At 64.1% G+C, this 55,361-nt stretch carries 55 protein-coding genes and 1 tRNA gene (2 of these 56 only partly in view); 25 read left to right on the forward strand and 31 right to left on the reverse strand.

Annotated features, from left to right (window positions below; translation table 11 throughout):
• On the forward strand, window positions 1-947 hold the 3' portion of the coding sequence (locus FJ426_RS20880; protein ID WP_181168324.1) for a M23 family metallopeptidase. 1,024 nt of this gene lie to the left of the window's left edge; 947 of the gene's 1,971 nt are visible here — the last part of the coding sequence; its start codon lies beyond the left edge, outside the window; it ends in the stop codon at window positions 945-947.
• 17 nt (window positions 948-964) lie between these two features.
• Here the strand turns inward: FJ426_RS20880 and FJ426_RS20885 are convergent, their stop codons facing one another.
• Window positions 965-2,518, reverse strand: coding sequence for an MFS transporter (locus tag FJ426_RS20885; RefSeq protein ID WP_140513831.1), 1,554 nt, complete (start codon window positions 2,516-2,518; stop codon window positions 965-967).
• A 183-nt stretch (window positions 2,519-2,701) separates the two neighbouring features.
• On the opposite strand from FJ426_RS20885, the gene FJ426_RS20890 reads away from it, so the two are divergent.
• Window positions 2,702-3,334 carry a TMEM175 family protein gene (locus FJ426_RS20890; RefSeq protein ID WP_140513832.1) on the forward strand — a complete coding sequence of 211 codons (633 nt, stop codon included), beginning with the start codon at window positions 2,702-2,704 and terminating at the stop codon, window positions 3,332-3,334.
• Between the two features lie 113 nt (window positions 3,335-3,447).
• Here the strand turns inward: FJ426_RS20890 and FJ426_RS20895 are convergent, their stop codons facing one another.
• The 9 genes from FJ426_RS20895 to FJ426_RS20935 all read right to left on the reverse strand — a co-directional run bounded on the left by FJ426_RS20895 (window position 3,448) and on the right by FJ426_RS20935 (window position 16,031).
• Complete coding sequence (locus FJ426_RS20895; protein WP_140560203.1) at window positions 3,448-4,938, reverse strand: L,D-transpeptidase family protein; 1,491 nt, start codon at window positions 4,936-4,938, stop codon at window positions 3,448-3,450.
• A gap of 256 nt (window positions 4,939-5,194) precedes the next feature.
• On the reverse strand, window positions 5,195-5,554 hold the full coding sequence (locus FJ426_RS20900) for an MmcQ/YjbR family DNA-binding protein (RefSeq protein ID WP_140560202.1): 360 nt from the start codon (window positions 5,552-5,554) through the stop codon (window positions 5,195-5,197).
• A 61-nt stretch (window positions 5,555-5,615) separates the two neighbouring features.
• Window positions 5,616-8,222: an ATP-dependent chaperone ClpB gene (gene clpB / locus FJ426_RS20905; RefSeq protein ID WP_140560201.1), complete on the reverse strand. Its 2,607-nt coding sequence runs from the start codon at window positions 8,220-8,222 to the stop codon at window positions 5,616-5,618.
• Between the two features lie 219 nt (window positions 8,223-8,441).
• On the reverse strand, window positions 8,442-9,383 hold the full coding sequence (locus FJ426_RS20910) for a DUF4167 domain-containing protein (protein WP_140560200.1): 942 nt from the start codon (window positions 9,381-9,383) through the stop codon (window positions 8,442-8,444).
• 304 nt (window positions 9,384-9,687) lie between these two features.
• Window positions 9,688-10,560: a peptide chain release factor N(5)-glutamine methyltransferase gene (gene prmC / locus FJ426_RS20915; RefSeq protein ID WP_140565939.1), complete on the reverse strand. Its 873-nt coding sequence runs from the start codon at window positions 10,558-10,560 to the stop codon at window positions 9,688-9,690.
• Window positions 10,553-11,632 (reverse strand): peptide chain release factor 1, encoded by a 1,080-nt coding sequence (gene prfA, locus FJ426_RS20920; protein WP_140560198.1) that lies wholly within the window; start codon window positions 11,630-11,632, stop codon window positions 10,553-10,555. The genes prmC and prfA overlap by 8 nt, the downstream gene beginning before the upstream one ends.
• A 10-nt stretch (window positions 11,633-11,642) precedes the next feature.
• Window positions 11,643-13,913, reverse strand: coding sequence for a phosphoenolpyruvate--protein phosphotransferase (gene ptsP, locus FJ426_RS20925; RefSeq protein WP_140560197.1), 2,271 nt, complete (start codon window positions 13,911-13,913; stop codon window positions 11,643-11,645).
• 80 nt (window positions 13,914-13,993) lie between these two features.
• Window positions 13,994-15,247 carry an aspartate kinase gene (locus FJ426_RS20930; RefSeq protein WP_140525454.1) on the reverse strand — a complete coding sequence of 418 codons (1,254 nt, stop codon included), beginning with the start codon at window positions 15,245-15,247 and terminating at the stop codon, window positions 13,994-13,996.
• Between the two features lie 211 nt (window positions 15,248-15,458).
• Window positions 15,459-16,031, reverse strand: a complete 573-nt coding sequence (locus FJ426_RS20935) for a putative glycolipid-binding domain-containing protein (RefSeq protein WP_140560196.1) — start codon at window positions 16,029-16,031, stop codon at window positions 15,459-15,461.
• A 213-nt stretch (window positions 16,032-16,244) separates the two neighbouring features.
• On the opposite strand from FJ426_RS20935, the gene ubiG reads away from it, so the two are divergent.
• Entirely contained in the window at window positions 16,245-16,994 is a 750-nt protein-coding gene (ubiG, locus tag FJ426_RS20940) for a bifunctional 2-polyprenyl-6-hydroxyphenol methylase/3-demethylubiquinol 3-O-methyltransferase UbiG (RefSeq protein ID WP_140558167.1), read from the forward strand.
• Window positions 16,995-17,000: 6 nt separating this feature from the next.
• Here the strand turns inward: ubiG and FJ426_RS20945 are convergent, their stop codons facing one another.
• Window positions 17,001-17,915, reverse strand: a complete 915-nt coding sequence (locus FJ426_RS20945; RefSeq protein ID WP_140513841.1) for a DMT family transporter — start codon at window positions 17,913-17,915, stop codon at window positions 17,001-17,003.
• 97 nt (window positions 17,916-18,012) lie between these two features.
• Between FJ426_RS20945 and FJ426_RS20950 the strand changes: the two genes are divergently transcribed.
• Window positions 18,013-18,498, forward strand: a complete 486-nt coding sequence (locus tag FJ426_RS20950; RefSeq protein WP_140558165.1) for a MarR family transcriptional regulator — start codon at window positions 18,013-18,015, stop codon at window positions 18,496-18,498.
• Window positions 18,499-18,502: 4 nt separating this feature from the next.
• Here the strand turns inward: FJ426_RS20950 and FJ426_RS20955 are convergent, their stop codons facing one another.
• Genes FJ426_RS20955 through FJ426_RS20970 form a run of 4 tightly spaced genes read right to left on the reverse strand, consistent with a single transcriptional unit; the run spans window position 18,503 to window position 20,893 of the window.
• Window positions 18,503-18,928, reverse strand: coding sequence for a DUF1178 family protein (locus tag FJ426_RS20955; protein WP_140558163.1), 426 nt, complete (start codon window positions 18,926-18,928; stop codon window positions 18,503-18,505).
• Entirely contained in the window at window positions 18,925-19,785 is an 861-nt protein-coding gene (locus FJ426_RS20960; protein ID WP_140672126.1) for a carbon-nitrogen hydrolase family protein, read from the reverse strand. Before FJ426_RS20960 ends, FJ426_RS20955 begins: the two co-directional genes overlap by 4 nt.
• A gap of 10 nt (window positions 19,786-19,795) precedes the next feature.
• Entirely contained in the window at window positions 19,796-20,065 is a 270-nt protein-coding gene (grxC, locus tag FJ426_RS20965; protein ID WP_140513844.1) for a glutaredoxin 3, read from the reverse strand.
• A 27-nt stretch (window positions 20,066-20,092) separates the two neighbouring features.
• Window positions 20,093-20,893 carry a ComF family protein gene (locus tag FJ426_RS20970; RefSeq protein ID WP_140513940.1) on the reverse strand — a complete coding sequence of 267 codons (801 nt, stop codon included), beginning with the start codon at window positions 20,891-20,893 and terminating at the stop codon, window positions 20,093-20,095.
• A 66-nt stretch (window positions 20,894-20,959) separates the two neighbouring features.
• Between FJ426_RS20970 and FJ426_RS20975 the strand changes: the two genes are divergently transcribed.
• The gene (locus FJ426_RS20975) at window positions 20,960-21,832 is read left to right on the forward strand and encodes a methyltransferase domain-containing protein (protein WP_140560194.1); all 873 of its coding nucleotides are present in this window, start codon (window positions 20,960-20,962) and stop codon (window positions 21,830-21,832) included.
• 27 nt (window positions 21,833-21,859) lie between these two features.
• On the opposite strand, the gene FJ426_RS20980 is transcribed toward FJ426_RS20975, so the two are convergent.
• From FJ426_RS20980 to argJ, 5 genes are all read right to left on the reverse strand, one after another.
• Entirely contained in the window at window positions 21,860-22,039 is a 180-nt protein-coding gene (locus FJ426_RS20980; RefSeq protein ID WP_140500916.1) for a Flp family type IVb pilin, read from the reverse strand.
• A 109-nt stretch (window positions 22,040-22,148) separates the two neighbouring features.
• Window positions 22,149-22,463, reverse strand: coding sequence for a hypothetical protein (locus FJ426_RS20985; RefSeq protein ID WP_140500915.1), 315 nt, complete (start codon window positions 22,461-22,463; stop codon window positions 22,149-22,151).
• 145 nt (window positions 22,464-22,608) lie between these two features.
• Complete coding sequence (locus FJ426_RS20990) at window positions 22,609-23,031, reverse strand: (deoxy)nucleoside triphosphate pyrophosphohydrolase (RefSeq protein ID WP_140525450.1); 423 nt, start codon at window positions 23,029-23,031, stop codon at window positions 22,609-22,611.
• An 8-nt stretch (window positions 23,032-23,039) separates the two neighbouring features.
• Window positions 23,040-23,792 carry a GNAT family N-acetyltransferase gene (locus FJ426_RS20995; RefSeq protein WP_140500961.1) on the reverse strand — a complete coding sequence of 251 codons (753 nt, stop codon included), beginning with the start codon at window positions 23,790-23,792 and terminating at the stop codon, window positions 23,040-23,042.
• Window positions 23,793-23,821: 29 nt separating this feature from the next.
• The gene (gene argJ / locus FJ426_RS21000; RefSeq protein ID WP_140500913.1) at window positions 23,822-25,063 is read right to left on the reverse strand and encodes a bifunctional glutamate N-acetyltransferase/amino-acid acetyltransferase ArgJ; all 1,242 of its coding nucleotides are present in this window, start codon (window positions 25,061-25,063) and stop codon (window positions 23,822-23,824) included.
• A gap of 382 nt (window positions 25,064-25,445) precedes the next feature.
• Between argJ and FJ426_RS21005 the strand changes: the two genes are divergently transcribed.
• Complete coding sequence (locus FJ426_RS21005; RefSeq protein ID WP_140560252.1) at window positions 25,446-26,045, forward strand: TetR/AcrR family transcriptional regulator; 600 nt, start codon at window positions 25,446-25,448, stop codon at window positions 26,043-26,045.
• A gap of 63 nt (window positions 26,046-26,108) precedes the next feature.
• Here the strand turns inward: FJ426_RS21005 and FJ426_RS21010 are convergent, their stop codons facing one another.
• On the reverse strand, window positions 26,109-27,026 hold the full coding sequence (locus tag FJ426_RS21010; RefSeq protein ID WP_140500911.1) for a peptidylprolyl isomerase: 918 nt from the start codon (window positions 27,024-27,026) through the stop codon (window positions 26,109-26,111).
• 259 nt (window positions 27,027-27,285) lie between these two features.
• Between FJ426_RS21010 and secA the strand changes: the two genes are divergently transcribed.
• On the forward strand, window positions 27,286-30,018 hold the full coding sequence (gene secA / locus FJ426_RS21015; protein WP_140525448.1) for a preprotein translocase subunit SecA: 2,733 nt from the start codon (window positions 27,286-27,288) through the stop codon (window positions 30,016-30,018).
• A gap of 58 nt (window positions 30,019-30,076) precedes the next feature.
• Here secA and FJ426_RS21020 read toward each other — a convergent pair whose 3' ends face one another.
• Complete coding sequence (locus tag FJ426_RS21020) at window positions 30,077-32,662, reverse strand: AAA family ATPase (protein ID WP_140560251.1); 2,586 nt, start codon at window positions 32,660-32,662, stop codon at window positions 30,077-30,079.
• Between the two features lie 215 nt (window positions 32,663-32,877).
• Here FJ426_RS21020 and FJ426_RS21025 point away from each other — a divergent pair, with 215 nt between their 5' ends.
• The 5 genes from FJ426_RS21025 to FJ426_RS21050 all read left to right on the forward strand — a co-directional run bounded on the left by FJ426_RS21025 (window position 32,878) and on the right by FJ426_RS21050 (window position 37,188).
• Window positions 32,878-33,150: a DUF4242 domain-containing protein gene (locus FJ426_RS21025; protein WP_140500909.1), complete on the forward strand. Its 273-nt coding sequence runs from the start codon at window positions 32,878-32,880 to the stop codon at window positions 33,148-33,150.
• Window positions 33,151-33,569: 419 nt separating this feature from the next.
• Window positions 33,570-34,067: a hypothetical protein gene (locus tag FJ426_RS21035; RefSeq protein ID WP_140500907.1), complete on the forward strand. Its 498-nt coding sequence runs from the start codon at window positions 33,570-33,572 to the stop codon at window positions 34,065-34,067.
• A 57-nt stretch (window positions 34,068-34,124) separates the two neighbouring features.
• Window positions 34,125-34,331 carry a DUF1127 domain-containing protein gene (locus FJ426_RS21040; RefSeq protein ID WP_210242337.1) on the forward strand — a complete coding sequence of 69 codons (207 nt, stop codon included), beginning with the start codon at window positions 34,125-34,127 and terminating at the stop codon, window positions 34,329-34,331.
• 176 nt (window positions 34,332-34,507) lie between these two features.
• The gene (locus FJ426_RS21045; RefSeq protein ID WP_140513849.1) at window positions 34,508-35,908 is read left to right on the forward strand and encodes a lipopolysaccharide biosynthesis protein; all 1,401 of its coding nucleotides are present in this window, start codon (window positions 34,508-34,510) and stop codon (window positions 35,906-35,908) included.
• Window positions 35,908-37,188: a GNAT family N-acetyltransferase gene (locus tag FJ426_RS21050; RefSeq protein ID WP_140560192.1), complete on the forward strand. Its 1,281-nt coding sequence runs from the start codon at window positions 35,908-35,910 to the stop codon at window positions 37,186-37,188. The genes FJ426_RS21045 and FJ426_RS21050 overlap by 1 nt, the downstream gene beginning before the upstream one ends.
• Before the next feature lie 577 nt (window positions 37,189-37,765).
• Here FJ426_RS21050 and FJ426_RS21055 read toward each other — a convergent pair.
• Window positions 37,766-37,999: a polymerase gene (locus tag FJ426_RS21055; RefSeq protein WP_140560191.1), complete on the reverse strand. Its 234-nt coding sequence runs from the start codon at window positions 37,997-37,999 to the stop codon at window positions 37,766-37,768.
• 335 nt (window positions 38,000-38,334) lie between these two features.
• Between FJ426_RS21055 and FJ426_RS21060 the strand changes: the two genes are divergently transcribed.
• On the forward strand, window positions 38,335-38,538 hold the full coding sequence (locus FJ426_RS21060; RefSeq protein WP_140500899.1) for a hypothetical protein: 204 nt from the start codon (window positions 38,335-38,337) through the stop codon (window positions 38,536-38,538).
• A gap of 180 nt (window positions 38,539-38,718) precedes the next feature.
• Here FJ426_RS21060 and FJ426_RS32195 read toward each other — a convergent pair whose 3' ends face one another.
• Together FJ426_RS32195 and FJ426_RS21070 are read right to left on the reverse strand one after the other, a co-directional pair.
• Window positions 38,719-39,156, reverse strand: coding sequence for a hypothetical protein (locus FJ426_RS32195; protein WP_348642463.1), 438 nt, complete (start codon window positions 39,154-39,156; stop codon window positions 38,719-38,721).
• A gap of 63 nt (window positions 39,157-39,219) precedes the next feature.
• Window positions 39,220-39,304, reverse strand: a tRNA-Leu gene (locus FJ426_RS21070).
• A gap of 327 nt (window positions 39,305-39,631) precedes the next feature.
• Here FJ426_RS21070 and FJ426_RS21075 point away from each other — a divergent pair.
• Together FJ426_RS21075 and FJ426_RS21080 are read left to right on the forward strand one after the other, a co-directional pair.
• Window positions 39,632-40,219 carry a YqaA family protein gene (locus tag FJ426_RS21075; RefSeq protein ID WP_140560190.1) on the forward strand — a complete coding sequence of 196 codons (588 nt, stop codon included), beginning with the start codon at window positions 39,632-39,634 and terminating at the stop codon, window positions 40,217-40,219.
• 84 nt (window positions 40,220-40,303) lie between these two features.
• Window positions 40,304-40,822, forward strand: a complete 519-nt coding sequence (locus FJ426_RS21080) for a disulfide bond formation protein B (RefSeq protein ID WP_140513858.1) — start codon at window positions 40,304-40,306, stop codon at window positions 40,820-40,822.
• A 159-nt stretch (window positions 40,823-40,981) separates the two neighbouring features.
• Here FJ426_RS21080 and FJ426_RS21085 read toward each other — a convergent pair whose 3' ends face one another.
• Window positions 40,982-41,539, reverse strand: coding sequence for an HNH endonuclease (locus FJ426_RS21085; protein WP_023677956.1), 558 nt, complete (start codon window positions 41,537-41,539; stop codon window positions 40,982-40,984).
• 130 nt (window positions 41,540-41,669) lie between these two features.
• Entirely contained in the window at window positions 41,670-42,311 is a 642-nt protein-coding gene (locus tag FJ426_RS21090) for a DNA-3-methyladenine glycosylase (RefSeq protein WP_140513859.1), read from the reverse strand.
• A gap of 74 nt (window positions 42,312-42,385) precedes the next feature.
• Between FJ426_RS21090 and gluQRS the strand changes: the two genes are divergently transcribed.
• Window positions 42,386-43,255, forward strand: a complete 870-nt coding sequence (gluQRS, locus tag FJ426_RS21095) for a tRNA glutamyl-Q(34) synthetase GluQRS (protein WP_140560189.1) — start codon at window positions 42,386-42,388, stop codon at window positions 43,253-43,255.
• A 150-nt stretch (window positions 43,256-43,405) separates the two neighbouring features.
• The gene (locus FJ426_RS21100) at window positions 43,406-44,302 is read left to right on the forward strand and encodes a DMT family transporter (RefSeq protein WP_140560188.1); all 897 of its coding nucleotides are present in this window, start codon (window positions 43,406-43,408) and stop codon (window positions 44,300-44,302) included.
• Between the two features lie 105 nt (window positions 44,303-44,407).
• On the opposite strand, the gene FJ426_RS21105 is transcribed toward FJ426_RS21100, so the two are convergent.
• Window positions 44,408-45,259 carry a YihY/virulence factor BrkB family protein gene (locus FJ426_RS21105; protein WP_140500876.1) on the reverse strand — a complete coding sequence of 284 codons (852 nt, stop codon included), beginning with the start codon at window positions 45,257-45,259 and terminating at the stop codon, window positions 44,408-44,410.
• 58 nt (window positions 45,260-45,317) lie between these two features.
• On the opposite strand from FJ426_RS21105, the gene FJ426_RS21110 reads away from it, so the two are divergent.
• From FJ426_RS21110 to FJ426_RS21140, 7 genes are all read left to right on the forward strand, one after another.
• Window positions 45,318-46,184 (forward strand): SDR family oxidoreductase, encoded by an 867-nt coding sequence (locus FJ426_RS21110; RefSeq protein ID WP_140560187.1) that lies wholly within the window; start codon window positions 45,318-45,320, stop codon window positions 46,182-46,184.
• Between the two features lie 24 nt (window positions 46,185-46,208).
• Window positions 46,209-46,400 (forward strand): twin transmembrane helix small protein, encoded by a 192-nt coding sequence (locus FJ426_RS21115; protein ID WP_140500874.1) that lies wholly within the window; start codon window positions 46,209-46,211, stop codon window positions 46,398-46,400.
• A gap of 25 nt (window positions 46,401-46,425) precedes the next feature.
• Window positions 46,426-47,007, forward strand: a complete 582-nt coding sequence (locus FJ426_RS21120; RefSeq protein WP_140500873.1) for a cob(I)yrinic acid a,c-diamide adenosyltransferase — start codon at window positions 46,426-46,428, stop codon at window positions 47,005-47,007.
• 31 nt (window positions 47,008-47,038) lie between these two features.
• Entirely contained in the window at window positions 47,039-47,851 is an 813-nt protein-coding gene (locus tag FJ426_RS21125; protein ID WP_140560186.1) for a rhomboid family intramembrane serine protease, read from the forward strand.
• 177 nt (window positions 47,852-48,028) lie between these two features.
• Complete coding sequence (locus FJ426_RS21130; RefSeq protein ID WP_140825515.1) at window positions 48,029-48,778, forward strand: electron transfer flavoprotein subunit beta/FixA family protein; 750 nt, start codon at window positions 48,029-48,031, stop codon at window positions 48,776-48,778.
• Between the two features lie 19 nt (window positions 48,779-48,797).
• Window positions 48,798-49,727 carry an electron transfer flavoprotein subunit alpha/FixB family protein gene (locus tag FJ426_RS21135; RefSeq protein ID WP_140560185.1) on the forward strand — a complete coding sequence of 310 codons (930 nt, stop codon included), beginning with the start codon at window positions 48,798-48,800 and terminating at the stop codon, window positions 49,725-49,727.
• A gap of 118 nt (window positions 49,728-49,845) precedes the next feature.
• Window positions 49,846-50,724 (forward strand): 3-hydroxybutyryl-CoA dehydrogenase, encoded by an 879-nt coding sequence (locus FJ426_RS21140; protein WP_140500869.1) that lies wholly within the window; start codon window positions 49,846-49,848, stop codon window positions 50,722-50,724.
• A 34-nt stretch (window positions 50,725-50,758) separates the two neighbouring features.
• Here the strand turns inward: FJ426_RS21140 and FJ426_RS21145 are convergent, their stop codons facing one another.
• The 3 genes from FJ426_RS21145 to FJ426_RS21155 all read right to left on the reverse strand — a co-directional run bounded on the left by FJ426_RS21145 (window position 50,759) and on the right by FJ426_RS21155 (window position 54,084).
• Window positions 50,759-52,654, reverse strand: a complete 1,896-nt coding sequence (locus FJ426_RS21145; RefSeq protein WP_224619246.1) for a PAS domain S-box protein — start codon at window positions 52,652-52,654, stop codon at window positions 50,759-50,761.
• A 238-nt stretch (window positions 52,655-52,892) separates the two neighbouring features.
• Window positions 52,893-53,531 (reverse strand): NrsF family protein, encoded by a 639-nt coding sequence (locus FJ426_RS21150; RefSeq protein WP_140500813.1) that lies wholly within the window; start codon window positions 53,529-53,531, stop codon window positions 52,893-52,895.
• 1 nt (window position 53,532) lies between these two features.
• Window positions 53,533-54,084: a sigma-70 family RNA polymerase sigma factor gene (locus FJ426_RS21155; RefSeq protein WP_140513867.1), complete on the reverse strand. Its 552-nt coding sequence runs from the start codon at window positions 54,082-54,084 to the stop codon at window positions 53,533-53,535.
• Between the two features lie 297 nt (window positions 54,085-54,381).
• On the opposite strand from FJ426_RS21155, the gene FJ426_RS21160 reads away from it, so the two are divergent.
• Window positions 54,382-55,361: the 5' portion of an iron ABC transporter substrate-binding protein gene (locus FJ426_RS21160; RefSeq protein WP_140525437.1), read on the forward strand. Its footprint extends 28 nt past the window's final position; 980 of the gene's 1,008 nt are visible here — the first part of the coding sequence; the start codon lies at window positions 54,382-54,384; its stop codon lies off the right edge, out of view.

The following is a 55,361-nucleotide window of genomic DNA, read 5'->3' on the forward strand; positions in this document are numbered from 1 at the left end:
CCCAGCATATCGTCACCATAGCGCTCGACGATCGCGGCCAGTATGTGCCGGCGCAGGAACCGGAGCCCAATCCGGAGTTGCTGACGGCGTTCGATGATTCGTCGGCGCCAGTGGTGGTGCGCGGCAACCTGCCCAACGTCTATGACGGCATCTACCGCGCCGCCTATTCCTACGGCATGTCCAAGGCCATGACGCAGCGGCTCATCAAGCTGTTGGCTTCCGATGTCGACTTCCAGTCCCGCCTCAATCCGGCCGACCGTCTCGAAGTGCTGTTCTCGCAGCCCGACGGCGACGACCAGACCTCGGACAATTCCGAACTGCTTTACGTCTCGGCGACCTTCGGCGGGCAGACGCGCAATTTCTACCGCTTCCAGATGCAGGACGGCAGCACGGATTATTTCGACGAGGACGGCTCGAGCGCCCAGCAGTTCCTGCTGCGCAATCCGTTGCCGGCCGGAAAGTTCCGCTCCGGCTTTGGCGCGCGCAGGCACCCGATCCTCGGCTATGTCCGCATGCATACCGGCGTCGACTGGGCAGCCCCCATCGGCACGCCGATCATCGCCGCGGGCAATGGCGTCATCGAGAAGGTCGGCTGGGCCGGCGGCTATGGCAAGCAGATCATCATTCGCCATGCCAACGGCTATGAGACCTCCTACAATCACCAGAGCGCTTTTGCCAAAGGCATCGAACCGGGCGTTCACGTCCGCCAAGGCCAGACCATCGGCTATCTCGGCCAGACCGGCCTCGCCACCGGCCCGCATCTTCACTACGAGCTGATCGTCAATGGCACCAAGGTCGATCCGATGCGCGTCCGCCTGCCCGTCGGCAAGGTGTTGAAGGGCGAGGACCTTGTCGCCTTCAAGCGTGAACGCGAGCGCATCGACGACCTGCTGAAGCAGGAAGACAGTGATTCGCTGAAGGTCGCGAGCGCCAAGATCGAAGGATAGTTCCTTCGATCCACCCGTCAGTCGCGAGGGTTTTCGGCGGGCCGGCGCCATGGCAATGATTCGCCTGAAATCGTCATCCAGGCGATGACAGCCGAAAGCAGGCAAAGCAGCGCCGTTACAAAGGAAACAGCCGAGAATGCGGCGTCGCTGGCGGCAAGCCGTGCGGCGTCGACAGCCGGGGCCAGTCCGGTCGTCGCCGGTTCACCGAACCCCGGCACGCCGGGCAAGGCGCTGCCATCCAGGGCCTTCGCGTAGACCCAGGCGGCAAGCGACCCCATAGCCGCAACCGCAATCAGGCCGCCTATGCGCGAGACGGCATTGTTGATACCGGAGGCCGCGCCCGTATCCTTGTCTTCCACCGCCGTCATGATCGCGGTCGACAGCGGCGACACCACCAGCGCCATGCCGAACCCCATCAGCGCCATCAGCGGAAATGTTCCGGTCCAGAAATTGTGGATACCGGCATGCGTCAACAAGCCAAGCCCGGCGAAGGCGAAGGCAACCACCAGACTGCCGCTGGCGATCGGAAAACGCGGTCCGATCCGGTCGGACCACTGGCCGACAGGCCCAGACAGCAGTGCGATCAATGCAGACAGCGGCAGGAAGATGAAGCCGACCTCGGCCGTGCTCAGCCCCCAGCCGGCGATCAAAAGCATGGGCAGGTAGAAAAGATTGGCCGACAGCGCGAAATAGAGGAAGAAGGTCGCGAGATTGGCGCCGGCGAAGGCGCCGATGCGAAACAGATTGAGATCGATCATCGGCTCGCGCTGCCGGCGCTCGTAGAAAATGAAGACGAAAAGCAGGACCACGCCGGCAACGATTGCCGAACCCGACATGAATCCGGCAGCCTCCGCGTTCATCGCCGTCAGCCCGTAGGCCAGCAACCCGAAGGCCAGTGTCGCCAGCGCCGCGCCGCCAAGATCGAGGCTGCGCTTTTCGGTCGGCCGATCCGCCGGGATCTTGGCGAGCAGCAGGTAGATCGAAACCAGCCCAAGCGGCAGGTTGATGGCAAATATCGCACGCCAGATTCCATTGCCGAGGGTCGACAGCACGAAACCGCCCAGCACCGGACCGAGTGCCGTGGTCAGCGCCGAAGCGGCGGCCCAGATGCCGATTGCGCGGCCGCGCTCCTTTTTCGGATAGGCCTTGGCGATGATGGCAAGGCTGCCCGGCACCATGATCGCCGCGCCGACGCCCTGGATTGCGCGAAACGCGATCAGCACCGCCGGATTGGGCGCCAGCGCGCAGGCCAATGAAGCGGCGATGAACAGCGCGATGCCGGCGACGAAGGCGCGGCGCAGGCCGAAGCGGTCGCCCGCAGCACCGCCGGCAAGGATGAGCGCCGAAAGCGTCAGCGCATAGGCATTGGATATCCACTGCGCTTGCGCCAGGCTGGCGCCGAGATCGACGCGGATTGCCGGCGTGGCGATGGCAAGGATCGAACCGTCGATGAAACCAAGCGCTGAAGCCAGGATCGCGGCGATCAGCACATAACGCCGCTGCGACTGCGGGCAGAACGTACCGTTGGCGGTCGGTGGCGGGACGGCAGCGGCTTTGCTCGGTGAATGCATGCAACCTGCATAAACCCGCGGCGCGCGCGCAACAACCAGCCAGCGGTCCCGGTCGTTGAAACCAGCTGCGCAGCCACCTGGCCGCATTGGCAGGTGCCGGCCCACGCAGGTGCAAACAAGCGCCGGCATGCTAAGTTTTCACGCGGCATCGAATGGGAGCCGATCAGGCAGGGGAGAAAACCGATGAAGCGACCGCTCGAACCATCCCAGTCCGGGCTCCACCGCGTCGTCGGGCTGACCGACGGCGTCTTCGCCATCGCGCTGACCCTGATCGTTCTGGAGATTCGTGTGCCGACGCACGAGGCGATCCATTCCGAAGGCGATCTCCTCGACGCCGTCCTGGCGTTGGCGCCGCGCTTCCTGACCTATGCGCTTTCCTTCCTGACGCTGACCATCTTCTGGTTCGGCCAGCAGGCGCAGCATGGGTTGATCACCAGATCCGACAGGCGGCTGGCAACGCTCAATTTGTGCTTTCTCGCCTTTATCGCCCTGCTGCCGTTCTCGACCGATCTTCTGGCCGACTTCCTCGAATTCAGAACCGCGGTCGCCGTCTATTGGCTCAATCTGCTGATGCTCGGCGTCACCCTGATCGCCAGCTGGCGCTATGCGGAGAAAAATGGCCTTCTGGCGGATGATGTCGACGTCGAAACGAAACGCACGGTCTACCTGCGCATCGTCAAGGCGCAGCTTCTGTGGGCGGTCGGCGCCCTGCTCTGTCTGGTCACCCCGCTGCTCAGCGTCGGCTTCATTCTCATGGTGCAGCTGATTTATGCCGCGACACCGAGCGCGAAATGGTTGCGCAGGATAATCGGGTAGAGCAATTCCAGGAAAAACGTGGCGGTTTCCCGGGAAAAGCGCGCAGCGCTGGAGCGGCTCGGAAGTCCATCGAACACTGAACCGCTCTAACCAGCGACGAACGCCGCATCGTCTCAGTCGACGAATTCCACCGTCACGCCGGGCGAAACCAGCTTGGCCAGTTCGCGGGCATCCCAATTGGTTAGTCGCACGCAACCATGGCTTTCGGTCTTGCCGATCTTCGAGGGATCCGGCGTGCCATGGATGCCGTAGGTCGGCTTGTCCAACGCGATCCACACCGAGCCGACAGGGCCATTCGGGCCGGGCGGAATGGTCAGGACCTTATTGTTCTCGCCCTGTTTGAAATTGATGTTGGGGTTGTAAGTGTAGTTCGGATCAAGCGCGACACGGGACACGGCATGAATGCCGGACGGCGACGGCGTGTCGGACGAGCCGATGGTGGCGGGATAGGCCGCGACCAGCTTGCCCGCCGTATCATAGGCAAAGACCTCTTTCTTGCCCTTGTCGGCGACGATGCGAGCCACCGGCGACGACACCAGTCTGCCGAAATTGGCAACCTTGATGATCGTTCCGGGACGGTTGAAATTGGCCTCCGGGTTGAGCGCCTTGAGATAGTTCTCGTCCATGTGGAAGCGCTCGGCAAGCGCTTCCGTGACGGACGTATAGCCCATGCGGTCGAGCTGCGCCTTCTGGCTGTAATCTTCCGGGATCGACGCAACATAGGGACCGGCCGCATCCTCCGGCGTGATCGTGTAGTTGGCCAAGGCATCGCCGCCCGATTGTGCAAGGGCCGCCTGGATGCCGACGGCGTCGGTCGATCGCAGATTGCTGCCGGTGATCTGGTTGTAGGCAGCCAGCGCCTTGTCGACATTCGAACCGAAGCGCCCGTCGATGACGCCAGGCGAAGCGCCGCCGCGATCAAGCAGCACCTGCAGAGCCGCGACATCCTGGCGTGCTCCGAGCGAAAGCGACGGGTCGACCACAGTCTTGCCGCCTGCTTTCGGCGGTAATCCCGCCTCGTCTGCGGGCGCCGGCTGCGCGGCGGGAGCCGTGGGCTGGACCGGCTCTATCGAGGCCTCGTTCAGCGGCTGCCGCTTGATGGAGGGCGGCGTTGCCGGCTGCGGCGCTTCCGGATAGTTGTCGTCGTAGACGCCGTCGCCGCCGGGGGCCGGCGGGTAGGCCTCGACGGAATTGTCGCCATAGGGATCATATTCCTGGACGGGCGGCGCGATGACCCGGCCTTCGTCTTCCATCTGCCTGCGGCGGAAGCGTGCCATGTCTTCCGGATCGTCGAGATAGTAGCGGTCGTCGTCGGCGGGAACGCGGCCGAGTTCGCGCAGCCGTGTCTCGCGGCGCAGCGCGCGTCGGTCGAGCCTGGTCTGCGGCGGTTGGATGGCGACGACCTTGCCCGTGTCCGCATCGACGATGACGCGGTTCCCCCTGGCGTCGTAATAGATGTCGAGATTGCCGTCCTGGGCCAGCAGGATGCCGCCGTCAGCGGGGCGGACGACCCGCGGCGAAGCGTCCTCAGTCGGCGCGGCGAACGCGCTTGAAAACGCCAGTCCGGCCGCAAGTGCCGAAAGGGTGAAGATCGTCCGCAACATCGTGGGCAAACTCTCCGGTCCGTAATTGCCGTCGCAGGCGGCTTTCGCGCGTAGCGAATCCTTCGCCAGCGAACCACCGCCCGACCATAAGGTTCCAATATGAACCGGGCATGAAGATGGCGGTTTTCCGGCGCCTCGACGAATATCAGCTAAATGCATATCGTCCAAAAGCGGCCCGGTTTGGGGCGAACGACATGCATAGAACCAAGAGCTAAAGCGCGTCGCCTGAATCCGTCGAACGTGACGCGCTTTAGCCTCAGGCAAGTCCCAGTTCCTTTCGCGCCTGCTTCGTCAACTTCAGGGCGACAAGACGATGGCTCTCGCGCAGGTAATCCTTCAGCGCGCCATCATCCATGCTCTGGCTTGTCTGGCGCTGGATCCATTTCATGCCGCGCGAGGCAAGATAGGGTGCGGGCCGCAAGCCCGGCTGCTCCTTCAGCACATCATAGGCAATGTCGGAGCATTTGAAGGTGATGAAAGGGTCGCGGCCCTCGCTCCGGCCGCCGATGGCAAAGACCTTGGCGCCGACCTTCCAGACATGGGTGCCGCCCCACTGGACGACATGCGATGTGGCGGGCAGCGAGGCGCAGAGGCCGTTATAGTCGTCCAGCGTCATGCGTGCTCCTGCCGAAAGACGCGAAAAGGCCGCGCGCCCGTCCTGGGCGCGCGGCGTTCAATCATGCTGCCGCTTCGGTCGCGACGACCGTCGGCTTCGAACGGAAATTCAGCCGGTCGGAGCCGGCGGTCACCTTGACGGTCGAGCCGTCGAGAATCTCGCCGAGCAGGATCTTCTCAGCCAGCGGATCCTGCAAGTCTTTCTGCATCACCCGCTTCAACGGCCGCGCGCCATAGGCAGGGTCGTAACCCTTGGATGCCAGCCAGTCGATCGCCTCCTGGTCCAGCGACAGCGTGATCTTGCGGTCGACCAGCAGGTTTTCCAGCCGCTTGAGCTGGATTTCGACGATGCGGCCCATATCCTGCCGGCGCAGCCGATGGAACAGGATCACCTCGTCGACGCGGTTGAGGAACTCCGGCCGGAACGACGCCTTGACGACGTTCATCACTTCGTCGCGAACCTGGTCGACATCCTGGTCCTCGCGGAGATTGACCAGGTATTCGGCGCCGAGGTTCGACGTCATGATGATCAGCGTGTTGCGGAAGTCGACCGTGCGGCCCTGCCCATCGGTGAGCCGGCCGTCGTCGAGCACCTGCAGGAGCACGTTGAACACGTCGGGATGCGCTTTCTCGATCTCGTCGAACAGCACGACCTGATAGGGCCGGCGCCGCACCGCTTCGGTTAGCGCGCCGCCTTCCTCATAACCGACATAGCCGGGAGGCGCGCCGATCAATCGGGCAACCGAATGCTTCTCCATGAACTCCGACATGTCGATGCGCACCATCGCGCTCTCGTCGTCGAACAGGAAGTTCGCCAGCGCCTTGGTCAGTTCGGTCTTGCCAACGCCGGTCGGGCCGAGGAACATGAACGAGCCGATCGGCCGGTTCGGATCCTGCAGGCCGGCGCGAGCGCGCCGCACTGCCTTGGAAACAGCTTGCACCGCCTCGCCCTGGCCGACGACGCGCTTGCCGATCTCGTCTTCCATGCGCAACAGCTTGTCGCGCTCGCCTTCCAGCATCTTGTCGACCGGAATTCCGGTCCAGCGCGAGACGATGTGGGCGACATGATCGGGCGTGACCACTTCCTCGACCATGCCGGCCTTGCCGTCCTGGGCCTCGGCTTCCTTCAGCTTCTTTTCCAGTTCCGGGATCTTGCCATAGGCAAGCTCGCCGGCGCGCTGGAACTCGCCCTTGCGCTGGGCGATGGCCAGTTCGTTGCGCGCCTCGTCAAGCTGCTTCTTGAGGTCGGCGGCGAGCCCGAGCTTCTGCTTCTCGGCCTGCCACTTCGAGGTCATCTCGGTCGATTCCTCCTCGAGGCTGGCGAGGTCCTTCTCGAGCCGGGCAAGCCTGTCCTTCGAAGCTTCGTCCTTCTCGACCTTCAGCGCTTCGCGCTCGATCTTGAGCTGCATGATGCGGCGGTCGATCTCGTCCAGCGCTTCGGGCTTGGAATCGACCTGCATGCGAAGCCTCGAAGCGGCTTCGTCGACGAGGTCGATCGCCTTGTCCGGCAGGAACCGGTCGGCGATGTAGCGGTTGGACAGCGTCGCCGCCGCGACCAGCGCCGAATCGGAAATGCGCACCTTGTGGTGCTGTTCGTATTTCTCCTTCAGGCCGCGCAGGATGGAGACCGTGTCCTCCACCGTCGGCTCCTCGACGAAGACCGGCTGGAAGCGGCGGGCGAGTGCGGCATCCTTCTCCACATGCTTGCGGTATTCGTCGAGCGTGGTGGCGCCGACGCAGTGCAGTTCGCCGCGCGCCAGCGCCGGCTTCAGAAGGTTGGACGCATCCATGGCGCCGTCCGCCTTGCCGGCGCCGACCAGGGTGTGCATCTCGTCGATGAACAGGATGATCCCGCCGGCAGCGGCAGTGACCTCGGAAAGCACGGCCTTCAGCCGCTCCTCGAACTCACCGCGATATTTGGCGCCGGCGATCAGCGCGCCCATGTCGAGCGCCATCAGCTGCTTGTCCTTCAGCGATTCCGGCACGTCGCCATTGACGATACGCAGCGCCAGGCCTTCTGCAATCGCCGTCTTGCCGACGCCCGGCTCGCCGATCAGCACCGGATTGTTCTTGGTGCGGCGCGACAGCACCTGGATGGTGCGGCGGATCTCGTCGTCGCGGCCGATGACCGGATCGAGCTTGCCGGCGCGGGCATCGGCGGTGAGATCGCGCGCGTATTTCTTCAGCGCGTCATAGCCCTGTTCGGCATTCGCCGAATCGGCGGTGCGGCCCTTGCGGACATCGTTGATCACCTGGTTGAGCGCCTGCGCGGTAACGCCGGCCTTGGCCAGTATGTCTGATGTCTTGGCCGATTTCTCGACCGCCAGCGCGGTCAGCAGCCTTTCGACCGTGACGAAGCTGTCGCCGGCCTTCTTGGCCAGTTCCTCGGCCGTCGAAAACACCTTGGCCAACGGCTGTGCCAGATAGAGCTGGCCGTTGCCGCCCTCCACCTTGGGCATCGCTTCGAGTGCCGTCTCGATGCCGAGCTTGACGTCGCGGACGCTGCCGCCGGCGCGCTCGATGAGCGACGCAGCCAGACCCTCGTCGTCATCGACGAGCACTTTCAGGATATGTTCGGGGGTGAATTGCTGGTGGTTGCGCGAGAGCGCCATGGTTTGCGCGGATTGGATGAAGCCGCGCACGCGCTCCGAGTATTTCTCGAGATTCATACCTGTCTCCTTCCATCACCGGCCCGCTTTGCGGCACCGGATCAGTTTGCGGTGACGGACCCGCCCGTGAGAGCCGGGTCCAGTTGAGGCTGATATGGTGCGCAACCCGCGAACCCTCAAGACGTCTCGATGGCTGCGAAAGCATAATATTCCACGGCCGCGCAAAACGAAAACGGCGGAGATTTCTCTCCGCCGTTCAATGCATGGAAGCGTCGCCGCTCAGTTGTCGATGTCGGCGACCGCGGTGTCGGCGTTGCCATTGTCCGTCGGCGCCGCGACCACCTCGCCAGCGTCGGCATTGTCGTTGCCGCTGGTGATCTGGTCGGCATTGCCGCGCGGGCGGCGCGGACGCCTCGGACGACGGCTGGGACTAGTCTCCGCGGCCGTCTCATTGAGTTCGGCCTGGGCTGCGAGCCCGGCCGGCGACAGGTTCTCGAACAGCGGCGCCGCCTGCTCGACCGGCGCGGCGGATTCGGCTGGCGTGGCGACCTCGGCCTGTTCGGCCGTCTCGTTGCGCTGCTGCTGGGCACCCTGCTCGGCGGACGAACCATAATCGCCGCGCTGGCTGTTCTGGCCATAGCCGCCATTGGGGCGGCGGTCGCGATGGCGTCCGCCATTGTTGTCGCGGCCGCCACTGTTGCGCCCGCCATTATTATCACGATCGCGATTATCACGATCGCGGCCGTTTTCCCGGTTCAGCGCGACTTCGGCCGGCATGCCTTCGATAACCGGCTGCGGACCCGCGCCGTGATTGATCACCGGAACCGGCGCATCCGCAACGTTGTTGCCGGCGTTGCCGGCATTGTCGAACTCGTCGCGATCCTCATCGCCATCATCGTCGAATTCGTCGCGATTCTGCTGGACGTTCTGGATCGGCATCTGCGCCTGCGCGGCCGCAATGATGCGATTATAGTGCTCGGCGTGCTGGAGATAGTTCTCCGCCATCACCCGGTCGCCGGAGCTTTGCGCATCACGGGCAAGGGTGGCGTACTTTTCAGCGATCTGCTGAGCAGACCCACGGATCTTCACGTCCGGGCCGTTGCTCTCGTAGTTGCGCGTCAGGGGATTTGGCCCCTTGCGGTTGTTGTTATTGTTGTTGTTGCCGCCGCCGCCATTGTTGTTGCGACCGCGCATGCGCCTGTTCTGCTGTTGTGGCCTCATTCGACTCTCTTCATATTGAAATTTTCGAAAACTCTTCACGAACGGTGGCGCTCATGCAGCCAGCCGTTTCGTTTCTTCACCGGCGTTCGCCCGCATCAATTGCGTTGGCGCCACGTGCCATCCTGTTCCGGTTACATCACTTGCCGGACGATTCCCGCACGAAGCTTGGGCGTCGTTTGCGCAAGAAGGCAGCTATTTCCAAGGAAAACCGAATCGCTAAGAGCACTGCCTGCTTCGTCTCATCCGGTTAACGCGACCCTAGCCGCATTCCCCGGCATTGCCAAGCGGTTTTTTTCGCACTGCGTCAAGGCTTTCCCCGTTGAAAGACAAGAACCCTGTCGTTTCCGCCGAGGTCGCCAAACGCACCAGCGACCGCATAGCCGGACGAGCGAAATATAGCGGTGACCTCGATGTGCTGTGTGTAGCCGATCTCGACCGCAATCCTGCTTCCGGCTTCTAGAAACTTAGCCGCCTCAGCGGCGATGACCCTGTAAGGGGCCAACCCATCCGCGCCGCCATCCAGGGCCAGGCGCGGGTCGAAATCGCGGACTTCATCCTGCAGATTTCCGATGTCTTCCGATCGTATATAGGGAGGGTTTGCGACAATTACATGGTATCGACCAGAAACTTTTTCAAACCAGTCGGACAGCAGCGCCGTGAACCGGTCGCCAAGCCCCAATTTCGCGGCATTGCGCGTTGCCGTCCTCAACGCCCCTTCCGAGAGGTCGACCCCGGTGGCAATCGCTGCCGGCACGGCGCTGAGCAGCGCCAGCGCGATGGCTCCGCTGCCGGTTCCCAGATCGAGGATGCGGCACTCGCCCTCGCGCATGACGGTTGCCCTGACAAAGGGCAGTATGGCCTCGACCAGCGTTTCGGTGTCGGGCCGCGGCTCGAGCGTTTCCGGCGACAGCGACAGCCGCAACCCGTAGAACTCCCGATAGCCCAGGATGCGGTGCACGGGCTCGCCGCCCGCGCGGCGCCTCAAGGCGCGGTCGATCTGGACAAGAGCAGCGGCATCGACCGCATGTTCGGGATCGGCAATGGCCTGCGTGCGGGTCGTACCTGAAAAGTGCTCCACGATCAGTCTTGCATCGAGCGCGGGATCATCGACCGCGGCCAGGCGCGCTCGCGCTGCCCGCAGCAGCGGCCCCAGCGCCTGGGGCAAAGGATCAGCCATCAAGACCGATATCGGCGAGCAGCTTCGACTGGTGATCGGCGATCAGAGCGTCGATGACTTCGTCGAGTTCGCCCATCATCACCCGGTCGAGCTTGTAGAGCGTCAGGTTGATGCGATGATCGGTGACGCGGCCTTGCGGAAAATTGTAGGTGCGGATGCGTTCCGAGCGGTCGCCGGAGCCGACCTGCGACTTGCGCGATTCCGAGCGCTCCTCATCGGCCTTGCTGCGTTCCAGGTCGTAGAGCCGGGCCCGCAGGATCTGCATGGCCTTGGCCCGGTTCTGGTGCTGCGATTTCTCCGCCTGCACCACCATGATGCCGGTCGGCAAATGGGTGATGCGCACTGCCGAATCGGTGGTGTTGACGTGCTGGCCGCCCGAGCCCGACGCGCGCATCGTGTCGATGCGGATGTCTTCGGCCCGGATGTCGATGTCGACTTCCTCCGCCTCCGGCAGCACGGCTACCGTCGCCGCCGAGGTGTGAATGCGTCCGCTGGCCTCGGTCGCGGGCACGCGCTGCACCCGGTGGACGCCGGACTCGAATTTCAGATGCGCGAAAACCCCCTTGCCGGAAACCGTGGCGATGATTTCCTTATAGCCGCCGGCATCGCCCTCGCTGGCCGATACCGTCTCGAACCGCCAGCCACGCGAAGCGGCATAGCGCTCATACATGCGAAACAGGTCGCCGGCGAACAATGCTGCCTCGTCGCCGCCGGTGCCGGCGCGGATTTCCAGGATGGCGTTCTTGTCATCGGCCGCATCCCTGGGCAAGAGCAGGATCTGGATGTCCTTCTGCAACGCTTCGATGCGCTCATCGACCTCTGGCAGGTCGGCCTCGGCGAGCGCCCGCATCTCGGCATCGGTGCCCTTGTCGGCGAGCATCGCCTCGAGATCGGCCTGCTCCTGCTCGGCCGAGCGCAAGGCTCTGACCTTGGCAACCATCTCCTGGAGCTCGGCATATTCCGATGCCATCTTAACATAGGCCTCCGGCGCCGGGCCGGCCGACATCTGCGCTTCGAGCATTTCGAAACGCTTGACGACTTGATCCATGCGGTCGCGGGGAAGGGAGATCATTGCAAAGGTGCTATAACGGAATTGAGCGGTCGTCGGCAAAGGCCTGCAGCAGCGCCCGCATCGGCAGCACCTGGGCCGGCGCCATCAGATTGTCGTCGAAGAACGCTTTCAACGCCTCCAGCGGCAATTCGGTCAGCATCGCCTTGACCGGACCGATCGAAGCGGGCGACATCGAGATAGAACGGAAACCGAGGCCGACCAGCGCCATTGCCGAGATCGGCTTGCCGGCGAGTTCGCCGCAGAGTGTGACGGGCGTGTGGTTGCGGGCGCCGGCATCGGCGATGGTCTTGAGCACCCGCAGGAACGGCGTCGACAACGTGTCGAAGCGATCGGAAAGCTGCGTGTTGCCGCGGTCGACCGCCATCACGAACTGGAACAGGTCGTTCGAGCCGACCGAGACGAAGTCGACCGCCTTCATCAACTCGTCAAGCTGGAACAGGAGGGACGGCACCTCCAACATTGCCCCGAGCTTGAGGCTGGTCGGCAAATGATGGGCAAAGCGCGACAGATGCCGCACCTCGCGGTCGATGATTTCACGCGCCTGGGCGATCTCGCCGAGCTCGGTGACCATCGGCAGCATCAGCTTGAGCTCCCGCCCGCCGCAGGCTTTCAGCAGGGCGCGGATCTGGGTGCGCAGCAATCCCGGACGGTCCAGCGTCAGGCGGATCGCCCGCCAGCCGAGAGCCGGGTTCTCTTCCTGGATGGCGCCTTTGAAATAGGGCAGCACCTTGTCGCCGCCGATATCGATGGTGCGGAAGGTGACCGGCTTGCCGCGCGCGGCATCGAGCACGTCGCGGTAGAGCCGCTCCTGCGCCTCGGCACGGGGAAAGGTCGAGGCGACCATGAATTGCAATTCGGTGCGGAACAGGCCGATCCCGGCGGCACCCGATTCGGCCAGTTGCGGCAGGTCGACGGCAAGCCCGGCATTCATCAAAAGGTCGACCGCAACGCCATCCTTGGTCACCGACGGCTTCTTGCGCAGTTCGCGGTAGACTTCCTGCCGGCGCGCCCGGAACCGCACCTTTTCGGCATAGGCGGCTTCGAGATCCGACTGCGGACGAAGATGGATCGCGCCTTCCTCGCCGTCGACGATGATGGCATCGCCGTTTTCCGCCATGGAAACGGCGCCCTTCATCTGCCCGGCGACGGGAATGCCCATGGCGCGCGCGACGATGACGACGTGGCTGGTGGCGGCGCCATCCTCGAGCACCAGTCCGCGCAATTTGTCCCGGGGGTAGTCGAGCAGTTCGGCGGCGCCCATCGAGCGGGCGACGATGATGGCATCCTTCGGCAGCGAGGCCGCGACATCATCAGGCCCGCGTCCCATCAGCTGGCGCAGAAGCCGGTTGGCGAGATCGTCGAAATCGCTCATCCGCTCGCGCAGATAAGGATCGGTCATGTGCAGCATGCGCGCGCGCATGTCGCTCTGCACCTTTTCGACCGCAGCTTCCGCCGTCAGGCCGTTGCGGATCGCCTCTTCCAGCCGCCGGACCCAGCCGCGGTCGTTGGCGAACATGCGGTAGGCTTCCAGCACCTGGCGATGCTCGCCCTCGAAGGCGACGTCGCGGCGCTCGAGCATGTCGTCGATGGAAAGCCTGAGCGAGCCGAGCGATGCCTCGAGCCGGCGGACTTCCTCTTCGCTGTCCTCGTTGAACAGGTTGGTGACGACGATGCGCGGTTCGTGCAGCACGACATGGCCGAGCCCGACGCCCTCGTTGAACGACAGGCCGGTGAAGCTGACCGGGCGGCGCAGGTCGAGCTCGAGGCCGGGCCGCGTCAGCCGCGCCAGATCGCCGGTGGCGATCATCTCGGCGATGACCATGGCGGTGGTTTCCAACGCCTCGACCTCGTCGTCGCGATAGTGGCGCATGGTCTTGTTCTGCACCACCAGCACGCCCAGCGTGCGCCCTGCCCTGAGCACCGGCACGCCGAGGAAGGAATTGTAGATCTCTTCCCCGGTTTCCGGCAGGTAGGCGAAGGCCGGATGTTCCTGCGCATTGGACAGGTTGAGCGGCCGCGCGCTGGCGGCAATCGTGCCGACCAGACCTTGCCCCAGCCTGAGCTGCGCCAGGTGCACCGCGTTCGGGTTCAGGCCTTCGGTGGCGTAGAGTTCGAGCACGGAATCGGCGCGCAGCACATAGAGCGAGCACACTTCGGCGACCATGTTGGAGGCGATGTCGCGCACGATGCGGTCGAGCCGCTCCTGCGGCTCCAGCGGCTCCTGCATGAGCTCGCGGAGCCGTTTCAGCAGAACGCGCGGGCCACTGGCCGGGTCACGCATCGCGGCTTCTTCTCCAATAGGCTTCTTGCCGGCGCAGTTTCGGCCGCCGCCGGCACGCACGCAACAACTGATTCAGTCTGCTACTGCTTATCCAGACCGTAGACGGAATGCAAAGTGCGAACCGCGAGTTCCGTGTAAGGACCGTCGATCAGTATCGAAATCTTGATCTCGGAGGTGGTGATGGCGCGGATGTTGATTGCCTTCTCGGCCAGCGCCTTGAAGGCGGTGGCGGCAACGCCGGCATGGCTTCTCATGCCGATGCCGATGACCGAGACCTTCGACATGCCGGCTTCCGACTGCACGACGTCGTAGCCGACATCGGCCTTCAGCCGGTCGAGCACGGCCAGCGCTTTGTCCACGTCTCCGGAGGGCACCGTGAAGGTCATGTCGGTAAGCTTGCCGTCCTCGGAAATGTTCTGGACGATCATGTCTACGTTGATGTTGGCCTCGGCCAGCGGCCCGAAAATGCCGGCGGCGACGCCCGGCCGGTCGCCGACACGCCGCAGCGAAATCTGCGCCTCGTCCTTGGCATAGGCAATTCCGGTGACGACCTGCTGTTCCACGATCTCTTCCTCGTCGCAAATAAGCGTTCCGGGCGGATTGAGCAAATCCCCCATTCCGGGCGCGTCGGGATCGTCGAAGGACGACCGCACGAAGGTACGCACCCTGTGCACCATGGCAAGCTCGACCGATCGCACCTGCAGAACCTTGGCGCCGAGCGAGGCCATTTCAAGCATTTCCTCGAACGATATCTTGGCCAGCCGCCGCGCCTTGGGCTCGATGCGCGGATCGGTGGTGTAGACGCCGTCGACGTCGGTATAGATGTCGCAGCGGTCGGCTTTGACGGCGGCCGCGATCGCCACCGCGCTGGTGTCGGAGCCGCCACGACCAAGCGTTGCGATGCGGTTGTCCGGTCCGATGCCCTGGAAACCTGCGATGACGGCCACCTGGCCCTCGCCGAAGCGCTTGATCAGGAAAGCGCCGTCGATATCGAGGATGCGTGCCGCGCCATGCGCGTTGTCGGTCTTGATCGGGATCTGCCAGCCCTGCCAGGAGCGGGCGTGCACGCCCATGTTCTGCAAGGTGATCGCCAGGAGGCCTGCCGTCACCTGCTCGCCGGACGCAACCACGGCATCATATTCGCGCGCGTCGTGCATCGGCGAGGCCTCGCGCGTCCAGCCGACCAGTTCGTTGGTCTTGCCGGCCATCGCCGAGACCACCACCGCCACCTCGTGGCCGGCATCGACCTCCCGTTTGACGTGACGCGCCACATTGCGGATGCGGGCGATGTCGGCGACGGAGGTTCCGCCGAATTTCATCACGATGCGCGCCATGGAAGCGAAATGCCTTTGACTGAAGCCGGCTCTGCGCCGAAAAACCGAGGAAAGCGCCCGGCTGGCGCCGGCCGCTGAATGCGCGGCCTCCTTAGCCAAAACATCCAGGCTTCGCAAGCGATGGCGCACAAGAAGGGCGCCACGTGCCTGCTGGACTGGAACTCCATTTTGCGCAGCGCCGCTACCGGCAAGGCTCTCAGAGCGGCGGACCTCAGCCCGGGCGGGCGACGCTCTTCCACAAATCTGGATAGTCGAGCACGAAGCCGAGTGGAGAGACCTCCAGCACCGCCTCATAGCCGAACGCCGGCGCGGCATAGGCATAGCGGGCCGGGTCGAGGCGCCGGTAGGCCTGGTCGAGCCGCGTCACTCTGAGCTCGGGAAAGGCCAGATAGGCGGCCGGTGCCGGCGTCGCCTCGCCGACGGCGAGCGCGAACCGGCGGATCGCCAGGAGGTTCGAAGCCGGCGTGAAGCCGAGATCGACGTCGATCAGGCCGGCCACCTCCGGCTGCGGCTCGCCATCCAGCGTCCAGGAGCCGTCAGTATGGCGCTCGATCCCCAGGGAAAGCTCTTGCGGGCCGAGAAAGCCCTCGATACGTGCCGAGCGCGTGTGCCAGCCGGCATCGCAATCCACCTCGTAGGCGATGCAACACGGCTTGTCGTCTTGCAGGAAGATGGCCTGCCCCTTCAGGCGGTGCCCGCCGGGCCGCTGCGAGAGCATGCAGGAATCGTGACCTTCAAGGTCGAGCCTGCGCCAAAGGATCGATGCGGTCTGAATCACGGCCATCTCCTTTTCTCAACACGATCTTCCCTTTTTCGCACGCCGCCGCTTTTTTGTTTCGGCCGAGGTGCTCCCTGAGCTGACACGTCCTGACAGGGCGCCGCCGGCAATAGAGGGCGCTTGTCGGCGGTGCCGGCCTCGCACTGTCAGCAGGCGAAAATGCAGCCTTGACTTTCCCTCCCCCACGCCCGACTTGCTAGCGTCCGAGGAGACCAATCGATGCCAGAGCCCCGACGATCGACGATCGATGCCGGAGAAGTGGAGCGCTTTTCCGCCCTTGCCGCCGAATGGTGGAACCCGAACGGCAAGTTCCGGCCGCTGCACAAGTTCAACCCCATCCGGCTTGCCTACATACGCGACCAGGTGGCAACGCGCTTCGGCCGCGATCCGCGCGCGGCACGGCCATTCGAGGGCCTGCGCTTTCTCGACATCGGTTGCGGCGGCGGCCTGCTGTGCGAGCCGATGGCGCGGCTTGGCGCCGAAGTGGTCGGCGCCGATGCTTCCGCCACCAATATCGAAGTGGCCAAATTGCACGCCGCCGAAGTCGGCGTGACGATCGACTACCGCGCCACCACGGCCGAGGACCTGGCCGACGCCGGCGAAAAATTCGACGTTATCCTCAATATGGAAGTGGTCGAGCATGTCGCCGACATCGACCTGTTCGTCGCCAAATGCGGCGAGATGGTCAAGCCCGGCGGCATCATGTTCGTGGCCACGATCAACCGCACGCTGAAGGCGCTAGGGCTGGCCATCATCGGCGCCGAATATGTGCTGCGCTGGCTGCCGCGCGGCACTCATCAGTTCGGCAAGCTGGTGCGCCCGGAAGAGCTGGAAAAGGCGCTCAGCGGCGCCGGCCTGACCGTCATCGACCGCACCGGCGTCGTCTACCACCCGCTCGCCGACCGCTGGCAGCGGTCGAAAGACATGGACGTCAACTACATGGTGCTGGCGGAAAAGGGCACGGTCTGAACCGGCTCACGCCGCCTGACTCTGCGCCCTCGCGCTGGTCCCGCTTTGCGCCTTGGTGGTGATAAACACGCCGGCCGTGATGATGACAGCGCCTGCCCAGGTCAGCAGCTGATAGTGCTCGCCGAGGAAGATCGTGCCCGCGAACAGCCCGACGGCCGCCGCCACATAGCCGATCTGGCTGAGATAGACCGGGCCGCCCACCGCCTGCAGCCGGAAGAAGAAGGCAAACATTGCCGAAGCCGACGCCATCTGCGCGACGACCACAGGCGGTACCGCGCCCAGCGGAACAAACGCTTGCCAGCCGAAAAGCGTCAGGATGCCGAGGAGAAGCAAGGTCGCCGACGCCAGATGGCTGCCCACGGCAAGCTCGATCGGGCCGGTTCCTTCGGGCCAGTCGACGGTGCGGTAGATGTTGCCCGCGGCAAGGCTGACCGGGATCAGCAACCCGATCGTTACCCAGAAATAATCGGCCGGTTGGCCAGCTTCGCCGCGTGTAAGCGCGACCATGACCGCACCGATGAAGCCGACCGCAATGCCGATGACGCCGAGCAGGTTGGGGCGCCGAACGCCAAGCAAGATCGAGAACACGAGCGTGATCACCGGCGATAGCGTGAACATGATGCCCGTATATCCCGCGCCGAGATGCGGGATGGCCGAAAACATCAAGAGGTTGGGAAAGGCATAGGACACCGCCGCCGTGACGAAGAAATAGCGCAGCTTGCGCGCCGTAAGCTTGATGCGCTCGCCACGCAGCAGGAGAGCCAGCAACAGCACGCCGCCGGCACCGAGCGAGATGACGAAGGCCCAGACCATGGCCGGAACGCCGGCGGCGGTCGCAAGCTTGCCGAACGGCAGCGTCAGGCCAAGCAGGGCGCCCGTCACGACCAGCAGGCCAAGCGCCGAATCCCAGAGAAATTTCATCTGATGTCCTCGTCATCGTCGCCGGCACTTGGCCGCCACTTCATTTTCCGATAAGATAACGAAAAGATTCTTAACGTCAAGATACATGGCAGAATAGATGGACAGGGCGGCAAAGGCGATCGAACAATGGAACAGGGAGCGGCCGGACCTTGACGTCTCGCCGATGGGCGTGATCGGGCGGTTGAATGAAGCATCCTCGCTGATTGCCCGCGAGCGCCTCGCGCCGTTGTTTGCGCGCTATGGATTGCAGGCCGGCGAATTCGACGTGCTGGCGACGTTGCGCCGCTCGGGCGCGCCCTACGCGCTGACCCCGACCGCCCTTTACGAGGCGACGATGGTGACCTCGGGCGCCATGACCAACCGGCTCGACCGGCTCGAAACCTCAGGGTTGATCGTGCGCGGTCCGCACCCCAATGACCGGCGCGGCATCGTCGTGCGGTTGACTGAAAAAGGTCTCGCTTTGATCGACGAGGCCGTTACGGCCCACGTCGCCAACGAGCACGAGATTCTTTCCGGCCTGACGCAAGCCGAACGGGAAACGCTTTCGCGCCTGCTTGAAAAATTGATCGGCAGCGTAAGCTGACCGCTCAGTTCCGATCCTCCGGAAACACTGGGATCGGCATGAACTCGACGCCGTCCTCGGCCAGACTCTTGGCCTCCTCCAGCGTCGCCTCGCCATAGATGCCGCGCGGGTCGGTCTCGCCGAAATGGATCTTGCGCGCTTCCTCGGCGAATTTGTCGCCGACGTAATCGGCATTCTCGCGAACCTTCTCGGCCATTGCCTTCAGCTGCGCCAGCGCCTGCTTCTGCGCCTCGCCCATGGCGAGCGCTATCGTTTCCTGCTTGCGCGCCGTCGACACGGCCGGCGCCATCAGGGCTTTCTCCACCTTGTGCGAGCCGCAGGTCGGGCAATCGACGAAGCCACGCTTCTTCTGCGTGTCGAAATCGTCATTGCTGCGGAACCAGCCCTCGAACTCGTGATCGTTTTCGCAGATCAGGGAGAAGCGGATCAAGAGGCCGCTCCCCTGAGACGCGATGCCTCGGACGAACCGGCATTGATAGCGAAATCCCGCGCATTTTTCAGATTGGGGATCTTCTTGCGAGCCGCCAGCGACTGCGCGGAGTCGATCTCGGCGACGATCACCGCCGGCTCATTGTGCGCCGCCTCCGCGATGACGCGGCCCCACGGATCGACGATCAGCGAATGGCCATAGGTTTCGCGGCCGTCCTCGTGAAGGCCGCCTTGCGCAGCGGCCACGACATAGGCGCCGTTCTCGATGGCGCGGGCCCTGAGCAGCACGTGCCAATGCGCCTCGCCGGTTTGGCGGGTGAAGGCGGCGGGCACGGAAAGCAGGTCGGCGCCGGCTAGCGCCTCGGCGCGGAACAGTTGCGGAAACCGCAGGTCATAACAGACGGCAAAGCCCAGCTTGGCGCCTTCGATGGTCGTGACGACCGCCTCCGTGCCGGGCTCGTAGGTCGCGGATTCGCGCCAGCTCTCGCCATTGTCGAGATCGACGTCGAACATATGGATCTTGTCATAGGAGGCGAGCGTGGCGCCGTCCGGACCGAACAGCAGCGCCCGGTTGGCGAGCTTGCCGTCGGCGCGCAGGATGGCGGTCGAGCCGATATGCAGGTGGACGCCAAGTTCGCGGGCCAGTCGGCGGGCGGTCCCGACGATGATGTCCTTGTCCTCTGAGGTGAAAGACGCGGCCTTCTTGTCACGCACCAGCGCTCCGGTCATTTCCGGTGTCTGGATGTAGGTGGCCCCCTGGCCGGCTGCTTCGCGCACCAGCCGCTCGAGATCAATTGCGTTGCGCTCTGGCCTCTCGCCCGAACGCATCTGGATCGCGGCCGCCTTGAAAACACCCATCGTCATATCCTCAATTCGTCGAACCATTGGCGAGCAACTTGTCCAGCCGGCCTTGCGCCTCCAGCTCGTGGAGGTCGTCGCAGCCGCCGACATGCGTGTCGCCGACGAAAATCTGCGGAAAGGTCGTGCGGCCATGGGCGCGGGAAATCATCTCCTGGCGCAGTTCCGGCGAAAACGACGCGTCATGCTCCGTATAGGCGACGCCCTTGCGCTCGAGCAGCCGCTTGGCGGCCGTGCAGTAGCCGCACATCATGCGTGTATAGATGGTGACGTCGACCATGACGAATTTCCACTGTTTGTTGCCGACTTATATAGTCGTGGACTCGTCGGCCCGAAAGTCCCCCGGCAGCACGCGTGCGAAGGTCAGCACATCGACGGCGCCGGCCCCTGCTTTTTTCAGCGCCTTGCTGGCGGCGCGAACCGTGGCACCCGTGGTGTAGACGTCGTCGATCAAAAGCACGCGGCGGCCGGCGATCTCGATTTCCGCTTCGGCAGGCACGCGAAAGGCGGCCCGCACGTTGTCCTCGCGGTCCTTGCGCTCCAGCCCGACCTGCTGGCGCGTGAGCTTGACACGCCGCATGGCCGAGGGTGCGAAAGACAGGCCGCTGAGCTCGCAGACCGCCCTCGCCAATTCCGCTGACTGGTTGAACCGCCGCCTGAAGAAGCGACGCCAGTGCAGCGGGACCGGCACCACCACATCCGCCTCGGCAATGAGGTCGGCGCCGGCGCGCAGCATCCAACGCGCCATCCACGGCGCCAGGTCGGTGCGATCCTGGTATTTCAGCCCCTGCACCATCTGGCGGGCGACGCCGGAATAGGCGACGGCCGCCCGCGCCCGCTCGAAGGGCGGCGGATCGGCGATCGCCTCGGCCGACAGAAAGCCCTCACCCATATGGTGGGTGAACGGCGTGCCCATCACCGGGCACCAGGGCCGCTCCAGGAGGCGCAACTTCGGCCAGCAGGCGCCGCACAGAACGCCGGGCTGCGAGACATGCCTGCGGCAGCCGGCGCAGACAGGCGGGAACAGGATGCGCGCCGGCCAGTTCGCCGCCGACCGTGCAAGGTTCCTGATGTCCAGAGGCTTGATCTTGGGCATGGGATCGGCCACGTGGTGGGTGCTGTGCGCCACTATATCAACTCCATCGGGGAATGGACAAACAAAGGATCTGCCCGTTTGCTGCCGATAATGGACACCTCACTGTGGCTGGCGCACAAGCGGCGCGCGCTCGATCATCCGGTCGGCGGCGCGGACTTCCTGATGCGGCGCAGTGCCGACGATCTTGCCGACCGGCTGGGTGCCGTGGAGCGCAGGTTTAGCAGGGCAGCGGTGCTGTTTTGCCAGACGTCGGCCGCGGCCGACATCCTCGCCGCGAGCGGCAAGGTGGCGAACATCGTCCGTGTCGAGGCGGATGCGGCTTTCCTGGGCGATTCCGCCGGCATGGTCGCGCCGCTGGAAACCGTGCCCTTCGAGCCGCAAAGCCTCGACCTGGCGGTGTCGCTCCTGTCGCTGCAGGCCATGAACGACATTCCCGGCATGCTGGTGCAGATCCGCCGTGCGCTGCGTCCGGACGGGCTTTTCCTCGGCGCCTTCGCCGGCGCCGGCACGCTCGGCGAATTGCGTGAAAGCCTGCTGGCGGCCGAGACCGAGCTTCACGGCGGCGCCAGCCCGCGCGTCATTCCGTTCACCGACGTTCGCGACGCGGGAGCGCTGCTGCAGCGCGCCGGCCTCGCTCTGCCGGTCGCCGATGTCGAGACGGTGACGGTGCGCTATGACAGTCTTTTCAACCTGATGGCCGATTTGCGCGCCATGGGCGAAACCAGCGCGCTTGCCGATCGCAGCCGGCGGCCGGGCACACGCCAGCTGTTCGCCCGCGCCGCGCAAATCTACGCCGAGCGGTTTTCGGATCCCGACGGCCGCATCCGCGCAAGCTTTTCGATGGTCTGGATGTCCGGCTGGGCGCCCGATGCATCGCAGCAAAAGCCGCTCAAGCCGGGTTCGGCCAAGATCTCGCTGAAGACTGTGTTGGAGCAGCCCAAGGGGCAATGACAGTGTCCGCGGACGCGGACAGCCAGATCAGGGTGCGAAAGCGTTGGCAAGCCTGCTGCCATTGTCGCTGAACAGCCAGGTGATCGCGTTGAAGACCTGGCTGATGCCGCCGACGATCGTCAGCGACAGTACGGCGACGATCAAGCCGTATTCGACGGCCGTGGCGCCCTTTTCATCGTTCAGGAAACGCAGCAGCACTGTTTTCATCACGTCGATCCCTCTTGCCGGAACCATACCGCCGACCTGTTAAGAAAGGTTAACGGCACAGGCTTAATAGGCGATGAAACCGCCGCCTCTGAAAATGTCTTGGACCCGGTCAGCAGTCGCCGCTGGTCCGGCCGTCGGATCGGATGATGCAGACCGAATCGGGCTGCGGCTGAAGCACGCTGCGGCGCACCGTATAGGTATCGCGACGAGTGATCGAACCAGTGGCAGTCATGTCGAGACCGCTGGCAAAATTCCGAGCCGATTGCGAGCGCGTCTGGCTCTCGAGGAAGGGCGTTGCGATCAGGGCCAGCGCCACCGCGGCCGACCCGAACAGCAGCGTGACGCGCAGCACGCCCATGCCCGCATCCGCGGCGCGAAAACTGCGGTCGGGCCGGATCGAATCCCAATCCCTGTCTAGGCTCATGCTGTCGCTCCCCAGAAAATCGCCGGCACGGCCGCGACGAGGCAGCCTTGCATCAATTTTTCATGATGAGATAAATCTTCCATTAATGCTGGCTTATGCGCCCCGCAGCTCCGCTCAGCCACAGGCCGCTAGCGGTTCTGTTCGCCTACAGGAGGTCGATCAGGAACGGGATCAGCGGAGCGTCGGCCGGCGGCATCGGGTAGTCGCGCATCTGCCTGGGCCGCACCCATTTCAGCGCCTGCCCCTCCTTCGGCTGGGCGATGCCGCGAAAGCGGCGGCAGATGAAAAGCGGCATCAAAAGATGGAAATCGTCGTAGCTATGGCTGGCGAAGGTGAGCGGTGCCAGGCACGGGATGTCGGTCTCGATCCCGATCTCCTCATAGAGTTCGCGGATAAGGCATTGCTCCGGCGTCTCGCCGGGCTCGACCTTGCCGCCGGGAAACTCCCAGAGCCCGGCAAGCTGCTTGCCCTCGGGCCGCTGCGCCAGGAGCACGCGCCCGTCGGCGTCGACCAGGGCGCAGGCGGCGACCAGGAGCAGGCGCTTGCCGGCGATCGTCACATCATTCATGCCCGATTTCACCCATGAACAGGCGGCCGGCGGTAGTGGTAGCGATAGACCTCGTCGAAGCCGAGCGAATGATAGAGCGCCAGCGCCGGCACATTGCCGGCCTCGACCTGCAGCCAGGCTTCCCGCGCGCCGCGCAGCCGCGCCCATTTCAGCGCCGACAGGATCAGGTTGCGGCCGTGGCCCTTGTTGCGTGCCGACTTGTCGGTGGCGACCTCGAACAGGCCGGCGAGATCGCCGTCATGGACGCAGATCAGCGTCGCCAGTGGTTCCGCTCCAGCCTCGAGCGCGAACAGCCCGGCCTCGGGCTGGATGGCGCCGATGATCTCCGACAGGCCTGGCCGCAGCGACGCGTCCGAGCCGCTGACCTTGAGCGACGCGCCGATGAAGCGGCTGATGTCCTTCAACGGGATCTGGTCCATGGCGGCGTCGAGTTGCGCATCCGCCAGCGGCAGCCGCATCACCAGCGATTCGTCGAACCGACTCCAACCCTCGCGGTCGAGATGGCTGGCCAGATCCGGCCCCGATAACGGCGACATGCGGAAGGTCAGCGGACGGCCATAGGCATCGAAACGGCGGCTGGCGCGGCCGATGCGGTCGGCGATGTGCTGGGTGTCGCCGGGATCGAGCGGATTGACCGAATTCAGCCGCTTGGCCGGATGTCCGGCCGTCAGCCGCACCACCCAGGTGCCGTCATAATGGACTGCCGCCGCGGGCCAGGCGCGGAACCCGGCCGCCTCATAGCGGCGCACTGTCGCCAGCATGCTGGCCGGATGTTTGGAAACCAAGTCCGTCAGCTCCGGTAGTCGCCATTGATGGCGACGTATTCCTTGGTGAGGTCGCAGGTCCACACCGTCGCCTTGCCGCGGCCGATGCCGATATCGGCGCGGATGCGGATGTCGTCGCGCTTCATATACGCCGAGGTCGCTTCCTCCGAATAGGCCGGATCGCGCTCGCCCTCATGCGCCAGCCTGTTGTCGCCGAACCAGATCGACAGGCGGTCGCGGTCAGCCGGCTCGCCGGCCTTGCCGACGGCCATGACGACGCGGCCCCAATTGGCGTCCTCGCCGGCGACCGCCGTCTTGACCAGCGGCGAATTGGCGATCGAGAGCGCGATGCGCTTGGCCGAGCGCGCCGATTTCGCGCCGGTAACGGTGACTTCGACCTGCTTGCGGGCGCCCTCACCGTCGCGCACCACTTGCAGCGCCAGCGACTTCAGCACTTTGCCGAGCGCACGGCGGAAGGCCCCCAGACGGGCATCCTTGGGGTCGGTTATCTCCGGCGCGCCGCGTTTGGCGGCCTTTCCGGTGGCGAAGAGCAGCAGCGTGTCGCTTGTGGAGGTGTCGCTGTCGACGGTCACCGCGTTGAAGGTCTTGGCCGTGCCGCGCGACAGCAGATCCTGCAGCACGGGGGCGGCGATCGGCGCATCGGTGGCGACAAAGGACAGCATCGTGGCCATGTCGGGTGCGATCATGCCGGCGCCCTTGGAAATGCCGTTGATGGTGACATCGGTCTCGCCGAGCTTAACGGTCTGCGTCGCCACCTTCGGATAAGTGTCCGTGGTCATGATGGCCTTGGCCGCCTCGGTCCACAGGTCGGGCTTGCCGTTGCTGACCAGACCAGCCAGCAGATGGCTGAACTTGGTTGTGTCAAGCGGCTCGCCGATGACACCGGTCGAGGCCAGGAACACCTCGCCTGGCGTGCAGCCGGCAGCCTTGGCTGCCGCTTCGCCCGTCAGCGCGGTGGAGTCCCGGCCCTTCTTGCCGGTGAAGGCATTGGCGTTGCCGGAATTGACGACGAGCACCCGGGCCTTGCCCGCGGCAAGGTTCTGCCGGCAGAAATCGACTGGCGCCGAGGGGCATTTCGACTTTGTGAACACGCCGGCGACCGCCGTGCCGGGCTCGAAGACCATGGCCAGGAGATCGGTGCGGTTCTTGTATTTTATCCCCGCTTCGGCGGTGGCGATGCGCACCCCCTCGATCTCAGGCATCTTGGGGTATTTCTTCGGCGCGAGCGGCGAAATCGTCGTGGACATGGAACCTCGGACGGGAAAAATCGGCGGAGAAACGCCGGTTTGCCCGATACGGCGCGCCCGCGCAAGGCGTTTTGGTGGCGGCGTGAGAACCGGAATTGGCCTTGACCGGTTCGCAGCCGGCTCCGTTGCAGTTCGCTGGCACCGCCCCGCCCAGGTTGCGATCTCTCCCGAGGGCAGCTGACCCTGGCCCTGGTATTTCTGGGGACCGTTGCGACTCGGCGCGGGCGCGCGGGCGGAGTTGGTCAGCACCGATGACCGCCTGGGCATCGTGCGGGAGACATGGCAGGCAAATGTCTCCTGCGTCAGCCGCCAAGAACGGGCCGTTTCGTTCCATCGTCGGATCACTTATATTGCCGGCCCTACCGACGGCGAGGGCGACAGGATGGCCGAAGAGGCGGATACGGCGCGTAAATCTATTGGCGCGCGGCGCAATCCCGACAGCGCGGAAGCTATTCTCGATGCCGCCGAGGCGGTGTTGGTCGAGGCCGGCTATGCCGGCTTCTCGATCGAGGCCGTGGCGCGGCGGGCGCGTGCCGGCAAGCCGACCATCTATCGCTGGTGGCCGAGCAAGGCCTCGCTGCTGCTGGAGGTCTACCAGCGCCAGAAACGCGTCGATGTTCCCGATACGGGAGGACTGGAAGAGGACCTCGTCGGCTTCCTCAAGAACCTGTTCGCGCACTGGCGCGAGACGTCGTCGGGCAGCGTGTTCAGGTCGCTGATTGCCGAGGCGCAGTCGGACGAAATGGCGGCCGCGGCCCTTGCTGGCTATACAGGCGGGCGCCGGGCCTACACCGGCCAGATCATCGAGCGCGCCAAGGCAAGGGGCGAGGTCGCGGCCGATGTCGATCCGGCTGTGGCCGCCGACCTGGTGGCTTCCTATGCGTGGCGGCAGCTCCTGACCAACCGGCTCGACGAAGACGAGGCGACGATACGCAAGGTGGTCCGCTATCTCCTGCGAGGCATAGAGGGGCCCGACGGCTGAACTGACGCAAAAAGGGCGCGGCGCCCTTTGGCCACCGCGCCCCTTTTTCGAAACCGTTCTGGTTTACTTGGCGCTTTCCAGCGTATCGACGGCCTTCTTCAAATTGGCGTCGGGAATTTCGACCTTGGCATCGGCGCGCAGCGACTTGACCAACGCGAAATACTTGTCGCGGATGACCGCCTGCTTGGCCTGGTCCTTGACGTCGTCGAAGGCCGGCGGCTGCTTGGTGCGCTTGTCCTCGAGCTTGATCACATGCCAGCCGAACTGCGACTGCACCGGCTGCTCGGTGTATTTGCCGACCTCGAGCGCGAAAGCGGCCTTGTCGAATTCCGGCACCATCTGGCCAGGTCCGAACCAGCCGAGATCGCCGCCACTGGTCTTGCCGCTCGGATCCGAGGTGTGCTCGTTGGCGAGCTTCTGGAAATCGGCGCCGCCGTCGAGTTGCTTGATAATCGCCTCGGCCTCTTCCTTCGTCTTCACGAGGATGTGACGGGCATGCACCTCGTTGACCGGCGGCGTGTTGGCGATCTCCTGGTCGTAGCGGGCGCGGATCTCGGCGTCGGTGACCTTGTCAACGACGCCCTTCTCGACCATCTCGCCATGCAGCGCGCGCTGCTGCAGGAAGGCCATGCGGCGCTGGAAATCGGGATCCTTGTCGAGACCGGTCGAGACGGCCTGGGCGGCCATGACGCGGATCTCGATTGCGGCCGAAAGCGCCGCGGCGCGGCGTTGCTCGGCCGGGAGTTGCGCGAACTGCTGCGACAGCTCGCCTTCGGCAAGCACGAGATCTGCTTCGGTGAGGGGTTGGCCGTTGACGGTGGCAACCACTGTATTCGGATCGACCGGTGCGGCCGGTGCCGCTGGTGGTGCCGGCTGGGCTGGTGCGGTTTCCTGCGCCATCAGCGGCGACAGGCAAAGAGCCGACAGGCCGACGGCCAGGCCGAGGCTGGCGAGCGACGCACGGCGGAACAACAAGGACATTAAGATGACTCCGATGAGGATGTGAAGGACGGGAGGCTTCCAGATCAGCCAGATTGTGGCCGAATTTGGCGCGACCGGCAGGGCCAGCGCGGCGTTGACATCAGTTGAGCCCCCTCTTATCTGTCCAACGACTTTGCGTCCAGAACCGTTTTCCGGGCGCTTTTTGCGTTGCCCGTATACAGGCGGCGCATTCACGTGGATTTGATGGGGCCGGCCGGCGCTCGTCTCAGTTTGAGAATTCTATCGAAAGGACCATTGGATGGTCAGTCTCGGCGGTCTCGCCCGTAAGGTTTTCGGCTCCTCCAACGACCGCAGGGTCAAGTCGACCCGGCCCCGTGTCGAGGCGATCAACGCCATGGAAAACGAGATGCGGGCGCTCTCCGATGCAGAGCTCGCCGGCCGCACGGAAAAGTTCCGCCAAGACATCGCCAACGGCGCCAGCCTCGAGGACCTGCTGATCCCGGCCTTCGCCACCGCCCGCGAGGCGGCGCGCCGCGTGCTCGGCATGCGCCCCTTCGACGTCCAGCTGATCGGCGGCATGGTGCTGCACAATGGCGGCATCGCCGAGATGCGCACCGGTGAGGGCAAGACGCTGGTCGCGACCTTGCCCGTTTATCTCAATGCACTGGCCGGCAATGGCGTCCACGTCGTCACCGTCAACGATTATCTCGCCACCCGCGACTCCGAATGGATGGGCCGTGTCTACAAGTTCCTCGGCCTCTCGGTCGGCGTCATCGTCCATGGCCTGTCCGACGAGGAGCGCCGCGTCGCCTACGCCGCCGACGTCACCTATGCCACCAACAACGAACTCGGCTTCGACTATCTGCGCGACAACATGAAGTACGAGCGCGCCCAGATGGTACAGCGTGGTCACAACTACGCGATCGTCGACGAAGTCGATTCCATCCTGGTCGATGAAGCGCGCACGCCGCTGATCATTTCCGGTCCGCTCGAGGACCGTTCGGAAATGTACAACACCATCGACACTTTCATCATCCAGCTGCAGCCGCAGGATTATGAGATCGACGAGAAGCAGAAGACCTCCATCTTCACCGAGGAAGGCACCGAGAAGCTCGAGAACCTGCTGCGCGACGCCGGCCTGCTCAAGGGCGAGTCGCTCTATGACGTCGAGAACGTCGCCATCGTCCATCACGTCAACAATGCGCTGAAGGCGCACCGCCTGTTCCAGCGCGACAAGGACTATATCGTGCGCAACGGCGAGATCGTCATTATCGACGAGTTCACCGGCCGCATGATGCCCGGCCGCCGCTATTCGGAAGGCCTGCACCAGGCGCTTGAAGCCAAGGAGCATGTGGCGATCCAGCCGGAGAACCAGACGCTCGCCTCCGTTACCTTCCAGAACTATTTCCGCCTCTACAAGAAGCTTTCCGGCATGACCGGCACGGCGCTGACCGAGGCCGAGGAATTCGGCAACATCTACGGCCTCGAAGTCACCGAGATCCCGACCAACCTGCCGGTCATCCGCAAGGACGAGGACGACGAGGTCTACCGGACGGTCGAGGAAAAATACAAGGCGATCGTCAAGGAGATCCGCGAAGCCAGCGCCAAGGGCCAGCCCACGCTGGTCGGCACCACCTCGATCGAGAAGTCCGAGCAACTGGCCGAGCGGCTGCGCAAGGAAGGTTTTAAGGATTTCGAGGTGCTGAACGCCCGCCATCACGAGCGCGAGGCGGCGATCGTCGCCCAGGCGGGCAAGCCCGGCGCCATCACCATCGCCACCAACATGGCCGGCCGCGGCACCGACATCAAGCTCGGCGGCAATGCCGAGATGCGCATCGCCGAGGAACTGGGCGACATGCCTGAAGGGCCCGAGCGCGAGGCGCGGGAAAAGGAAATCTATGCCGACGTCGAGCGCCTGAAGGAAAAGGCGCTGGCCGCCGGCGGCCTCTACGTGCTCGCCACCGAGCGCCATGAATCACGCCGCATCGACAACCAGCTTCGTGGCCGCTCCGGCCGCCAGGGCGACCCCGGCCGCTCGAAATTCTTCCTGTCGCTGCAGGACGATCTGATGCGCATCTTCGGCTCCGAGCGCATGGACGGCATGTTGCAGAAGCTCGGCCTCAAGGAAGACGAGGCCATCATCCATCCCTGGATCAACAAGGCGCTGGAAAAGGCGCAGAAGAAGGTCGAGGCGCGCAACTTCGACATCCGCAAGAATCTTCTGAAATATGACGACGTCTCGAACGACCAGCGCAAGGTTGTGTTCGAACAGCGCATCGAGCTGATGGACGGCGAAGGTCTGTCGGAGACCATTGCCGAGATGCGCGAAGGCGTCATCGACGAGATCGTCGCCAAGGCCATTCCCGAGAACGCCTATGCCGAGCAGTGGGATGTCGCCGGGCTGAAGGCCGAGGTCGCCGAGTTCCTCAATCTCGACCTGCCGATCGAGGAATGGGCCAAGGAAGAAGGCATCGCCGAGGACGACATTCGCGAGCGCATCACGCAAGCCGCCGACGCCGCCGCCAAGGAGCGCGCCGAGCGCTTCGGGCCCGAGGTGATGACCTATGTCGAGCGCTCCGTGGTGCTGCAGACGCTCGACCATCTGTGGCGCGAGCACATCGTCAATCTCGACCATCTGCGTTCGGTTGTCGGCTTCCGCGGCTACGCCCAGCGCGATCCTTTGCAGGAATACAAGAGCGAGGCGTTCGAGCTGTTCCAGGCGATGCTGGGCAATCTGCGCCAGGCCGTCACCGCGCAGCTGATGCGCGTCGAACTGGTCCGCCAGGCTGCCGAGGCCCCGCCGCCGGAAGCCCCCGACATGTTCGGCACGCATATTGACGGTACCACCGGCGAGAACGATTTCGAAGGCGGCGAAACCGCCCTTCTGGTGCGCCAGGAAAGCAACGCCATCGTCGCCCCCGAAGACCGCGACCCCAACAACCCCGCCACCTGGGGCAAGGTCGGCCGCAACGAAGCGTGCCCCTGCGGCTCCGGCAAGAAATACAAGCACTGCCACGGCGCTTTCGCGTAAGGAAAACCTGCAGGGCTCACATTCCCGGATTTCTGATCCGGGCGCGATTCCTACGTGCTCAGATCAGCCCGGAATCGCGCGCGGCGGCGGTCGCCTCGCCACGCGAAATGGCGTCCAGCTTGCCCAGCACCGCCGAGACATGATGATCGACGGTCTTCGGTGAGATGGTCAGGTGCTCGGCTATTCTCTTGTTGGAAAAACCGCGTTCGATCAGTTGCAGGACCTGCATCTGGCGCAGCGTCAGGCCAGCTTGATTGGCGCGCGTGCTCTGCCGCGGTCCCCTTGCAATGTTATTGACGCCATTCTGCCGCATGACGGCGCGGACGTGCTGGGCGACCGGCCGGGCACCGAGCCCCTCGAATATATCCAGGGCCAGGCGCAGGGCCGGCTCGTCGCCGCGCAGCAGAGCGAGCGCCTGCTCGAACGGAGCACCCAGCCGGGCCCACAGCGTCGCGGCACCGTGCCAATCGCCGGCGAGCAGCAGGCGATAGGGCTCCGCCATGCCGGTCGTATCGCCAGGGTCGCTTTCAGGCGACAAGAGCAGCCGCCAGACGGCCAGTTCGGCGAACATCGCCCTCGTCGGCGACAGGCTTTCTGCCAGCTCGATCAGGCGAAGCGCCTCACTGGCGTCGCCTTGCCCAAGCCATGCCAGTTCGGCCATCGACGCCGTGTAAGGCACCAGCCGCTGCAGCTCCATTCCCCTGTCCAGGAACCGCTTCATTTCCTCCAGCACCGGCCCAGCCGGATCGCCTCGCCTTATGCGCAGTTTCGCCAGCGCGACTAGGGATGGGTAACGCACCAGGGCTGTCGTTGCAGCATCGTCGATGACGTCGAGAGCCATGGCCGCCGCATCGTCCCAAAGGCCGCGTCGCAAAAGCAGCTGCGCCTGCACGCCCCGCATATAGTCGCGCCAGGTCGCGAGGTCGTTCTCAACGCAATAGGCAATGCCGCGGTCGAGAAAGGATTGCGCGCGCACAAGATCGAGCTGGTTCATTTCGGCGCAGGCGCAATTGGTGAAGCCGCGTGCCGCGTGCTCCTGGAAATTCTGCACGAGCGCGATTTCAAGGCTGCGGGCGAGGTGAAGCCGGCCTTTGGCCAGATCAAGCCACTGCTCGGCCGAGCCAAGATTGTTGAGCGCGTGGCAGATTATCTCCGGCTTGTTCAACCGTTCGGCCAGAGCGACTGCCTTGCCGCCAAGCAGCAGCGTCTCATGGAGCTTCTCGGCCAGCATCGCCAGCTGCGAGAGATTGGAATAGGCCATGGCAAGCTCCGGACTGGCAGGCGCCTGTTCCAGCAATTCCACTGCCTGGGCCCCGAACAGGTCCGCCTGTTCGCGGTCACCCACCAGATAGGCGAAGCGCGACAGGCATCTGAGGCTGTCGCCCTCCCTGAGCGTGTCGCCCAGCGCCTGCTGTAGCCGGCGCGCCTGGCTCTGCGCCTCGATGGCCGCATCGATGCGGCCGATCAGATGGCATTCAAACGCATATCCTTCGTAAAGCCTCGCCCGGTCGCTCATCGGCAGGCTGTCGGCATGCCGCAAGGCGACCTCGTAGTAGCCGGCGGCATCGCGATGCGCGCCGACACGGGAAGCCTCGCGCGCTGCGAGCGGGGCAAGCTCGCGCACCGCCTCAAGATTCTGGGCCTCCACCGCATGGTGCACAAGCCTTGCGGTAGTCACCTCGGCGTTTTCCTGCAGTGCGGAAAGCGCGCGTTGGTTGAATTCGCGCCGACGGCTCGAGGTCAGCGCCATCTCGATGGCGCGACGGGCGATCTCGTGCCGGAAGGCGTAGCCATCGCCGAGATCGTCGAGCAAGCCATTCGAGACACATTCCGCCAGCTGGCCGGCGCTGGCGACGCCACAGAGGCCGCGCAGCGCCCAGGCATCGGCGCGGCGTGGAAACACAGACACCGCGTCGAGCATCGAGCGCGCTCCCGGCGACAGGCGCTCGGCACGCGCCAGCACGGCGTCGCGGACGCTGGCCGGCGGGATCATCTCGCTTTCGGCAGCCAGCAATTCGGTGACGAAGAAGGCGTTGCCCGCGGTGGCGCGATAGATTGCGCTGCCGTCGCGGTTGGCTGCTTCGGCAAGCGACAACACCGCCGCCTCGCTGAGCAGTGGCACTTCGATGCGCTGGACGTTGCCGGCTGGAATTTCGCCGAGCACCCGGCGCGCACGCATCTGCCCTTCGCTGCGGTCGGTGCGTGCCGTGAACAGCACCAGCATATGCGTGTTGGTGATGCGCCGGCCCAGGAAACGGACGAAATCCAGGGTCGCGTCGTCGGCCCAGTGCATATCCTCGATGACCAGCAAACCCGGCCGAGACCTCGCCTCGAAAACCTCGAGAGCGTCTGAAAACAGGGGCAGCCGCTGACCTTGGCGGTCGTCGATTGCCCGGGGCAGTGCCCACTGCGCGTCCCGGGCCAGATCATAGAGCGGTCCAAGCGGATCGGGAATCGACAGGTCCTCGCAAGCGCTGCGGAATATGGAAACGTGCTGCCCGGCACGGGTTACGAACGCCTCGACGAGTGCCGTCTTGCCGGCGCCGGCCTCGCCCAGCAATGCCGCCACGCGGCCGCGACCGCGCGCGGCCTCCGCGAGCAGTTCCTCCAACTGATCGAGTTGTGCCTGCCGTTCCAGAAGCATCGTCACTGGCCCATAAGTATCGTCGTCCCTCGACCCTTCTCCAAAATACCCCCGCTTCGGTATCCGCAGTGTGGCTCCCAGACCAAACGTCGAAAACATAGGGAATCGTCCCGCGCAATATGGGGAAAGGCTCCGATGTGCGCTTTCGACGATCGTGATTTTTCTCCAACCGCGCTCATTTCGAGCGTGAATCAGTCACAAAAGGAAGCCACTCCATGCCTCGCTATCTGATCGAACGGACATTCCCCGACGGGCTCAACGTGCCGACGAACGACGTCGGCGCGACGGCGCTCGGCGGCATCATCATGCGCAACGCCGAGAAGGGGGTCACCTGGCTGCACTCCTTCGTGTCGCCCGACAGGAACAAGAGTTTCTGCATCTACGACGCCCCCTCGCCGGAGGCGATCCGCAGCACGGCGCAGAAGAATTCGCTACCGGTGGACAAGATCACGGAGGTGAGGGTCCTGGACCCTTACTTTTATCGCTGACCCTATGGACCAAGGATGGAACAATGAGCGTGAGATCGTCCTGGGCAGCGATGGGTGTCGGCTTTCCGTGCTGTTTCCTCCCGAAACGGCAGCCGCCGTCGTGGCGTTCGACCATGCACCCTTCCGGCGTGGTCTCGCATCGCGGATTGTCTCCGCGCTGCTCGCGCCATTGCGAAGCCGGCGCAGGCGCCTGCCACCGCAAGACGATTATTTAAGGCGGGACGTCGGCCTGCCGGAGCACGAGATGCGGCGGGACTACTGGGAATATTGGTGGTGGCATCAATGAGACCGCCGCCCCGGCTAGAGAGGAACGGATCGGACCCGTCCCGCAACTGACGATCCAACGCGCAGGCATGGCAGCAGGGCCTTACAGGCCGGTCCTGCCGCCTGCGCGTCACCAACAACCAATGGAGAATAAAATGAACGTCAATTTCTGGCGCCTTGCCGCGCTGTCCATCATGGCGATCACCGCCACTGCCGCATCTGCGGAGAGTGGCAATCGGCTGGCCGCCGAGGTGCGGGCGGCCAACGGCCGCTTCGTGAATGTCGCGGCGGCCACCGCCGAGGGCTATGCGCCGATTCCCTGCGCCAGCGGCATCACCGGCGGCGCGATGGGCATTCACTACGTCAACGGCGCCTATCTCAAGGATGATGCCGTCGACCTCGCCAAGCCGGAGGCCGTGATGTACGAGCCGATGGCCGATGGCAAGCTGAAGCTGGTGGCCGTCGAATATATCACCGCGAAGGGTCCCGCGTCGCTCGAAGGCCAGCTGTTCAACTTCGACAGCGCCCCCAACCGCTATGGCCTCGGCCCCTTCTACGAACTTCATGTCTGGGCCTGGAAGCAGAACCCGACCGGCGCCTTCGCCGACATGAACCCGAATGTCTCATGCGACGCCATGAAAAAGGCCGACTGACGGCACCGCCTGCCGGAACAGTGCCGGCAGGCCTTTTACGCGTCGCGAGGAGAAACCATGCCCGAGATAGCTATCTTCCTGGCAAGGCTGCGCGCCCCACCGTGGCGGCCGATGGCCATCCTCGCTTGGCTGGCGCGCGGACAGCGCCTCCGACATGAGCGGCGTCACCTGGAGGCGATGCCCGATTTCATGCTGAAAGGCATCGGCATCAGCCGTTCCGAGATCGACTATGTCGCAACTCACGGCGAAGCGCGCCGCTCTTAGGCTTGGCTGGGAGTTGGAACGACAGAGCGCCTGTCTCCTGCTTGCGGCATGGAACCCACACCGGTCGTCCTCGCTGGCCTCTCTGCCATTGTGTATGCCTCTTCCACCCACCCTTTCTTAAGGTGTCTCCGCTACACCAAAGCCTGGAAAGAAGCGGAAAACGGAGAACAATCGGGGTGCGCTTTTCCGCGGCCACGACAGCCGGGCGGTTCTTGCCGCAGCGTTTGGCGCTGCGCGTGGAGCCGTTGCTTGGCCGCGTCGACGCCGTGCTGTTCACCGCCGACGAGCGCGGCGAGGCCGGCCGCATGTCGGTCATTGCCTTTTCCATCCGCATCGTCAGCGCCGTCATCGCCTTCGTCAGCCAGGTGTTGATGGCACGCTGGATGGGCTCGTTCGAATACGGCATCTTCGTCCTTGTCTGGGTGACCATGGTCATCGTCGGCAATCTCGCCTGCCTCGGCTTCCACACCTCGGTTATCCGCTTCATTCCCGAATACCGCGAGCGCGGCCTCATCGACGAGTTGCGCGGTATCGTCGTGGCCAGCCGCCTGTTCGTCCTGATCGCTTCGACGGTCATCGCCGGGCTCGGCGCACTCGGCGTGTGGCTCGCTTCGTCATGGACTGAAAACTACTATGTCCTGCCGTTCATCCTCGGCGTCATCTGCCTGCCGATGATAGCGCTGTCGGATCTGCTGCAAGGCCAGGCCAGGGCGAACAGCTGGGCGCTGTTCGCCCTGGCGCCGACCTATCTGATACGGCCCGTGCTGATCCTGCTGTTCATGGCGCTGATGCTTTTCGCCGGCTACGCGCCCGACGCGAAGACCGCGATCTTCGCCTCGATCGCCGCCACTTACGTCACCACGCTCGCCCAGCTTATCGGCGTCACCCGGCGCATGGAAAAGCAGATTCCGGCCGGGCCGATGAAGGTGCATTTCGCACAATGGTTCATTGTCTCGCTGCCGATCTTCTTGGTCGAAAGCTTCTTTTTCCTGCTCACCAATGCCGACGTGCTGATGGTCGGCGCCTATATGGACCCCAACGACGTCGCCGTCTATTTCGCCACGGTCAAGACACTGGCGCTGGTGCATTTCGTCTACTTCGCCGTCAAGGCAGGCGTCGCTCAGCGCTATGCCCAGTTCACCCATGGCGAGCCGGAAAAGCTCGCCGCCTTCGCCCGCGAGACGGTGTCGTGGACCTTCTGGCCATCGCTCGCCATGGCACTGCTGGTGCTGGCGCTTGGCAAACCGATGCTGATGCTGTTCGGTCCCGAATTCACATCGGGTTATCCGCTTCTGTTCCTGCTCGTCTTCGGCGTCGTGGCGCGCGCCGCCGTGGGCCCGTGCGAAAGCCTGCTCACCATGAGCGGCAACCAGAATGTCTGCGCCGCCGTCTATGCCATGACGCTGGCCTTCAACATTGGCCTGAACGTGGTGCTGATCCCGCTCTTCGGCCTGTGGGGCGCCGCAATGGCCACCGCCTTCGCCATGATCTTCGAGGCCGGCGCGCTGTCCTTCACGGTCTGGCGCAAGCTCGGCATCGTCATGGCGATCTTCGTGCCAGCCAAAGGAGCCGCGTGATGGCCGCCATCCCCTTGCTCGAGGAAACCAGCGGCGGCCCCGCCGGCGCCATGGTGTCCGGCCTTGCCGGACTGGGGCGCGACACCGACCCGGCCCATATCGAGATCCTCGCCAACAACCGGCCCGAGCGGAAACTGGCCATCTATCCGGCGTCGGCCGGGTTCGACCTCGTCGAGGAGCTGGATTATCTGTGCGCCCGCACCATCGAGCCCAACGTCTTCTTCAACCCGCGTTTCCTCGCGCCTGCAATGCCCCGGCTGGAAGACCGCGAGGTGCGTCTGGCCGTCATCCGTGACGGCGATGAATACCGCAACCGGCTACGCCTTCTGGTGCCGTTCTCGGTGGAGCGGCCGGTGGTGCCGCTCGGGGTTCCGGTCATGCGCACATGGTCGAGCCCGTTCGGTCCGCTCGGCACCCCGCTGGTCGACCGCGACGATCCGGTCGGTGTCCTCGAGGATTTCTTCTCGATGCTGTCGCGCCCGCATCTGAAGCTGCCGAAAGTGTTCGTCCTGCCCGACATCAGGCTCGACGGCGCGGTGGCGAGCCTGGTTGCCACTGTGGCCGAAACGCGTGGCCTGATGTTGGTCACCACCGGTCACGCCCAGCGTCCGCTGCTCGAGAGCGAACGCGACGCCGAGGACTATCTGAAGGCTTCGCTGCGCGCGCACCATTATCGCGAGTTCCGCCGCCTCAGGCGGCGGCTGGGTGACCTCGGTAAGCTTGAACATGTCGTGGCGCGCGGCCCCGACGAGATCCGTCACGCCATCGAGAGCTTCCTGACGCTGGAGGCGGCCGGCTGGAAGGGCCGCGAGCGCACGGCCATGGCGATCGACCGCTACCGCGCCGCCTTCGCCCGCGAGGCCGTGCACAGGCTGGCCGAGCAGGACCTGTGCCGCATCCATTCGCTGACGCTCGACGGCCGCACCATTGCGTGCCTGATCGTCTTCGTCGAAGCCGGCGTTGCCTACACCTGGAAGACGGCCTACGACGAAACTCTGGCCGGCTATTCGCCAGGCACGCTGCTGATGATCGAGGTGACCAGGCAGCATCTCGACGACCCCAACATCATGATGACCGATTCCTGTGCCGTGCCCGACCATCCGGTGATGAGCAGGTTGTGGACCGAGCGCAAGCCGATGGGCACGCTGGTGATCGGCCTGACGCCGGACGCCGACCGTCTCGCCCGCCAGGCGGCCTCGCAACTGCATCTCTACCGGGAGACCCGCAACATGGCCCGCCTGCTGCGCAACCGGATGAAGAGCCTGCTCAAGAGACGATAGACGCGCTCGCATCTTCTGGAGCGCGTGGATGCTTGCTTCAAGCCTGAGCATTTGGTTGCTTCATGGGATAAACAGTCACTGTATTGATAGCGTTTCTTCGCCAGCGCCTGCTTGAGCAACAGTCACAATCTTTCAACAAAGCGCGACAAAGGTGATACGATTTTGGGTATAATTCATGTCGCTTGCCGGCGGCGCATCCGTTTTTCTTCAGCGCTTTTCCTCGTGGCGGACATCAGAATTAGCTAATTCATTCGAACATATAAAGGACATTCACGGAACTTAAGTGGTAACATAAGACCTTTGGGACCAGGCCCTGGGACTTTGGTCCGCCTTCACGAAATCCGGCAGCGAGCATGAGGCTAATCTTCATTGCTCTTCAGGAACTTGAAACGGCCGACCAGATCTAACTTGAGCCACTCGTCCTCATTCTTCCCCGTCGCTTTCGGCGGTGGCGCGCGGATTGCGAGGAACAGGCGCTGGACGCGAGAAATCCACCTGCCGGAACCAGCGGGGGAGCCGCCAATGGGAAAGCTGCCGGCGCCAGAATCCTGGACGCGTAAAAGCCCGCCACGGAGCCCTACGGGGACGGTCTTGGGCGAGCGAGCGCCATGTCGAAAGTGTCCGGCAGGTGAGGATGCGCGCCGGCCCGTCTCACCGAAGCCGTGGTCATCGCGTCGACCGGGAGAATAATCGACATGCGAGCATAGTGGTCCGGCCACAGCGGCTTTCCAAACAGGAAGAACACGATCGCGAGAAAACAAATCAGCAGCAGGACGGCGAAGGTGTTCGCGATGATCTCGCCAAGCTGCATGTCTTTCTCCCCGAAGTCGGACACCCGCCGCTCGCAGCAACGGCGGGCGTCCAGGGACCGTCGATGAAGGGACTTTACTCGACGGCTTCCACGCCAATGAGGAACGGCGGCTTATGTTCAGGGTTTAGGACCAATGCGTCGATGCTTCGGACTTCAGTCCCAATTGCGGGTCCGAGGAGAAGGAGACAGTCTGCCTTTCGCACCGGCTAAGCCCTCCACCAAGGTACCTGACAGCCGGGAGCACAGCCCGGCCTGCTCGCCAAGTGCCGAACCTACCGCCAAAAGCAGGCCGGGCTCCTTCTGTCGATAGTCAAGATCGTCGCCCAACGGGGAAAATGACCAGCTACAAGGTGGAGGAAATCCTGGGCGAGAGAATTATCGGCACGCACGAGGTGGCGGCTTCAAGTCCCGCAGGGGCTGCCAGACGGGCAACCGGTCATCCGATGCAACCCCGCATTCCAGGCGCGCTGTTCGTTCGGGTCACCAGATCGGAGGACGGCACGGTCGCCGAATTCAGCTTCGCGGGATTTCCTTGTTGAACCCAGATGTCGTCGGATAGGACGGCAGGAGTGGCGTTTCTTGCGACTATGGCCGGTGTCTACGCCGACCCATTGGCGCGGTTCGGCATTGAAGGAACCCGCTCGCTCTGACCCTTGTATTCACGTGAATTCCGAAGCTCGTCGATGAATCGTTCCGACGCGACTTGCACCAGAATTGCGTTAGCGTCCCAGCGGCTGTCTGGATGCCGAAACCAATTCGTCCTCATCCCTGATCCCGGCCATGTAATTCGCGATTATGCGGGATGAAATCGCTTCACGTTGCTGGGCCGATCGGGCGTCGAGCTTCAGCCTGTCGAACACGCGGCCAAGCAGGGCCACTTCGGAGGAATCGAAGACGCCAGCCTCCTGAGCTTTCTGACGAATCGGCATGAGTTCCTCCCTTTGAGATAAATAAGCAACAACTGATGCAAGGGGCAATCTCAAGCCCTGATATATCCACACCGAGGAACGGTCAGGCGGCCAACATAGGTCCTGAAGCGTGAAAGCGGCTACCGCATTGGACATGCCGAAGATGCAGTCCTGCACCCGGCGAGCCGCTCCCGGATGTCGCTCTTGCGATATCGGCTTTAAACGGCGCACGACAAACTCGAACACCATATCCGCATTTGCCGAAACGCCGATCGGGAATTAGCGGCAGACGCATCGAAGCGGCGACTGAAATGGTGCCCCTAGCCGGGATCGAACCAGCACTCCTTGCGGAACTCGATTTTGAGTCGAGCGCGTCTACCAATTCCGCCATAGGGGCTCAGGCCGGGCGGCCTGGATGGCGCGGACTATACGGTTGGAGGCCTGTTCGTCAACTGGCCTGTTGCCGATAGCCTGCGGAGCCGCGACCAAACCGCCCCTTTCGGTTTCCTGCGGGCACTGCCATTGTGCGGCGCGGAAAATCTTTCTAGACAGGCGTCGTGTCGAAGCGCCTGGCGTCCGGAAGAAGGAACGCGGCGCGCTTCGGGTCTTGGTTTCACGCATGCACCTGTTTCATCCATGCCCCTGGTTTTCTGCCTGCCCTTATGCCGGCCACGCCGTGCATGTGGGCGCCGTGCGGTAGGCATTTACGACATTAGGAGAGCCGATGCTTCGCGGACTGTACGACTGGACCTTGTCGCTGGCGGCGCGCAAATCCGCCGAATGGTGGCTGGCCTTCATCGCCTTCGTCGAGAGTTCCGTGTTCCTGGTGCCGGCCGACGTGCTCTATCTGCCGATGGCACTGTCGCGGCCTGATCGCGCCTATCGCTATGCGCTGATCGCCACCGTCGCCTCCGTGCTGGGCGGCATCGCCGGCTGGTTCATCGGCCACTACGCCTACGACGCGCTGGCGCGGCCCATCCTCGAATTCTACGGCAAGTATGACGAGTTCGAGGCGCTGCGCCTCTCTTCGGGCATCGGCTTCATCATCTTGATGCTGATCACCTCGGGCGCCGCCCATCTGCCGCCGATCAAGGTGGTGACGATCCTTTCGGGGGTCATCGGCGTCAATCTTTTGCTGTTTATCGCGCTGGCAATCGTGGCGCGCGGCGGGCGCTTCCTGCTTCTGGCCTGGCTGCTGCGCCGCTATGGCGAGCCGATCCGCGAGTTCATCGAAAAGCGCCTCGGCCTGATCGCGGGTGCGGCGGCAGCCGCCCTGATTTTGCTCTATATCCTGGTCAAATACGCCTTCTGATTCATGTCGCCCAAACCGCGCGGCGGCGTGGCGACATGGACCACAAGACCGGGCGAGCGGCGAACAAAACGGACGAAAGACCCCATGACTGCGACCATGACTGCCAACACCGGACGCCAGCGGACCATGACGGCCCTGTTCCTTGCCGTAGCCATGGCCGCCACTGTCGGCTCCGCGCTCGCCTTCCAGTACATTGGCGGCTACATCCCTTGCCATCTCTGCCTGGAACAGCGCACGCCCTACTATATCGGCGTGCCGCTGATGCTGCTGGCGCTGCTTGCATCGGCGCTGCACGCGCCGGCATGGGTGGTGCGCGGCTTGCTGGCCATCGGCGGCCTGCTGATGCTCTATGGGCTGTATCTCGGCATCTATCACGCCGGCGTGGAGTGGGCCTGGTGGCAGGGCCCGGCCGATTGCACCGCGGGCGGAGGCCCGGTCGACACCGGCGGCAAAGGCGTGCTCGACGCGCTCGACAAATTCGTGCCCCCCTCCTGCGACAAGGCCGCGCTTCGCATCCTCGGCCTGTCGCTCGCCGGCTGGAACGCCATCGCCAGCCTTGTCCTCGCGGCCGTCGCCTTCCGCAGCGCTCTTTCGCGCGACTGAGTAGCGCGAAAGAGCCGACGCGAGATCGTTCAAGAATTCGGCAGGCTGAGTCGCATGGAGTGATTGTCGAGAACCGAAGCGGAGCGGACATTGGTCCGTGAGCATCGGAAGCGCAGACAATCGCTTCAGACGGCCAGCGTCCCGAATTGTCGGACGCTCTCAGGGTTCGAGTTCGACATCCCAGTACAGATAATCCATCCAGCTTTCATGCAGATGGTTGGGCGGGAACAGACGGCCATTATTGTGCAGGTCGTGCACCGTCGGCTGGTAGGGCTTCTGCAACGGCCACATCTTGGCATGCGCCGGCATCATGCCGCCTTTCCTGAGATTGCAGGGGGAACAGGCGGCGACGACATTCTCCCACGTCGTAGCACCCCCGCGGTGGCGGGGGATGACGTGATCGAAGGTCAGATCGTCGGGCGTGCCGCAATATTGGCACTGGAAGCGGTCACGCAGGAAGACATTGAAGCGTGTGAAGGCGGGATGCCGCGACGGCTTCACATAGGCCTTCAGGCTGACGACGCTCGGCAGCTTCATCGAGAAGGTCGGCGAGGACACCGCGTGCTCGTATTCGGCGACGATGTTCACCCGTTCGAGGAACACCGCCTTGATGGCGTCCTGCCACGACCAGAGCGACAGGGGGTAATAGCTGAGCGGACGGTAATCCGCATTCAGCACCAGCGCTGGAAGCCCATCCGGAGATACGGCAACCGTCACGTCGTTGGCCTCCTTGGTTCTCAAACCTGAATGGCGCGGATACTGTAAGCCCGACATGACAGGGATGTGAAGCGGATTGTCACGCGTCCGAAGGCACAAAAAAACGAGATTTTGATGCTTTTTCGCGCTTTCAGGCCGGGGGTGCGGCATCCCTGCCCTTCAATTCGCGATAATAGGACCAGAAAAGCCGCGATGCGACACCTCTCCATGGGCTCCATGATTCGGCGAGTTGGATCAGTGTTTTCTCCTGCGGACGCGGGTCGATGCCGAGCGCATGGCCGACGGCGGTCTGGAGCGCGACATCGCGCGCCGGGAAGATGTCGGGATGGCCTGCGGCGAACAGCAGATACACCTGCGCCGTCCACGGACCGATACCGGGCACGGCCGTCATGGTCGTGATTGCCTCGCCGGCGTCAAGCGAACACAAATGATGAAGATCGAGGCCGTCCGCCACCGCCTGGGCGGCGGCGAGGAGGCCGCGTTGCTTGGGTCGCGACAGGCCCGCCTCGCGAAACATGTCCTCGCCGGCGGCAAGGATCGCCAGCGGCGTCAACGGGTCGACCAGTTTCGTCAGCCGGCCGAAGATCGCATCGGCGCTGGCGCGCGACACCTGCTGCGAGACGATAATCGAGGCAAGGCTCGAGAATCCCGGTTGGGACAGCCGTAGCGGCACCTCGCCCGCCATGCCGCGGATCTTTTCCAGCCTTGGGTCGATCGCGCAAAGCGCGTCGAGTCCCCGGGCGATGTCGTCCAATGTGGCGATACGTTGCATGCTTTCTTGTTCCTGAACCGGCCGCACGGTAGCAATTGGCAAAACCGCCGCACAACCCGATTGCCGCTCAAGAGATGACACTCCTGACATTCCGTTTCGCGCCCAGTCCCAATGGCGAACTGCATCTCGGCCATGCCTTTTCGGCGCTGCTCAACCAGAAACTGGCGCGAGCGGTCGGCGGCCGCCTGCTGCTGCGCATCGAGGATATCGACACCACGCGCTGCTCGCCGGAATTCGAGGCGGGCATTTTTACCGATCTGAGATGGCTCGGTCTTGCCTGGGAACAGCCTGTACGACGGCAATCCGAGCACTTCGCCTGTTATGAGACGGTGCTTGACCGGCTGATCCGGGAGGACCTCGTCTATCCCGCCTTCATGAGCAGAAGCGAAATCCGGGCTTTCATCGCCGACAGCAAAAAGCGCGACTGGCCGCGCGATCCCGATGGCGTGCCGGTCTATCCCGCCGTCGACAAGGCGCGGCCGGCGAAGGAACGCCAGCGCCGCATTGCCGAGGGCGCTCCCTTCGCCTGGCGGCTGGATGTCGATGCGGCGATGGCACGCGTCGGCAAGGATTTGTCATGGAACGAATTTTCAGACGAATCGCTTTCCGCGACGCGCGTCGTCGAGGCCCGCCCGCGCGATTGGGGCGACGTGATCGTGGCGCGCCGCGAAATCCCGACCAGCTATCATCTCGCCGTCGTCGTCGACGATGCGCTGCAGGGCGTCAGCCATGTCGTGCGCGGCCAGGATCTTTATTCCGCCACCGGGGTACAGCGGCTGCTTCAGGAACTGCTTGGCCTGCCGCAGCCAGCCTATTTCCATCACCGGCTGATCCTGGGACCCGACGGGCGCAAGCTGTCGAAAAGCCGGAAGGACACCGGCCTTGCCGTCTTGCGCGAAGCGGGCGTGTCGACTCACGATGTCAGGCGGATGGTCGGTCTCTGACGCAGGCGAAGGCCGAAGAGGCAGTTTGCGGAAAAGGCGGCCGGTTGAATTCCGGTGATGCATGGATCAATCGTTTCGTTTTGCGCGCCGGCTTGAACCGGACTAGAGCTTCGCCACGGCTCAATTCTCATCAAGCGCGGTCCCCGGAAAATGCACAGCGTCAAGCGGCTCATCCCCGCCACTTTCGTCGTCCTGTGGGCGACCGGCTTCATCGGCGCCCGCTATGCCATGCCGTGGGCCGAACCGTTTACGTTCCTGGCTGCGCGCTTCGTCCTGGCGGCGGCGTTGTTCGCCGGCCTGGTGGTCGTGCTTGGCTCCAAGAGAGCCTCCCGCGAAGAGGCATTGCACGCCACCGGGGCCGGCATTCTGATGCATGGCGTCTATCTCGGCGCGGTCTTCTGGGCTATCCACAGGGGCATGCCCGCCGGGCTGTCGGCGCTGATTGTCGGCCTGCAGCCGCTGATCACGGCGGTGCTCGCCGGCAAGTTTCTCGGCGAGGCGATCCTGCCGCGCCATTGGGCCGGCCTCGCGGTCGGCCTGGCCGGCGTCGTCATCGTGCTCTGGCCAAAGCTCGGCGCGCTCGGCGGCGGCGTGACGTCAGCCACGCTGACCGCCTCGCTGGTCTCGGTGCTCGGCATGAGCGCCGGCACGATATGGCAGAAGCGTTTTGCTTCCGGCGGCGACCTCGTCGCCGCGACCATGTGGCAATATGTCGGCGGCGCTTCGGTGATGATCCTGGCTTCACTGGCCTTCGAGACCCACACGGTCGTCATCAACGGCGAATTGATCTTCGCCATGGTCTGGCTGGTGCTGGTGCTGTCGATCGGCGCCATCTTCCTTCTGATGGTGATGATCCGCGACGGCGAGATGTCGAAGGTCGCTTCGCTGTTCTATCTGGTGCCGGCGGTGACGGCCGTCATCGCCTGGGCCTTGTTCGACGAGCAGCTCAACGCGCTTCAGATTGCCGGCATGGCGATCACGACCTTCGGTGTCGGTCTGGCAACGGCGCGGCAGACCAAGGGAAGAATTGTAGAAATGAGGAATTGAGGAATTGAGGAATTGAGGAATTGAGGAAAATGGTGCCATCTGGCGCTGGGGGCTTCTTCTTCAATTCTCCAATTCTCCAATTCTCCAGTTCTTCAATTCAGCCGGTCATCCCACCCGCGCGCGTGCCTCGAGATAGCGGCTGATTGCTGCGTTGAGTTCGCCGCCGAGAATGAAGATCGCGGACACGATGTAGAGAAAGACCACCGCGATCATGATCGAGGCAAGCCCGGCATAGGTCGTCACATAGGACGAGAAATGGTCGAGATAGGTGGCGAAAATGGTCGAGCCTATCAGCCATGCGGCGAGCGTGAAGACGATGCCGGGGATCAGCGAGACGAAACGGCGCTTGCCGGCCGGCAGCCAGTAATGCACTGAAAACAGACCGCCGACGATGACGGTCGAGGCGATGACGTAGCGCCACAGCGTGATGGTGCCCGTATAGGGTTTTATCCACTCGAAATGCGCCTCGGCCAGCCGCGCCAGCAATGGCGCGAAGACCAGGAGCACGCTGATCGCCAGGAAGCCTGCCGTGGCGATCAGCACGAAGAAGATGCTCTGCACGCGGCGATAGATGATGCCGCGCGTCTCGGTGACGCGATAGGCCCGGTTGAGCGAGGTGCGCAGCGCCTCGATGCCGTTCGAGGCGAAATAGGCGGCCAGCAGCACGCCGTAGGTGAGCAGATCCGATCGTCGCACGGTGAGCACGTTCAGCACCTCTCGCGCGATCGGTTTGGCGATTTGTTCCGGCCAGGTGTCGAAGACCAGGTGCACGGCCGTGTCGGCGAAGGCTTGCGCGCCGAGGAAGCTCGCCAGCGTGGTGGCGAAGATCAGGAACGGAAACAACGCCATCAGCGAGGTGATTGCCAGATGGCTGGCCATCGCCCAGCCGTCATCGGTGTTGAAATGACCGATCGCGTCGTAGAGCACGCGGCGCAGGGCGACGATATTCCGCAACAAGAACCGCGCTCCCCTTCGATTGTCTCGACGCCGCGAATATGGGAAGGGAATGCGGCAAATGGCAACCCTTGGTCATAAGACGAATCCGTCGGCACGCGCGTTGCGCGTCATCATCGTCACCGGCGCGTCGTCGGGCATAGGCGCTTATTGCGCGCGGGCGCTCAAGGCGGAAGGCTGGCGGGTGTTCGCCACGGCGCGCAAGCCCGAAGACATCGCGGCCCTGGAAAAGGAGGGCATCGAGGCGTTCTATCTGGACTATCGCGAACCTGCCTCCATCGAAGCGCTTGCGGCTTCAGTGCTGGAGCGGACCGGCGGCAGAATCGATGCTCTGTTCAACAATGGCGCCTATGCACAAGCGGGCGCGGTCGAGGATCTGCCGGTGGCCGCCTTGCGCGAGCAGTTCGAGGCCAATTTCTTCGGCTGGCACGACCTGACCCGCCGGCTCGTGCCGGTGATGCGCCGCCAGGGCCGTGGCCGGATCGTTCATTGCTCGTCGATCCTTGGCCTGGTGCCGGTACGTTTTCGCGGCGCCTATTCGGCATCCAAACACGCTTTGGAGGCGCTGATGCTCTGTCAGCGCCAGGAACTGGCCGGCAGCGGCGTGCATGTCTCGCTGATCGAGCCGGGGCCGGTGAAATCGAAGATCGCCAGCAACGGACTCGCCTGGTTTCTCAGGAATATCGACCATGAGAATTCCGTGCATCGCGCGGACTATGAGGCGCAGTTGGAACGGATGCGCACCGGCGGCAGCCAATCGGCGCTGAAGCCCGGGCCGGAAGTGGTCCACAAGGCGCTTCGCCATGCACTTCTGTCGCGGCGCCCGCGCCCGCACTATGTGGTAACAGTGCCCGCCAAGGTCGGCGCCACGCTCAAACGCATCCTTCCGGCATCGATGCTTCACCGCCTGCTCGCCAAACGCGCCTGAACAAGAAAAGGACTGGAAACGCAAATGGCATCCGTCTTCAACATCCTTGCCATCCTGGTCATGGTCGCCGTGGTGATCGTGCTGGTCCGGGGTCTGATCAACATGATGCGCGGCGGTTCCGGCATGACCTCCAACAAGCTGATGCAGACGCGCGTCGTGCTGCAGGCCGTGGCGCTGGCGCTGATCCTGCTGGCAGTGTATTTCACCCGCAAATGAGGACACCGGCCGTTCGGGAGGCGACGTGGTCAAGCTCAACAAGATCTACACCCGCACCGGCGACAACGGCACCACCGGGCTCGGCACGGGTGAGCGGCGGCTGAAGTCCGATCTCAGGGTGGACGCCTACGGCACTGTCGACGAAGCCAATGCCTGCATTGGCATGGCTCGTGTTCACACCGCCCCAAGCCACCCGGCGATTGACGCCATGCTTGCCCGCATCCAGAACGATCTCTTCGACCTGGGCGCCGATCTGGCCGTGCCCGACGACGGCAAGCCGCTCGGCTACGAGCCGCTGCGCATCATCGCCGCGCAGACCGAGCGCGTCGAACACGACATCGATCTCCTCAACAACGACCTCCAGCCGCTCAAATCCTTCGTGCTGAACGGCGGCACGCCGGCCGCCGCTGCGCTCCATCTCGCCCGAACGGTGGCGCGGCGGGCCGAGCGGCTGATGGTGGCGCTCGCACAGCATCCTGGTGAGCACGTCAACCGCGACGGGCTGAAATACATCAACCGCGTCTCCGACTTCCTGTTCGTCGCCGCCAGGGCGGTCAATGACAATGGAAATGCCGACGTGTTATGGGTTCCTGGCAAGAACCGCTGAACTATGCCAAGGCGGGAGAGGCCAGGCACCTATGTTCATCCCGCTCTACGACACCAACAGGCTGCGGCACATCAGGCTGCAATATGTGACGATCGCCCTGATCCTGGCCAACGCGCTGGTCTATTGCGCCACCGCGCTCGGGGGCGAGAATTTCACCAATGCCGCCGTGCTCGGCCTCGGCTTCATCCCCTCCGTGGTGCATGACACGGCAGAGCTCGACCCGCGCTTTATCGTCATTCCCGAAAGCCTGAGCTATCTCACCTACTCATTCCTGCATGCCGACATTTTCCACCTTGGCGGCAACATGCTGTTCCTGTGGGTGTTCGGCGACAATGTCGAGGACGCGCTCGGCCATATCCGCTATCTCATCTTCTACCTCCTGTGCGCCATCGCCGGAGCCGCCTTCCAGGGCCTCATCGCGTGGGACTCGCAGGTGCCGCTGATCGGCGCCTCCGGCGCCATCGCCGGCGTGGTCGTCGCCTACCTGATCCTCTATCCCAGGGTGAAGGTCTGGGTGCTGGCCTTTGCCCGCATTCCGCTGCGCATCCCGGCCTTCATCCCGCTCCTCCTGTGGGTGCTGTTCCAGATCGTCATGTTCGCCGCCGGTGGCGAGGACCAGATTTCCTGGGCCTGCCACATAGGCGGCATCATCGCCGGCGCCGTGCTGGTGCTCGTGCTGCGCAGCCGCGGCGTGCCGCTTTTTGCGGGCGCGGACGAAGAAGCCGCACCCGCCGACCAGCCCGCCGTCGCCGTAGATCCGGCCGTAAACGAGCCGATTGCCGCGCAGCCCGTGCCACGCTGGGGTCGAGGAAGTGCCCCGGCCCCGACTGAACCGATTGAGTGAATTGCCCGACGCCGTGGCATATTGACGTGCGGGTTCGCCGCAACTACGGAAGCGTTTCCGCCCGCCTTTGGCGGTTGAAGAGCAGAATTTCCATCCGGAATGTCGGCTTTCGACAACTCTGACAGGGTTCACGCTGGTATAGCGCGCCCCAACTATCTCAAGAGAGGTGACAGGAAAATGAAGATCCTTGTGCCCGTGAAGCGGGTTGTGGATGCGAATGTGAAGGTTCGCGTCAAGGCTGACGGTTCGGCGGTGGAATTGGCCAACGTCAAGATGGCGATGAACCCATTCGACGAGATCGCGGTGGAAGAGGCGATCCGGCTCAAGGAAGCCGGCAAGGCCGAAGAGATCATCGTCGTGTCGATCGGCCCGCAGCAGGCGCAGGAGACGCTTCGCACCGCGCTCGCCATGGGCGCCGACCGCGCCATCCTGGTCAAGACCGACGAGCAGACAGAGCCACTGGGCGTCGCCAAGGTACTGAAGGGCGTGGTCGAGGCCGAGCAGCCCGGCCTTGTCATCCTCGGCAAGCAGGCGATCGACGATGATTCCAACCAGACCGGCCAGATGCTCGCAGCCCTTCTCGGCTGGGCGCAGGGCACGTTTGCTTCCAAGGTGGTGCTGGAGGGCGACAAGGCCAGGGTGACGCGCGAGGTCGACGGCGGCCTGCAGACGGTTGAGCTGAAGATGCCGGCGATCATCACTGCCGACCTTCGCCTCAACCAGCCGCGCTATGCATCGCTGCCCAACATCATGAAGGCCAAGAAGAAGCCGCTCGACGAGAAGAGCCCGGCCGACTACGGCGCTGACGTCAAGCCGCGGCTGAAGGTCATCAAGACCGAAGAGCCGGGCGGCCGCAAGGCGGGCGTCAAGGTCAAGAGCGTCGCCGAGCTCATCGACAAGCTGAAGAACGAAGCCGGCGTGCTCTGAGATCGGAAGGAACAGATAAATGACCATTCTCCTCATCGCCGAACACGACAACGCAACCCTTTCCGACCAGACCGCCAAGGCGCTGTCGGCCGCGCTGCAGATCGGCTCGGACGTGCATGTGCTGGTGGCCGGCAAGAACGCCAAGGGCGCAGCTGATGCCGCCGCCAAGCTGAAGGGCGTGAGCAAGGTGCTGCTGGCCGAAGCCGACGAGCTTGCCGAGCGTCTCGCCGAGCCGACCGCGGCGCTCGTCGTGTCGCTGGCCGGCTCCTATGACACCATCGTCGCGCCGGCAACCTCGTCGGGCAAGAACGTCGCGCCGCGCGTAGCCGCTTTGCTCGACGTGGCGCAGGTCTCCGAGATCATCGAAGTGGTCTCGCCGGACACCTTCAAGCGGCCGATCTATGCCGGCAACGCCATCCAGACGGTACAGTCGACCGATGCCACGAAGGTCATTACCGTGCGCACCGCCTCCTTCCAGGCGGCGCCCGAGGGCGGTTCGGCCGCTGTCGAAACCGTCAGCGCTGCGGCCAATCCTGGCCTCTCCTCCTTCGTCGAGAACAAGCTATCGGAGACCGATCGTCCGGAACTGACCTCGGCCAAGATCATCATCTCGGGCGGCCGCGCGCTCGGCTCCTCGGAGAAGTTCCAGGAGGTCATCCTGCCGGTCGCCGACAAGCTCGGCGCTGCCGTCGGCGCATCCCGCGCCGCCGTCGATGCCGGTTATGCGCCGAATGACTGGCAGGTCGGCCAGACCGGCAAGGTTGTCGCCCCCGACCTCTACATCGCCGTCGGCATCTCCGGCGCCATCCAGCACCTCGCCGGCATGAAGGATTCGAAGGTCATCGTCGCCATCAACAAGGACGAGGAAGCGCCGATCTTCCAGGTTGCCGACTATGGCCTCGTCGGCGATCTGTTCGTTGTCCTGCCGGAGTTGCAGAAGGCGCTTTGACGCCCTGCCGCAAAGCGTATTAATTGTGAGGGGTGGGGTAGACGAAGTCGCCCCACCCTTTTAGTTTGCACCGCACAAAAAGCAGGCCGCAAAGGCCTTTTTCGACGGGATCGGTGTAATGAGCAAGATCGAAACGATCGGCATCATCGGCGCGGGCCAGATGGGCGGCGGCATCGCCCATGTCTCCGCACTTTCGGGCTACAAGGTGCTGATCTACGATATATCGCCCGACCGTATCGAGAAGGGCATCGCCACTGTCAGCGGCAACATGGCCCGCCAGGTGGGGTCCGGCAAGCTCGACGAGAAGCTCCGCAACCAGGCGATGGCGCGCATCGCGGCGGCGCCATCCATGGCCGATCTCGCCGGTGCCGACCTGGTCATCGAGGCAGCGACCGAGGACGAGACGGTCAAGCGCAAGATCTACGCCCAGCTTTGTCCGCAGCTCAATCCCGAGGCCATACTGGCGACCAATACCTCGTCGATCTCGATCACGCGGCTAGCCGCGCAGACCGACCGCCCCGAGCGCTTCATCGGCATCCACTTCATGAATCCGGTTCCCCTGATGAAGCTGGTCGAACTGGTGCGCGGCATCGCCACCGAGGACCAGACCTTCGAGGCGGCAAAGACCTATGTGAAGCAGCTCGACAAGACGATCACGGTCTCGGAGGATTTTCCGGCCTTCATCGTCAACCGCATCCTTTTGCCGATGATCAACGAGGCGATCTACACGCTCTATGAGGGCGTCGGCACGGTCGATGCGATCGACACCGCCATGCGGCTCGGCGCCAACCATCCGATGGGGCCGCTGCAGCTGGCCGATTTCATCGGCCTGGACACCTGCCTGTCAATCATGCAGGTGCTGCATGACGGCCTGTCGGATTCGAAGTACCGCCCCTGCCCGTTGCTGGTCAAATATGTCGAGGCCGGCTGGCTCGGCCGCAAGACCGGCCGCGGCTTCTACGATTATCGCGGCGAGCATCCGGTTCCGACACGCTGACCCGCCAGACTGATCACGGCCTGGCCGCGCGGGTTTACGACGCGGCGGCCAGGGGCTTGGGCGTCTCGATTTCGACCCTGTCGTCCTTCGCATCGGTCTCCGGCGCCATGGACACGCATCCGCGACCGGCAGCCTTGGCCACGTAGCAGGCGGCGTCTGCCCTGGCGATGATCTCGTCGACCGCGCCGCAATCTGCGTTGATAGGAGCCAGTCCGATGCTGGCGCCGATCGAATGAGGACGGCCTTCCCAGGTGAAGTCGAGGCCCTGTATCGCATCGATGATGGATCGCGCCGCGATTCTGGCCCCGGCAGCCGAGCCCGACTTCAGAATGACCGCGAATTCGTCGCCGCCCAGACGCGCGACCATGTCCTGCGGACCAAGCACGCCACGCACGGCCTCGGCAACGCGCTTGAGCAATGCGTCTCCCGCCGCGTGGCCGCCTGTGTCGTTGACCAGTTTGAAATGATCGAGGTCGATGAACATGAACTGATGTCCGATCCCCTCCTTGCGGGCCTGATCGACCAGTTCTTCCATGGCGCGGATGAAACTCGCGCGGTTGGCAAGGCCGGTCAGCGCATCATGCGCGGCGGCGTGGGCAAGCTGGCGCTGCAGCGCCCGCGCATCGGTGAAGTCCTGAAAGACGATGACCAGTCCGCAGAATTCGTTGCGTTCGTTCATGATCGGCGACACGACCTGCCGGATGCTGCAGCGCGTCTCGTCGCGCCGGATGAGGACGGCGCGGCTGTTCTGGTCATCGGCTCCCTGGCCGCCGATCGCAGGCCGCGCCACGCCGATCCTGTGGCCGGTCTCCTCGTCGACCGCCCAATAGACATGGCCGAGCGTCTTGCCGAGGGCATCATTGCAGGAGACACCGGTCAGCTTTTCGGCGACAGGATTCATGAAGGTGACGCGGTTGGCGGCATCGGTGCAGATGACGGCATCGCCGATCGACTGGAGCGTCACTTTGAGGCGCTCCTTTTCGTCCGCCAGCATGGCCGCCGACACGGCGAGGCGCTCCTCCGCCTGCTTGCGCCGGGTGATGTCGGTCAGGCTGCCTATCGCCCTGATCAGCCGCCCCTCTTCGTCGCGCTCGATCGCCTTGCCGCGGTCGAGGAACCAGAGCCAGCGGCCATCCTTGTGGCGCATCCTGAATTCGGCCTCGAAGAACGGCGTGCGGCCTTCGAGATGGGCGCGGTCCGCCTCGGCCACTGCTTCGCGGTCGTCGGGATGTATCATCGCCAGCCAGTGATCGGGGTCACCGTCGAGTTCCCCGTCGGCGTAACCCAGCATCTTGACCCAGGTCGAGGAATAGTTAGTGCCGCCCCTGCGCTTGTCGAAGTCCCAGACGCCCTGGCCGGCGCCGGCCAATGCAAAGTTCCAGCGCGTTTCGGCCTCGGCGATCCGCGCCTCGGCCTGCTTGCGCGCATTGATGTCCTCTATCTGCGAGACGAGATACAGCGGCCGGCCGCTATTCCCGTCGCGAATGACGGAGCCGGCCAGCCTGGCCCAGACGGGCGTGCCGTCCTTCTTGAGATAGCGCTTCTCGAAATGAAAGGAATCGATCTTGCCGGCCTTCAGGTCTTCCATCGTCTCCCGCCCGATCTCCAGATCGTCGGCATGCGTGAGCTGGAAGAAGGTCAACGCCTCGATCTCGTCGCGGCGGTAGTCGAGCATGGCAGCGAAAGCCGGGTTGGCCTCGAGAATGCGCCCGTCGAGGCCGACGATGGCGACGCCGATGGAGGAATCCTCCATGGCACGGCGGAAGCGCTGCTCGCTCTCGGCGATCTGGCGGCGGTCCTTGCGGATGACGCGCGCGAACATGCAGGCCAGGAGAAGTGCGCCGGCTGCCACACCGACCGACGCCTGCACACATAATTCGAGCGTCTCGGCGCCGGGATCCAGCCGCGACAGCAGGATCGATGCCGTCATCGCCGCTGTCCCGCCCACGAGCAGAGCCAACCCCGCATGTCTGTGCGGCGCCGGCCCGATGATCCTTCGCATTGCCACGATTTGTACCACCCCGTGGGCAATCGCATTTCCCGTGAAAATCCTGACGGATCGATTTTAAGGAAAGGTTGCGTCGGGTATCGGCGATGCCGCCGGCCGGCAAACATTTGCCGGCATGATTAAGGATCGGTATGCGCGGGATGCAGCAGCGGGCGTCGCGCTACCAGCGCACGAAAAACCGGCCGCCGAGCGCGCCGAGCAGCGCCAGCGCGGCGATCGCGATCGTATACCAGGTGGCGACGAAAAGCGGCGAATCATCAAAGCAATGCGCGGCATAGAAGGTTGCCGCCAGCCCGCCGGCGAGCAGGCCCGCGGCCGTGCCGGCCAGCACCGGCCGTGTCGGCGCGCCATAGCGCAGCATCCACAGGAAGATGGCAAGCGGGCCGATGCCGATCAGCGGGATGAGCCCCATGCAGACCATCATGTTGGAACCGACGAGACGCCTGCCCCAGTCGGCCTCGGGCACGGCGTAAAGCTCCAGCACCACGGCCACTGCCACGAGCACGGGCGCAGCCGCCATCCAGGCCGCCGCCTTGCCTGTCGATGCTCCCGGTGTCGACAATGCCCTGACGAAGGCGAAGGCGCTGGCGGCGAGCACGATGGTGAACAGGAACTTCGAAAGAAAGCGCATCGTATGTGCGGCAGCCATGAAGTCGGGGCGCGGACCGATCGTCATCATGAAAACCGCGCCCGCGATCACGGCGGCCACGCCGGCAGCCAGCCACCAGGCCGAGCGCAGCGGCATCGCCTTGCTGCGGGCGTCGGCATCAAGCGCCTTGATGAGATCTTCGGTCCTCATGTCATTCCCGCCCAAACCGCCCCTGCCCGAACCGCTTGGCAATGGCTGCAAGTCCGCGATGCAAGGAAACCCGCACCGCTGTTTCGCTGATGCCGAACTTGGCTGCCGTGTCGCCGATCGAGCGTCCCTCCACCGACACGGACGACACCACGGAGCGCTGTGCCGGCGGCAGGCCGTCGAGCGCCCGGTTGATGTCGCGTTCGCTGACGGTTTCCGTTTCCGGCTCGGCGAAGGTTTCGGCAATATCGTCGACATCGATCTCGATGCGCCGTCCGCGCCGCCGGAACGCGTCGATCAACTTGAAGCGCGCGATGGCATAGACCCAGGGCAGCACAGGTGCGTCCTGGCGCCAGGTGTGCCGTTTCACATGAATGGCCAGCAAGGTTTCCTGCACGACATCCTCGGGATCGACCCCGCCTTTGACGATCTTGCGCCTGGCAAAACCGCGAACCAGAGCGGCCGTCCGGTGCAGAAAGTCGGCATAGGCCCTTTCATCTCCCGCGATCGCGGCTCGCATCAGCCGGGAAAGCTCGGCCTCGTCCTTGCCGCTCACAAGAGTTCACTCCCCGATCTTCGCGCCTCGGCGCTGATTTGTTACGTGGCCGGCGAAATAATGTCCAAGGCAAACTACCGGCAAGTCACGAAAGATTGCGGGCGAACGCGAACTTGGGCTCGTCGACGGCGACTGTGTCCTGGACCGTCGGTCGCGCGCGGCCATCACGCGGAATTGTCCGCCTGGCATGGGCCTGTGCCGCCAGCGGCCGATTGAAGCAGGCCAAAAATGTTGACTACACCTGTCATGTATCGATAGGTGCTGCGTGCCAGTTCAACGAGATCGAGGACGACGCCCATGAAATACGCTCTTTCCACCCTTGCCGGCGCCGCGGCGGTGGCGGTCAGCCTGATCGCTGGCCAGGCGATGGCTGAGGATACAGGCATCATCGTCTACAATGCCCAGCACGAGAGCCTCGCCAAGGAATGGGCCGACGGCTTCACCAAGGAAACCGGTATCAAGGTCACGCTGCGCAATGGCGGCGACAGCGATTTCTCCAACCAGATCGTCGCGGAGGGCACCGCCTCGCCCGCCGACGTGTTCCTGACCGAGAATTCGCCGGCCATGGTGCTGGTCGAGAATGCCGGCCTGTTCGCGCCGGTCGACGCCGACACACTGGCGCAGGTTCCGCAGGATTATCAGGCAGCGAGCGGCAAATGGGTCGGCGTTGCCGCCCGCAGCACCGTCTTTGCCTACAATACCACCAAGCTCAAGGCCGACCAGTTGCCCAAGTCGCTGCTCGACCTTGCCGATCCGAGCTGGAAAGGCCGGTGGGCCGCCTCGCCGTCGGGCGCCGATTTCCAGGCTATCGTCAGCGCGCTGCTGCAGCTCAAGGGCGAAGCCGCGACAGCGGACTGGCTGAAGGCGATGAAGCAGAATTTCACCGCCTATAAGGGCAACAGCACCGTGATGAAAGCGGTCAACGCCGGCGAGATCGAAGGCGGCGTGATCTATCACTACTACTACTTCGGCGATCAGGCCAAGACCGGCGAAAACAGCAAGAACGTAGCGCTGCATTATTTCAAGAACCAGGATCCGGGCGCCTTCGTCTCGACCTCCGGCGGTGGCGTGCTGGCTTCGAGCAAGCATCCCAAGGAAGCCCAGGCTTTCCTGAAGTGGGTGACCGGCAAGGGCGGCCAGGACGTGCTGAAGAACGGAACGTCCTTCGAATACGCGGTCGGCAAGGGCGCAGAGTCCAATCCGAAGCTGGTGCCGCTGGCCGACCTGCAGGCGCCGAAGATCGATGCCGCGACGCTGAACTCCAAGAAGGCCACCGA

The organism is Mesorhizobium sp. B2-6-4 (genome assembly GCF_006441495.1).
Taxonomy (GTDB): domain Bacteria; phylum Pseudomonadota; class Alphaproteobacteria; order Rhizobiales; family Rhizobiaceae; genus Mesorhizobium.

Excerpts from the sequence above, each read along its gene's own strand:
- FJ426_RS20885 (WP_140513831.1), bottom strand. The coding sequence starts at position 2,518 with ATGCATTCACCGAGCAAAGCCGCTGCCGTCCCGCCACCGACCGCCAAC.
- FJ426_RS20890 (WP_140513832.1), top strand. The coding sequence starts at position 2,702 with ATGAAGCGACCGCTCGAACCATCCCAGTCCGGGCTCCACCGCGTCGTC.
- FJ426_RS20895 (WP_140560203.1), bottom strand. The coding sequence starts at position 4,938 with ATGTTGCGGACGATCTTCACCCTTTCGGCACTTGCGGCCGGACTGGCG.
- FJ426_RS20900 (WP_140560202.1), bottom strand. The coding sequence starts at position 5,554 with ATGACGCTGGACGACTATAACGGCCTCTGCGCCTCGCTGCCCGCCACA.
- clpB (WP_140560201.1), bottom strand. The coding sequence starts at position 8,222 with ATGAATCTCGAGAAATACTCGGAGCGCGTGCGCGGCTTCATCCAATCC.
- FJ426_RS20910 (WP_140560200.1), bottom strand. The coding sequence starts at position 9,383 with ATGAGGCCACAACAGCAGAACAGGCGCATGCGCGGTCGCAACAACAAT.
- prmC (WP_140565939.1), bottom strand. The coding sequence starts at position 10,560 with ATGGCTGATCCTTTGCCCCAGGCGCTGGGGCCGCTGCTGCGGGCAGCG.
- prfA (WP_140560198.1), bottom strand. The coding sequence starts at position 11,632 with ATGATCTCCCTTCCCCGCGACCGCATGGATCAAGTCGTCAAGCGTTTC.
- ptsP (WP_140560197.1), bottom strand. The coding sequence starts at position 13,913 with ATGCGTGACCCGGCCAGTGGCCCGCGCGTTCTGCTGAAACGGCTCCGC.
- FJ426_RS20930 (WP_140525454.1), bottom strand. The coding sequence starts at position 15,247 with ATGGCGCGCATCGTGATGAAATTCGGCGGAACCTCCGTCGCCGACATC.
- FJ426_RS20935 (WP_140560196.1), bottom strand. The coding sequence starts at position 16,031 with ATGGCCGTGATTCAGACCGCATCGATCCTTTGGCGCAGGCTCGACCTT.
- ubiG (WP_140558167.1), top strand. The coding sequence starts at position 16,245 with ATGCCAGAGCCCCGACGATCGACGATCGATGCCGGAGAAGTGGAGCGC.
- FJ426_RS20945 (WP_140513841.1), bottom strand. The coding sequence starts at position 17,915 with ATGAAATTTCTCTGGGATTCGGCGCTTGGCCTGCTGGTCGTGACGGGC.
- FJ426_RS20950 (WP_140558165.1), top strand. The coding sequence starts at position 18,013 with ATGGACAGGGCGGCAAAGGCGATCGAACAATGGAACAGGGAGCGGCCG.
- FJ426_RS20960 (WP_140672126.1), bottom strand. The coding sequence starts at position 19,785 with ATGGGTGTTTTCAAGGCGGCCGCGATCCAGATGCGTTCGGGCGAGAGG.
- grxC (WP_140513844.1), bottom strand. The coding sequence starts at position 20,065 with ATGGTCGACGTCACCATCTATACACGCATGATGTGCGGCTACTGCACG.
- FJ426_RS20980 (WP_140500916.1), bottom strand. The coding sequence starts at position 22,039 with ATGAAAACAGTGCTGCTGCGTTTCCTGAACGATGAAAAGGGCGCCACG.
- FJ426_RS20985 (WP_140500915.1), bottom strand. The coding sequence starts at position 22,463 with ATGAGCCTAGACAGGGATTGGGATTCGATCCGGCCCGACCGCAGTTTT.
- FJ426_RS20990 (WP_140525450.1), bottom strand. The coding sequence starts at position 23,031 with ATGAATGATGTGACGATCGCCGGCAAGCGCCTGCTCCTGGTCGCCGCC.
- FJ426_RS20995 (WP_140500961.1), bottom strand. The coding sequence starts at position 23,792 with ATGCTGGCGACAGTGCGCCGCTATGAGGCGGCCGGGTTCCGCGCCTGG.
- argJ (WP_140500913.1), bottom strand. The coding sequence starts at position 25,063 with ATGTCCACGACGATTTCGCCGCTCGCGCCGAAGAAATACCCCAAGATG.
- FJ426_RS21005 (WP_140560252.1), top strand. The coding sequence starts at position 25,446 with ATGGCCGAAGAGGCGGATACGGCGCGTAAATCTATTGGCGCGCGGCGC.
- FJ426_RS21010 (WP_140500911.1), bottom strand. The coding sequence starts at position 27,026 with ATGTCCTTGTTGTTCCGCCGTGCGTCGCTCGCCAGCCTCGGCCTGGCC.
- secA (WP_140525448.1), top strand. The coding sequence starts at position 27,286 with ATGGTCAGTCTCGGCGGTCTCGCCCGTAAGGTTTTCGGCTCCTCCAAC.
- FJ426_RS21020 (WP_140560251.1), bottom strand. The coding sequence starts at position 32,662 with ATGCTTCTGGAACGGCAGGCACAACTCGATCAGTTGGAGGAACTGCTC.
- FJ426_RS21025 (WP_140500909.1), top strand. The coding sequence starts at position 32,878 with ATGCCTCGCTATCTGATCGAACGGACATTCCCCGACGGGCTCAACGTG.
- FJ426_RS21035 (WP_140500907.1), top strand. The coding sequence starts at position 33,570 with ATGAACGTCAATTTCTGGCGCCTTGCCGCGCTGTCCATCATGGCGATC.
- FJ426_RS21040 (WP_210242337.1), top strand. The coding sequence starts at position 34,125 with ATGCCCGAGATAGCTATCTTCCTGGCAAGGCTGCGCGCCCCACCGTGG.
- FJ426_RS21050 (WP_140560192.1), top strand. The coding sequence starts at position 35,908 with ATGGCCGCCATCCCCTTGCTCGAGGAAACCAGCGGCGGCCCCGCCGGC.
- FJ426_RS21055 (WP_140560191.1), bottom strand. The coding sequence starts at position 37,999 with ATGCAGCTTGGCGAGATCATCGCGAACACCTTCGCCGTCCTGCTGCTG.
- FJ426_RS21060 (WP_140500899.1), top strand. The coding sequence starts at position 38,335 with ATGACCAGCTACAAGGTGGAGGAAATCCTGGGCGAGAGAATTATCGGC.
- FJ426_RS32195 (WP_348642463.1), bottom strand. The coding sequence starts at position 39,156 with ATGGTGTTCGAGTTTGTCGTGCGCCGTTTAAAGCCGATATCGCAAGAG.
- FJ426_RS21075 (WP_140560190.1), top strand. The coding sequence starts at position 39,632 with ATGCTTCGCGGACTGTACGACTGGACCTTGTCGCTGGCGGCGCGCAAA.
- FJ426_RS21080 (WP_140513858.1), top strand. The coding sequence starts at position 40,304 with ATGACTGCGACCATGACTGCCAACACCGGACGCCAGCGGACCATGACG.
- FJ426_RS21090 (WP_140513859.1), bottom strand. The coding sequence starts at position 42,311 with ATGCAACGTATCGCCACATTGGACGACATCGCCCGGGGACTCGACGCG.
- gluQRS (WP_140560189.1), top strand. The coding sequence starts at position 42,386 with ATGACACTCCTGACATTCCGTTTCGCGCCCAGTCCCAATGGCGAACTG.
- FJ426_RS21100 (WP_140560188.1), top strand. The coding sequence starts at position 43,406 with ATGCACAGCGTCAAGCGGCTCATCCCCGCCACTTTCGTCGTCCTGTGG.
- FJ426_RS21110 (WP_140560187.1), top strand. The coding sequence starts at position 45,318 with ATGGCAACCCTTGGTCATAAGACGAATCCGTCGGCACGCGCGTTGCGC.
- FJ426_RS21115 (WP_140500874.1), top strand. The coding sequence starts at position 46,209 with ATGGCATCCGTCTTCAACATCCTTGCCATCCTGGTCATGGTCGCCGTG.
- FJ426_RS21125 (WP_140560186.1), top strand. The coding sequence starts at position 47,039 with ATGTTCATCCCGCTCTACGACACCAACAGGCTGCGGCACATCAGGCTG.
- FJ426_RS21130 (WP_140825515.1), top strand. The coding sequence starts at position 48,029 with ATGAAGATCCTTGTGCCCGTGAAGCGGGTTGTGGATGCGAATGTGAAG.
- FJ426_RS21135 (WP_140560185.1), top strand. The coding sequence starts at position 48,798 with ATGACCATTCTCCTCATCGCCGAACACGACAACGCAACCCTTTCCGAC.
- FJ426_RS21140 (WP_140500869.1), top strand. The coding sequence starts at position 49,846 with ATGAGCAAGATCGAAACGATCGGCATCATCGGCGCGGGCCAGATGGGC.
- FJ426_RS21145 (WP_224619246.1), bottom strand. The coding sequence starts at position 52,654 with ATGACGGCATCGATCCTGCTGTCGCGGCTGGATCCCGGCGCCGAGACG.
- FJ426_RS21150 (WP_140500813.1), bottom strand. The coding sequence starts at position 53,531 with ATGAGGACCGAAGATCTCATCAAGGCGCTTGATGCCGACGCCCGCAGC.